Source organism: Thermus sp. NMX2.A1, from assembly GCF_000511705.1.
GTDB lineage: Bacteria > Deinococcota > Deinococci > Deinococcales > Thermaceae > Thermus > Thermus scotoductus.
On record NZ_ATNI01000074.1, the window covers coordinates 1 to 55778 of the forward strand.

Genomic DNA, 55778 nt, shown 5'->3' on the forward strand with positions numbered 1-55778 from the left:
GGTTAAGTTTCTAGAGGTTCCACCCCCCCGCCACCTCGAGGACCTGCCCGGTCACGTAGGGCTCCCGCACGAAGAAGAGCACCGCCCGAGCGATCTCCTCGAGCAGGGCCAGACGGGCCATGGGGATCTCCTGAAGGGGTTTGGACACGGAGTTTTCCGCCACCCCCGGGGCCACCACGTTGGCGGTAATCCCCGCCTGGGCAAACCGCTTGGCGATGGCCTTGGTGTAGAGGATCACCCCGGTCTTGGCGATGGCGTAGGGGGTGATGTGAGTCCGGGCGAGAAGGTTCTGGGCCCCGGCGTAGCCCAGGTTCACGATGCGCCCATACCCCTGGGCCACCATGAGGGGAAGGACCTTCTGGGTGAGGAGGAAGGTGCTGGTGAGGTTGGAGTCCAGGATCCACCGCCACTCCTCCAACGAAACCTCCTCTATGGGCTTATAGAGGTAATCCCCCACGTTGTTCACCAAAACGCCGATCCCCCCCAGGTGGTAGCGCACCTCCTCCACCAGGGCCAAGACCTCCTCCTCCCGGGTGAGATCAGCCCGCACCTTGATGGCCTTAACTCCCAGGGCCTCCGCCTCGAGGCGGGTGGCCTCCGCCAGGCCCTCCGAGGTGCGGTAGTGCACCGCCACGTGAAAACCCTCCTTGGCCAAGGCCAGGAGGATGGCCCGGCCAATGCCCTTGGCGCTCCCTGTGACCAAGGCAACCCTCATCTCCCCCCTTTTACCACCAGGTAGGTTTCCAGCAAAACCCGGGTGAAGCTATTCAGCGGAAAGGAAAGGCCCTCTTCCGGCCTTACCCAGGCCCACTCCAGAATCTCCTCGCCCGGCCGCACCTCCCCTTCCCCTTGGGCAAAGTAGTTGAAGAGGAGCATGTGGGTGGGCTTGTAGAACTCCGGGCTGAAGATGGCCTCCTGCACCAGGGCGAAGCGCACCTCCCTAAGGTCAAGGCCCACTTCCTCCCGGAACTCCCGCCTTAAGGCTTTCTCGAGGCTTTCGCCCCACTCCACCTTTCCCCCGGGCACCCCCCATAGCCCCCGCCACTTCGGGGTGCGCACCAGAAGTACCCGGCCCCCTTGCTCCACCAGGGCCCCTACCGTGGGGATGGGATGGCGCGGAGGATTCTCCATAGATACCAAAGGACAAGATACAGGGCCTGAAGGAGCACGAAGGTGAGGTAGGCCTCAGGGCTTTGGAAAAGCAAAAAGACCCCCAGGAAGAAAATCTGGGTGGTGAGGCCCAGGTTCACCACCCCCGCCAAAGCCCATTCGTCCCAGAAGCGCTCGGGAACAAGGCGAAAACGCCGGAGCACAAAGCCCTCCAGGGCCCTTATGCCCCGGTCCTGGGGGAGGAAGAGGAAGCGGTACACCCCCCGCAGGAGGGCGAGAGGCGGAGTGGGGAGATCCCGTTCCTCAACGGGCAGGGGAAGACCCCAGGCTTCCCGGTAAAGTCTCTCCAGGTTGAAGTCGTAGGATTGGACCAGGGTGAAAACCAAAAAGGCTGCAAAGGCCAGCTCCCAGGCCCCGGTGCGCGCCCCCAGGGCCAGGAAGAGGAAGAGGTTCCCCAAAAGATCCAGCTCCGTGTCCAGGTACCGCCCGAGCTCCGTGACCTCCCCCCTGAGGCGCGCCAGCTGGCCATCGGCGTTGTCCAAAACGGTTTTTAGCTGGAGAAGAAAGGCTGCGGGCACATCCTGGCCCAGATGGATCAACCTGGCGGCGAGCAGGACCAAGAGCGTATGGAAGAGGACCAGGTGGTGAGGCCTAACGCGGGTGCGGTACAGCAAGAGGACCACCAGGTGGGCCAAGGGGCGGAAGAGAAGGACGTTAAGGAACTCCTGTACCGGCCTTTCCTTGGCTCCCGGTACCATGATCAGTCCTGGATGTGGGAGAGCACCCGGGCCACCACCTCCTCGAGGGTCATCCCGCTGGTATCAATCACGATGGCCTCGGGAGCAGGGGCGCTTTGGGCCCGGTCTAGCTCGTCCCGCCGGATCAACTCCTTCAGCACCTCCTGGTAATCCTGTGGCCGCTCCAGGGTGCGCCGCCTGGCCCGCACCTCCGGCGTGGCCGTGAGGTAGAACTTGTGGGGCGCCTGGGGAAAGACCGCCGTACCCATGTCCCGCCCCTCGGCCACGAAGGGAGGCGGCACTTCCCTAAGCCTCTCGTTCACCCAGGCCCGCACCCCGGGATGGCGCGCCACCTGGGAAACCACGCGATCCACCTCCGGGGTGTGGAGGTAAGGGGTCAGGTCCTCCAAAGTGGAAGCCTTCTCGGCCACCACCCGGTTGCCCTGAACCTCGGGGAGCAAACGCACCCGGTAAGTTTCCAAAAGAGCCAGGATACCCGGCTCATCCCCGGGGTCCACCCCCACCCTCCGGGCCAGGTAGGCGGCGGCGCGGTAGAGGAGGCCGCTACTCAGGTAGGGCACCCCCAAGGCCTCCGCCACCTTTTTAGCCACGGAGCTTTTCCCCGAGGCGGAAGGCCCGTCGATGGTCACGATGCCCCGCATAGCCGCTTCAGGTCCTGGAAGAACCCAGGGTAAGAGATCTCCGCCCAATGGGGCTCCCAAATCCTAACCCCCACGGGGAGCGCCGCCACGGCGAAGGCCATGGCGATGCGGTGGTCGTGGAAGGGTTCCACCTCCCCCGGCTTCACCCCACCGCCTTGGATCCTAAGCCAGTCCGGCCCCTCCTCCACCCCCACCCCTAAAGCCCTGAGGTTATGGGCGATGGCGGCGACGCGGTCCGACTCTTTCACCCTTAGCTCGGAAAGACCTGGAATATAGGTCTCCCCCTCCGCCCAAGCGGCGGCGGCGGCCAGGACGGGCACCTCGTCCACCATGAGGGGAATCAACCCCGGGTCCACGGAAACTCCCTTCAGGGGGCTATAGCGAGCCCGTATCCAGCCCACGGGCTCCCCCGCCTCCCCTTCCACCACCTGCCACTCCAGATCCGCCCCCATCTCCCGGAGCACCTTGAGAAGACCAGTACGGGTGGGGTTCAAGCCCACGCCCTCCACGGTGACCTCGGAACCCGGGGTGAGGAGGGCCGCCACCAGGAAAAAGGCGGCAGAGGAGAAATCCCCGGGCACGGTGAGGTCCCTGGCCGGAAAGGGCTCGGCCCTGCGGGTGCGGACGCGCGGGCCCTCGGCTTCCAAGGGAAGCCCGAAGTGACGGAAGAGCCTTTCCGTGTGGTCCCGGGTGGGAACAGGCTCCACCACCTCCGTGACGCCCTCGGCAAAAAGCCCGGCCAGGAGAAGGGCGCTTTTCACCTGGGCGCTGGGCACGGGAAGGGTGTAGGAAACTCCCTTTAAACCTCCGCCCCGCACCGCCAGGGGGGCCTTCTTACCCCCTTCCCTTCCGTCTATAGAGGCCCCCATAGCCCGGAGAGGCTCCACCACCCGGCCCATGGGACGGCGGCGCAGGGAAGCGTCCCCCGTAAGGACCGCAAAAAGCCCCTCCTGCCCCGCCAGGATGCCCAGGATGAGGCGCAACAGGGTCCCGGCGTTGCCGCAGTCCAGCACATCCTCGGGCTCCTTCAAGCGTAGCCCCTGCCCCCGTACCCGGAAGTGGGGGCCCTCCTCCCTAGCCAACCTAGCCCCTTCGGGGCCCTTTTCCTCAAGGATCTCCGCCCCCAAGGCCCTCAGGACCCGAGCGGTGGAAAGGGTGTCCCCAGCCTTTAGGGGATAGAAAAGCCTGCCCTCCCCCTGGCTTAGGGCCAGGAGCATGAGCCCCCGGTGGGTAACGGACTTGTCCCCGGGAACGCGCAGAACCCCCCGCAAGGGGCCACAGGGACCTAGGTCCAGGTAAGGCCGGTCCATGCCCCCCAGTCTCGGGGGAGTAAGGGGCTTTGGTCAAGGGCGACCCCCGCTTACAATGGAACTCAAGCATGGCCCTGGCGTGGCAAAGCCCGGTTTATTTGGAACGGAAAAGGCTCCTGGAACGGCTACCCGAAGAACCTGGCTTTGCCATCCACCTCGAGGCCCCAGCTGGCTTCGGAAAAAGCGTCCTAGCCGGACAGCTTGCCGCCCAACTGGGCCTTCGCACCCTCTGGGCCAGCAGCCTTCTGGGCGAGCCCCGGAGTCTTCTGGCCAAGGCCCTGGACCTGCCCGAGGAGGTGCCCTGGGGAGGGGTGGTGGAGGCCCTTCGGGCTGAAGTCGTCCTGGAGGACCTGACGGGGACGGAGGATCTCTCCCCCCTCCTCCGCACTCTCCCCTGCCTCCTGGTGCTGGCCAGCCGAAAACCCCTCCCCTACCCCGAGCTTCCCAACCCTCACGGGAAGCCCTCCCGAGCCCATGGCTCTCATCCAGGGCCTGAAGGAGAGCCTATCCCCGGAGGAGTTCCAAGAAGGCCTTCTCCTGGCTGCTTTGCCTCATCTGCCTCTTGCCCTTGCCCGGCCGGAAACGGAAAGCCTCTTCCAAAAAGGGCTTCTAAGGCGCCTATCTGAGGGCTACGCCCTTCATCCCCTCCTGAAGGAGATGGCCAAGCGTAGCCTGCGCAGGGAAGTGCAGGAGGTCGTACGCCAAAGCGCCACCCGCCTTCCCCCTCTTCTTCTGGCCGAGGCTTACTGGGAAGCGGGCCTCGAGGGGGAACTTTTGGACCTGCTGGAGCGCCCTATCACCCTCCCCATCCCCGCAGAAAGGCTTCTGGAGTGGGGACACCTCCTGCGCCGCGGGGGCCCCAGGACTCATCTGCGGCTCGGGGAGGCTTTGGCCCAGTGCGAGAGAAAAGAGGGGCTATCCCTTCTGGAAAAGCTGGCGGAATCCGAGGCGGATAAGGACCCTGCCCTGGCCCTCACTGCCTTAGGGCACCTGGCCTACTACTTTTCCGAAACCCTTTTGGGGAAGGATCTTTCCCGGGCCCGCACCTACCTGGAAAGGGCCGCCCAAGCCCCCGGAAGCCCCCTGGCTTCCCTCGAGGCCAAGATGCTCCTCGCCCACCTGGAAGGGGATGCGGAGGCCCTTACCCGCCACGTGGCCCAGGCAGAGCTTTGGGAAACCCCCTACCTGGTGGAAAGGGGACGGGCCCTTCTCGCGGAGCTGAAGAAGGACCCAGGGATCCTCGAGGGGCTCTCCGGCCTTTTCCCAAGCCTCACCCGGGCCCTCCTGCAAAAGGACCCAGGCCTCCTTCCCCCCTATCCCGAAAGCCGGGAGGAAAGGCTTCTATGGCACGCCGCCCGCTACCGCCTCCTACGGGAAGAAGGGGATTTGGAAGCCCTCCTCGCCCTCACCGATGCCAGGGAAGGGATCCTCCCCGGCCTCCTTCCCCTGGAAACCCTGCCCCGTAAGCGGCCCGAGCTTGCCCGGGCCTATCCCCTTTTTGGAGGTCCTGCGCCTGGGCTGGAAGGAAGCCATCGCCCTGAGGCTTCCGGAGATACCTCCCTTGAAGGTCCGGGTGGTGGGACGCTTCCATGTGGAAAACCCCTTGGGGCCTGTGGAGCTAAGGGGCAAGGCCAAGGAGGTCTTCGCCCTCTTGCTTCTCGGCCTTCCCCGGGAGGAGGTGGCCTTTGCCCTTTGGCCGGACCTCTCCGAGGAGGCTGCCCTCAACAACCTCTACGTGTGGCTTGCCCGCATCCGGAAGCTCCTGGAGCCCTGGGGGGGGTTCCCACCTACCTGGGGGAGGAGGGGTTGGCGCGGGTAACCTCCGACCTGGAAGCTCTGGAAGAAGCTCTTGTGCAGGAGGATGCGGAAGAAGTCCTTCGCCTTTACCGAGAACCCCTGTTCCCTGGCCTGGACCACCCCCATCTGGACCGCAAGCGGGAGGAGGTCTTCCACCGGGTGCGGACCCTTTTCCTGAAGAGGAGGGAACCCCGCTTCCTGGAGCGCCTCCTGGAGCTGGACCCCCTGGACGAGGAAGCCCTCATCCCCCTGGTGGAATCCTGCCTATCCCAGGGGCAACGGGCTCGGGCCCGAAAGCTCTTGGAGCATTACCGGAAAAGGCTTTGGGAAGAGCTTGGGGAACGACCCTCCCCCAGGGTGGAAGCCCTTTTCAGGACCCTGTAGGGCTCGCCCCGAGGAAAAACCCCTCCCCTTCCACCCGGATCCCTTCCCCCGGCTCCAGTAGGAAGGTGGCCGGGGGTGCCAAGGAAGTGCCCTCCACCTGGGCTTCGCCCTCTAGGAGGGTGAGGAGAAGGGGAGCCTGGGACTTAAGATGAAGGACCCCCCGCAAGGGATAGCGATAGAGGTGAAAATAGGGCGTCTTGAGGAGGCACTCTCCCCCTTCCACCGGCTCGGGCCGGACTGGGGGTAACGGGATGGGTTCCAGAATAGCCACCTCAAGGGCCTTGTCGAGGTGTAGCTCCCGGGGGCGGCCGTAATCGTAAAGCCGGTAGGTGAGGTCCGAGGGCGTCTGCACCTCGTAGACCCTCACCCCCGGGCCCAAGGCATGCACCACCCCGGCGGGCAGGTAGAGCACCTGGCCCGGGGCCACGGGAATCCGGTTCAGGATAGGGTCCAGGTTCCCGCTGGCCACAGCATCCCTAAGCTCCTCGGGGCCCACCCGCCGGGAAAAGCCGTAAACCACCTCCCCCGGGGTGAGCACGTACCAGGCCTCGTATTTGCCAGGCCTCCCTTCCTTCTCTAGGGCATAGGCATGGGGCGGGTGAACCTGCACGGAAAGCCATTCCGCTGGGTCCAGGATCTTCACCAGGAGGGGCTCCTCCGAAAGCCACACCTCTCCCACCCCTGGGCCGAAGCCCAGGGCACCTCCCCCCCAGGGACGCAGCACCGGCTTAGGACGGAAAAGCCGCACGAGGGTTAGCATAAGGGGTATGCGCGACCTGGACCGCGAGGAAACCTATCTCTCGGACCGCCGGGGCCTGGCCCTGGAGCTTCGCGACCTGGTAGGCACGGGTCCCGTGCCCACCAGGTCCTACCCCGCACCCCACGCCGCCTTGGGCTATGGGGAGGGTCACTTCGCCGCCCGGCTGTCCGGCCTCCCCGACTGGACGGAGGAGGGAACCCTGTTCGTGCTGGAAGGAGGGTACGACCTGGGAGAGGCCGCTGCCCTTTCCCTTCTGGCAGAAACGGAGCGGGTGCAGGTGGTCAAGGTGGGCCTCCGCCCCGGGGTGGAGGTCTATCTGTCCCCTAGCCCCCTGAACCCTTACCGCTACCTGCGCTTCCTCCTTCTGGCCACAGGACAGGAGGAAGCCCTCTCGGAGGTGGACAGGGCTTTGCTGGAGGAACGAAAACGCCTCACCCCGGAAATCCCCCTCGAGGAGAACCCCGCCAAGTTCCTGGCCTATACCCTGGTGGAGCGGATCCCCCTCCTCTACGCTCCCTTTCACCGCCCCTTGGAGGAAGCGGCGCAGAGCCTTTTTGCCCGCATCGGGAAAAGCCTGGCCCTCACCCCACCCCATAGCGCCCTGGAGTTTTTCCTCACGGGCCTCGAGGCCCGCCACGAGCAGGGAGACCCCCTGGCCGCCCTCCTTCTGGGAGAAGGGGAAGCGGTACGGCTGGCCAAGGAAATCCTGGAAACCCGGGTGGACGCCATCGCCGAGGTGCCCGCTCCCACGGGAAGCCGCCTGGCCCAGGCCCTGGCCCTCTGGTACCGGCTGGCCTGGACCGCCTACTACCTGGCCCTCCTCTACGGGGTGGATCCCTCCGACCCCGAGGTGCTGGAGCGCCTGCGGGAGGCCACCTAACCCCCCCCGGAAAGCCCATGGCGCCCTTCCCCAAGCCGGAGGACCTCCAGACGGCCATGGCCCTGCAAAGGAGCCTAGCGGAAAGGGTGATCCTGAAGGGAAGCCTTAAAGGCGTCAAACGGATCGCCGCCCTTGACGCCTCCCATAAAAGGGGGAAGCCCCTGGTGACGGTGGCGGTGCTTTACCACCTGGAGAAGGGCCCCCTGGCCGTGGGGGTGGGGGTGGTGCCCGAGGAAGCCCTTTTCCCCTACATCCCCGGCTTCCTCTCCTTCCGCGAGGCTCCTGCCTATCTCCAGGCTTTAGAGGCGCTTCCCGAGCCACCCGAGGCCCTTTTGGTGGATGGCCAAGGCATCGCCCATCCCCGAGGCCTGGGCATCGCCAGCCACCTGGGGGTGCACCTGGACCTCCCTAGCATCGGGGTGGCCAAGAGTTTGCTCTACGGTCGCCTCGAGGCTCCCTTGCCCCTGGAGGCGGGAAGTGCGGTAAGGATTCTCTCCCCGGAAGGCCGCCCCCTGGGCTACGCCTACCGCAGCCGAAAGGGAGTCAAGCCCCTTTTCATCTCCCCGGGGCACCGGGTGGGCCTGGAGGAAGCCTTGGCCTTCGTGAAGCACCTTCCCACCCGCTTCCGCCTGCCGGAACCCTTGCGCCTGGCCCACCTCGAGGCGGGCAAGGCCCTCCGCCAGCTGGACCCGTAAACTGGAACCCGTGGAGGCACACCGGCCGAATCCCGTCTACCGGGCCGCCTGGTATCTGGCCCGGTTTCTCCTGCACCTTCTCTTCGGCTACCGGGTGGAGGGAGCGGAAAACATTCCCCGGGAAGGTCCTGTGATCCTGGCGGCCAACCACCTTTCCATCCTGGATCCCATCGCCGTGGGGGCCGGGGTGCGACGTCCCGTGAGCTTCCTGGCCCGGGCCGACGTCTTCCGCCTGCCCTTCCTCTCCTGGCTTTTACCCCGGCTTTACGCCATTCCCGTGGAGCGGGGGCAAAGCGACCTTTCCGCCATCAAGGGCGCCATCCGCGCCCTTGAACGGGGCATGGCCTTCGGCATCTTCCCGGAAGGAACTAGAAGCCGCACGGGCAAGCTCCAGCCCTTCAAGACCGGGGTGGCAGCCATCGCCCTGCGCACCGGAAGCCCGGTGGTACCCGTGGCCGTGGTGGGCACCGACCAGGCCTGGCCCGTGGGCCGAAAGCTCTTCCGTCTGCGCAGGCCCATCCGGGTGATCTACGGCAAACCTATACCGGTTCCGAGGCTCTCCCGCTTTACCCACCAGGAGCTGGAAAGCCTGACCCGGGAGATAGAGGCCCGGGTACGGGAACTCCTGCCACCCCAGTACCGCTAGAGCCAATACTTCCGTTATCACACATTGCTATACACAGGTATACAAATAGGTCAGAGTATTGCGTGGCTGCATTCAGGCGTGCTATAGTCCTTGCGGAAGGGGAAAGAGGAAGGAGGTGAAGAATGGCAGCAAAGAAAACAGTCACCAAAGCGGATCTGGTGGATCAGGTGGCTGCCGCCACGGGCCTCAAGAAGAAGGACGTGAAGGCAGCGGTGGATGCGTTCCTCTCCAAGGTGGAAGAGGCCCTCTCGGGGGGGAACAAGGTCCAGCTCACCGGCTTCGGCACCTTTGAGGTGCGCAAGCGCAAGGCCCGCACCGGCGTGAAGCCCGGCACCAAGGAGAAGATCAAGATCCCCGCCACCCAGTATCCCGCCTTCAAGCCGGGCAAGGCCCTCAAGGAAAAGGTCAAGAAGTAAGGTATTCCCTTCCCCCGGGGGGCTAAAGCCCCCCGGGTTTATTTCGCCTCCTACCCTTTCTCTCTCTGCCGTGCCCCTAGGTATCCCAGAACACCGCGGGGGCGAGGATTTTCCGGGGCCCCCACCTGGGCTTTCGCCAAGGCAAGGGGGTATCAAGCTCCGCCCAGGGCTCCCCCTGGTTTGACCTTGGGCACCACCCGGGGGGTTTCCTTTTCCGGGCGCTCCTGGGGGGTGCTTTCCTCCTCCTCCAGGGGCAGGCCCTCCACCACCTTCTGGAACTCCTCGGCGGTGAGGGTTTCCCGCTCCAAGAGGGTCTCCGCCACCCGCTCCAGGATCTCCCGCTTCTCCTGAAGGAGATTCTTCACCCGCTGGTACTGCTCCTCAATGAGGCGGCGCACCGCCTCGTCGATGCGCTTGGCGGTTTCCTCAGAGTACTGGCGCACGTCGTACCCGCCCAGGTAGGTATCCTCCCGCACGGCGTAGGCCACCGGCCCGAACTCAGGGTGCATGCCCCACTCGGTGATCATGCGCCGGGCCAGCTCCGTGGCCTGGCGGAAGTCGTTTTCTGCCCCCGTGGTCACGTCCTCAAAGATGAGCTCCTCCGCTGCCCGCCCAGCCAGGGCCACGGCGATCTGGTCCAGGAGGCGATTCCGGCTCCAGTGGAGCATATCCTCCCGCCTGGGCATCATGAAGCCCAAAGCCCGGCCCCTGGGCACGATGGTCACCTTGTGCACCCCGTCGGCGTGCTCCAGGAAGTGGGCGGCCAGGGCATGCCCCGCCTCATGGTAGGCGGTGATCTTGCGGTCGCGGGGGGTGAGGACCAGGCTCTTCTTAGCCGGCCCCATCATCACCCGGTCGGCGGCCTCCTCGAGGTCCTTCATGGTGATCTTCTTCCGGCCTTCCCGGGCCGCCAGGAGGGCTGCCTCGTTCAAGAGGTTCTCCAGGTCCGCGCCCACGAAGCCCGGGGTGCGCTTGGCCAGAAGGGCCAGGTCCACATCCTCCGCCAGGGGCTTACCCCGGGCGTGGATGCGGAGGATCTGCTCCCTACCCCTCACGTCAGGGACATCTATGGCCACCTGGCGGTCAAAGCGGCCCGGGCGCAGAAGGGCCGGGTCCAGGACATCGGGCCGGTTGGTGGCGGCCATGACGATGATGGTGGAGTCCTTTTCAAACCCGTCCATCTCCACCAGAAGCTGGTTCAGGGTCTGCTCCCGTTCGTCGTTGCCACCCCCAACCCCTGCCCCGCGCCTGCGGCCCACGGCGTCGATCTCGTCGATGAAGACGATGCAGGGGGCGTGGCGCTTGGCGGTTTCAAAGAGGTCCCTGACCCTGGCCGCCCCCACCCCCACGAACATCTCCACGAAGTCGGAACCGCTTGCGGTGATGAAGGGCACCTTGGCCTCCTCGGCCACCGCCCGGGCGATGTGGGTCTTCCCCACCCCAGGGGGGCCCACCAGCAGGACCCCCTTGGGAATCCTGGCCCCCATCTCGTGGAAGCGGGCGGGGTTCTTCAGGAACTCCACGATCTCCTTGAGTTCCTCCTTGGCCTCCTCGGCCCCGGCCACATCCTTGAAAGTCACCTTGGGAGCCTCGGTGAGCACCTTGGCCCGGCTCTTGGTGAAGCTGAAGGCGGAGTCCGAGGGCCCGGCGCGCCCGCTGCGGGAGAAGTAGAAGAGGGCGCCCACCAAAAGACCCACCAGGAGAAGGGGCCACAGGAAGCCCAAAGGGCTTTGGCCCTGGGGGGGCTCCACCCGCACGTTGACCCCCTTGCGCATCCAGGCCTCGAGGGTCTGGTTGTCCGGGGGGCTGGCGGCGTAGGTGGTAAAGGTGGAGCCATCGGTGAGGGTGCCCTGGATGCGGGTATCCCCGGCCCGCACCACCACCTCCTTCACCCGGCCCGCCTGCAGGTCCTCCAGGAAGGTGGTGTAGTTCACCCCACCCCCGGGGTTCCCCGCCGTGCCCGCCAGGCTGAAGGCCCAGGCCAAAAGGAGCAGGCCCAACACGAAGACCAAGAAGTTCAAGGGAAGCCGGGACATGTCTTCTCTTAGGGTACACGCCCCCGGGGAAATCCGGGTAGCCCAGGGCACCATGATATGGGTATGCTCAAGTCTCTTGACTTATCCATGTGGCATGGTCTATGCTTGAAATGAGAGGTGTAGCTATGACCAAGGCAGTGGGCATTGACCTGGGCACCACCAACAGCGTGATCGCCGTCATGGAAGGCGGCAAGCCGGTGGTTCTGGAAAACGCCGAGGGGGAAAGGACTACCCCCAGCGTGGTGGCCTTCCGGGATGGCGAGATCTTGGTGGGCCGCATGGCCAAGCGCCAGGCGGTCCTGAACCCCGAGGGCACCGTCTTTGAGATCAAGCGGTTTATCGGCCGCCGCTGGGAGGAGGTCCAGGAGGAGGCCAAGCGGGTCCCCTACAAGGTGGTCCCCGGGCCCGATGGCGGGGTGCGGGTGGAGATCAAGGGCAAGCTCTACACCCCCGAGGAGATCAGCGCCATGGTCCTCCGCAAGCTGGTGGAGGACGCCTCCAAGAAGCTCGGGGAGAAGATCACCAAGGCGGTGATCACCGTGCCCGCCTACTTCAACAACGCCCAGCGGGAGGCCACGGCCAACGCTGGGCGGATCGCGGGCCTCGAGGTCTTGCGCATCATCAACGAGCCCACCGCTGCCGCTTTGGCCTACGGCCTGGACAAGAAAGGAAACGAAACCGTCTTGGTCTTCGACCTGGGGGGCGGCACCTTTGACGTCACGGTGCTGGAGATCGGCGAGGGGGTCTTTGAGGTGAAGTCCACCTCCGGGGACACCCACCTGGGCGGCAGCGACATGGACCACGCCATCGTGAACTGGCTGGCCGAGGAGTTCAAGCGGGAGTACGGGGTGGACCTCAAGGCGGACCGCCAGGCCCTCCAGCGCCTCATCGAGGCGGCGGAGAAGGCCAAGATCGAGCTTTCCAGCACCGTGGAGACCACCATCAGCCTGCCCTTCATCGCCCTGGATCCCGCCAGCAAGACCCCCCTGCACCTGGAAAAGAAGCTCACCCGGGCCAAGTTTGAGGAGCTCATCGAGCCCCTCCTGAAGCGCCTCAGGGGCCCGGTGGAGCAGGCCCTGAAGGATGCGGGCCTGACCCCGGCCCAGATCGACGAGGTGATCCTGGTGGGCGGGGCCACCCGGGTGCCCGCGGTGCAGAGGGTGGTGAAGGAGCTCTTGGGCAAGGAGCCCAACCGCTCCGTGAACCCCGACGAGGTGGTGGCCATGGGCGCGGCCATCCAGGCGGGGGTCCTCATGGGAGAGGTGCGGGATGTGGTACTCCTGGACGTCACTCCCCTCTCCCTGGGGGTGGAGACCAAGGGCGGGGTGATGACCGTGCTCATCCCCAGGAACACCACCATCCCCACCCGCAAGTGCGAGATCTTCACCACCGCCGAGCACAACCAGACCGCGGTGGAGATCCACGTCCTCCAGGGCGAGCGCCCCATGGCCGCGGACAACAAGAGCCTGGGCCGGTTCCGCCTCGAGGGTATCCCTCCCATGCCCGCCGGGGTTCCCCAGATCGAGGTCTGCTTTGACATCGATGCCAACGGCATCCTCCACGTGACCGCCAAGGAGAAGTCCACGGGCAAGGAGGCCTCCATCACCATCCAGAACACCACCACCCTCTCCGAGGAGGAGATAAAGCGGATGATCGAGGAGGCCCAGCGCCACGCGGAGGAAGACCGGCGCCGCCGGGAGCACGCCGAGCTCAAGAACACCCTGGACTCCACCCGCGTCCAGGCGGAGAGGATCCTCCAGGAGAAGCAAAGCACCCCCGAGGCCAAGGCGCGCCTCGAGGCGGCCATCGCCAGGGCCAAGGAGCTTTCGGAGAAGGATGCCTCCGACCCCGAGCTGAAGGCCGCCACGGAGGAGCTTCTGAAGGCAGTGGAGGCCTACGAGAAGGCCGCCACCGCCGGGACCACCGGGGCATCCAGCCGTGGCCCTGACGACGTGATCGACGCCGACTACAAGCCCGCCGACTAAAGCCCCCCTGCCCCGGCCCCTGCCGGGGCAGGGGCTTCCCCTTGCCCCCTCTTGGAGGAAGCATGGAGAAGGAACGTGAGGAAACCCAACCGGAGCAGGCCGCCCAGGTGGAGCAAGACCTTAAGGCGGTGGGCGAGGAGGCCCTAGCCCTGGAACAACGCCTCCTGGCCGTGGAGGAGGAGCTCCGAGCCCTGAAGGACCGGTACGTGCGCCTCCTCGCCGACTTTGACAACTACCGCAAGCGCATGGAGGAGGAGCTTAGGCTTAGGGAACGGGAAGGGATCCTCAGGGCGGTCAGGGCCCTTCTCCCCGTCCTGGACGACCTGGAGCGGGCCTTGGAGTTCGCCGAGGCCAACCCGGACAGCATCCTCAAAGGGGTTAAGGCGGTGCGGGAAGGCTTCTTCCGCATCCTGGCGGGGCTTGGGATCGAGGAGGTGCCCGGGGAGGGGGAGGCCTTTGACCCCCGCTACCACGAGGCCATCGGCCTCCTTCCCGGGGAGCCCGGCAAGGTGGCCCGGGTCTTCCAAAGGGGCTTCCGCCTGGGCGAGGCCCTGGTGCGCCCGGCCCGGGTGGCGGTGGGCGAGGAAAAAAGCCCCGAAGAAGAGGGCGTGGAGTAGGCCATGAAGGACTACTACGCCATCCTGGGGGTACCGAGAAACGCCACGCAGGAGGAGATCAAGCGGGCCTACAAGCGCCTGGCCCGCCAGTACCACCCCGATGTGAACAAAAGCCCCGAGGCCGAGGAGCGCTTCAAGGAGATCAACGAGGCCTACGCCGTCCTCTCCGACCCGGAAAAGCGCAAGGTCTACGACACCTACGGCACCGCCACCCCTCCTCCACCCCCGCCCCCTGGGGGGTACGACTTCTCCGGGTTTGACGTGGAGGACTTCTCCGATTTCTTCCAGGAGCTCTTCGGCGGCGGGCTCTTCGGGGGCATGGGGCGGAGGAGGCCAAGGAAAGGCCGCGACCTCAGGGCCGAGCTTCCCCTCACCCTCGAGGAAGCCTTCCGGGGAGGCGAAAAGGTGGTGGAGGTGGGGGGAAGGCGGGTTTCCGTGAGGATTCCCCCAGGGGTGCAGGAGGGAAGCCTCATCCGCCTGGCGGGCCTGGGAGGTCCTGGGGAACCCCCAGGGGACCTGCTCCTTTCCGTGCGCCTTCTGCCCCACCCGGTCTTCCGCCTCGAGGGCCAGGACCTCTACGCCACCCTGGACGTCCCTGCCCCCATCGCCGTGGTGGGCGGCAAGGTGCGGGCCCCCACCTTGGAAGGCCCCGTGGAGGTCACCATCCCCCCCAGAACCCAGGCGGGCAAAAAGCTCCGGCTTAAGGGGAAGGGCTTTCCCGGACCCCATGGCCGCGGGGACCTCTACCTGGAGGTGCGGGTGGTGATCCCCGAGGACCTGACGCCCGAGGAGGAGGAGCTTTGGCGGAAGCTCAAGGAGGTGCGCTATGCTCGCGCGTAGCCCCTACCTATCCCTGGAGGCCCTGGCGGACTACGGCCTCTCCCTGGGGGTGGTGCGGGCCTACGTGGAGATCGGCTTCGTGGAGCCCCTGGAGGTGGGGGGTGCCTGGTACTTCCGGGAGGAAGACCTTCTGCGCATGGCCAAGGCGGAACGCATTCGCCGCGACCTGGGGGCCAACCTGGTGGGAGCGGCCTTGGTGGTGGAGATCCTGGAGCGCCGCTAAGCCCTGCCAGGGGCTTTGGCTTTCCCAAGCCACCTCCAAGGCAAACCGAAGACCGGGACATCCCTCCCATTCCTTTCCCCTATAATCAAGACAAAGAGCGTTGCCACCGCCCCCGTTTAGCGAACCTCTCCTGGACGTGAGGTTTTGGTTGGGTATTTGTTCTGCGCAGCTTACTTGACATGATCTTTGTCAAGTGATATGATTTGGGCAGTGGGAGGAAAGGGAGTATGAACCTGGAACGCTGGACCCAAGCCGCCCGCGAGGCCCTGGCCCAGGCCCAGGTCCTGGCCCGGGAGATGAAGCACCAGGCCATCGACCTGCCCCATCTATGGGCGGTCCTCCTGAAAGACCCCACGGGCCTGGCCTGGCGGCTTCTGGAGAGGGCAGGGGGTAACCCCAAGGCCCTCAAGGAAAGCGCCGAGCGGGAACTGGGCCGCCTGCCCAAGGTGGAGGGGGCCGAGGTGGGCCAGTACCTTTCCCAAAGGCTTGCCCGGGCCCTGGACCGGGCCGAGGCCCTCATGGGGGAGCTTCAGGACCGGTTCGTGGCTCTGGATACCCTGGTCCTGGCCTTGGCGGAGGCCTCGAGGGCCGAGCCCTCCTTCCAGGTGGGTATTCCCGAAGAAGGCTCCTTAAGAAAAGCCCTACAGGAACTAAGAGGAGGTAAAACCGTGCAGACGGAACATGCGGAAAGCACCTACAACGCCCTGGAGCAGTACGGCATCGACCTCACCAAGCTGGCTGCCGAGGGCAAGCTGGACCCGGTGATCGGCCGGGACGAGGAGATAAGGCGCACCATCCAGATCCTCCTCCGGCGCACCAAGAACAACCCCGTCCTCATCGGCGAACCGGGGGTGGGTAAGACCGCCATCGTGGAGGGGCTGGCCCAGCGGATCGTGAAGGGGGATGTGCCGGAAGGCCTCAAGGGCAAGCGCATCATCTCCTTGCAGATGGGCTCCCTCCTGGCCGGGGCCAAGTACCGGGGCGAGTTTGAGGAGCGCCTGAAGGCGGTGATCCAGGAGGTGGTGCAAAGCCAGGGGGAAATCATCCTCTTCATCGACGAGCTCCACACCGTGGTGGGGGCGGGCAAGGCCGAGGGGGCCGTGGACGCCGGCAACATGCTGAAGCCCGCCCTGGCCCGGGGGGAACTTCGGCTTATCGGCGCCACCACCCTGGACGAGTACCGGGAGATCGAGAAGGACCCCGCCCTGGAAAGGCGCTTCCAGCCCGTCTTCGTGGACGAGCCCAGCGTGGAGGAGACCATCTCCATCCTCCGGGGCATCAAGGAGAAGTACGAGGTGCACCACGGCGTGCGCATCTCCGACCCGGCCCTGGTGGCGGCGGCGGTCCTCTCCCACCGCTACATCACGGAAAGGCGCCTTCCCGACAAGGCCATCGACCTCATCGACGAGGCGGCAGCCCGCCTGCGCATGGCCTTGGAAAGCGCCCCTGAGGAGATCGACACCTTGGAGCGGAAGAAGCTCCAGCTGGAGATCGAACGGGAGGCCCTAAAGAAGGAGAAGGACCCGGACTCCCAGGAAAGGCTCAAGGCCATCGAGGAGGAGATCGCCCACCTCAACCAGGAGATCCAGAAGCTCAAGGCCGAGTGGGAGGCGGAGCGGGAAGTCCTGAAGAAGCTGCGGGAAGCCCAGCAACGCCTGGACGAGGTACGCCGTCAGATCGAGCTGGCGGAGCGCCAGTACGACCTGAACCGGGCCGCCGAGCTCCGCTACGGGGAGCTTCCCCGCCTCGAGGCCGAGGTGGAGGCCCTCTCCGAGAAGCTCAAAAACGCCCGCTTCGTGCGCCTGGAGGTGACCGAGGAGGACATCGCCGAGATCGTCTCCCGCTGGACGGGCATCCCGGTTTCCAAGCTCCTGGAAGGGGAAAGGGAGAAGCTCTTACGGCTTGAGGACGAGCTCCACAAGCGGGTGGTGGGCCAGGAGGAGGCCATCCGGGCCGTGGCCGACGCCATAAGGCGGGCCCGGGCCGGCCTCAAGGACCCGAACCGCCCCATCGGAAGCTTCCTCTTCCTGGGCCCCACGGGGGTGGGCAAGACGGAGCTGGCCAAGACCCTGGCCGCCACCCTCTTCGACACCGAGGAGGCCATGGTGCGCATCGACATGACGGAGTACATGGAGAAGCACGCGGTGAGCCGGCTCATCGGGGCGCCACCCGGCTACGTGGGCTACGAGGAAGGTGGGCAGCTCACCGAGGCGGTGAGGCGCCGCCCCTACACGGTCATCCTCTTCGACGAGATCGAGAAGGCCCACCCCGATGTCTTCAACATCCTCCTGCAGATCCTGGACGACGGCCGCCTCACCGACTCCCACGGGCGCACCGTGGACTTCCGCAACACGGTGATCATCCTCACCTCCAACCTGGGAAGCCCCCTGATCCTCGAGGGCATCCAGAAGGGCCTGCCCTACGAGCGCATCCGGGAGGAGGTCTTCGCCGTGTTGCAAAAGCACTTCCGCCCCGAGTTCCTGAACCGCCTGGACGAGATCGTGGTCTTCAGGCCCCTCACCCGGGAGCAGCTGCGGGAGATCGTGGAGATCCAGCTCCAAAGCCTCAGGGCCCGCCTGGCGGAAAAGCGCATCACCCTTACCCTCACCGAGGCCGCCAAGGACTACCTGGCCGAGCGGGGCTACGACCCCGTCTTCGGGGCCAGGCCCCTGAAGCGGGTGATCGCCCGGGAGCTGGAAACCCCCCTGGCGGTGAAGATCCTGGCCGGGGAGATCAAGGAGGGGGATGCCGTGGTGGTGGACGCCGGGCCCACGGGGCTGGTCTTCCGCACCCCCGAGCGGGTAGAGGCCTGAGAAAGGAGGCGGCATGAGCGTGGTGGAAGTCCTGCAAAAGGCCTACCAGGATGAGCTCCTGGATGCCCTGCGGGCGGAGCGGGCGGCGGAAAGGGTGCCCTACCCCCACCTCCGGGCCCTCCTGGAGGAGGTGGCCCGTAGGGAGCGGGCCCATGCCGAGGCCATCGCCGAGGCCCTCCGCCGCCAAGGCGCCTCCCTCCCCCCGATGCCCCAGGTGGAGGAGGAGGGCTGGGAGGCGCTCCTCCGCCTTCTTTCCGAGGAAGGCTTTGATCGGGCCTACTACCTGGAAAGCACCTTTCCCGAGCCGGACCTCGAGGCCCTCTTCACCCGGCTGGGCCAGGAGGAAAGGCTCAACCAAGAAGCCGTGCGCAAAGCCGTGGCCCTTTTAGGAGGTGGCCTATGATCGGAAAGGAAGAAATCCGGCGCATCAAGGAAACCCTGGCTATCGCAGAGGGGCCCATCCTCTCCCTCTACCTGGACATCAACCCCGCCAAGCCGGAAAACGCCAACCGGGCCTATGCCCTAAGGGCCAAGGACGCCATGAAGGCCCTGGGGGTGCCCCAGGACCTGCAGGATAGGGTCCTGGAAGTGTTGAAAAACCAGGTTCTGGAGGCCAAGACCGCCGTCTTCTTCGCCAAGGACAAGCTCTTTGAAACCCTCCTGCTCCAGGTGGAGCTGCCCCTGGTCTCCAGCCTCAAGACCACCTTCCTGGGGGAAAAGGAAAGGCGTTTCCTCACGGACGGGGCCTTAGCCCACTACGGCGAACCCTTCCTCCTCCCCCTCATCTACGCCCTGGACGAGTACGAGCGCTACGGGGTGGTCTACCTGGACCAGGAGCGCTGGCGGGTGTTTGAAGTTTTCCTGGGCGAGATCCAGGAAGTGGGGGATGCCTTCCTCGCCCTGGATACCGAGGCCTGGCGGCGGCTTTCCCTGGACGCCCCGGGGCGCCGCTTCAACCTGGCGGGGATCTCCCGGGGCGGGGCGGGGCAGGACCTCTTCGCCAAGCGCCTGGCCGCTTGGGAGGAGCGCTTTTACAAGACCCTGAGCCACGAGCTGGAGAAGCTGGTGGAGGAACGGGGGTTCACCCGCCTGATCCTCATGGGCCCCGAGGAGCACACCAAGCTCTTCCTGGGTTACCTGCCCAAGCGCCTTAAGGAGAAGCTGGTGGCCCTGCTTCCCTCCCTGCCCCACCCCGGGGCCAGTCCCGGCCAGGTGCTCAAGCGGCTGGAGCCCGTCCTGGAGGAGATAGAGCGCAAGGGGGAGGTGGAGCTTCTCAAGAAGCTGGAGGAAGCCTACCCCAAAGCGGTCTTCGGCCCCGAGGTGCTGGAAAGGGTGCAGGAGGGACGGGTGGAGCTCTGGGTGCTTCCCTGGCACCTGGACCAGACCGCCTACGCCTGTGACGGGATCTTCTTCCCCGATGAGGCCCGGGCCTTGGCCCAGTGCCAAAACCCCGAGGCCAAGCCCCTGGCCGTGGTCCTGCCCGAGCTGGCCGCGGGGTATGCCGCCAAGCTGGAGTTCGTGCGGGGCGAAGCGGAAAAAGAACTTCTGGAGCGCGGGGGCATGGCCGCGCTCCTGAGGTGGTGAAAGGAGGTGAGGAGGATGGTTCGGTTTGATCCTTTCAGGGAGCTGGAGGAGTTGCAGGAGCGTCTGGCAAGGGCCTTCGGCGCCACCCCCCAGCAGGGGCCCAGGGTGTACGCCCCTCCGGTGGACGTGATGGAGGATGAGGCTGGGCTTCACGTGCTGGTCTACCTTCCCGGGGTGGACCCGGAGAAGGTGGAGGTGGTGGCCGAGGAAGGCGTGCTTTCCGTGAAGGCGGAGCGGCCCTTCGAGAAGCGGGAGAACGTGGCCTACCACCGCCTCGAGGGCCCCTACGGCACCTTCGCCCGGAGCTTCAACGTGCCCAGCACCTTTGACCTCTCCCGGGTCCAGGCCCGCTTCCGCCACGGGGTGCTCCACCTTCTGGTGCCCAAGGCCGAGGAAAGCAGGCCCAAGAGGATCCAGGTGCAGGTGGAATAGGAGGTGAGGTATGCGGCGGACCACGCGGTACATCCTGGCCACTTCCAACCCCATGGGCGACCTCGAGGCCCTGGAGAAGCTGGTGAAGCTGGCCCCGGAAACGGGGGCGGACGCCCTCGCCCTGGTGGGCAACCTCATGCCCAAGACGGCAAAAAGCCGCGACTACGCCGCCTTCTTCCGCATCCTTTCCGAGGCTCATCTCCCCACCGCCTACATCCCCGGGCCCCAGGACGCCCCCATCTGGGAATACCTCCGGGAGGCCGCCAACATCGAGCTGGTGCGGCCCGAGATGCGAAACGTCCACGAGACCTTCACCTTCTGGAAGGGCCCCTACCTGGTGGCGGGCATCGGCGGGGAGATCACCGATGACGGCGAGCCCGAGGAGGGCGAGGCCCTGCGCTACCCTGCCTGGGTGGCGGAGTACCACCTGAAGACCCTCTGGGACCTCAAGGACTACCCCAAGATCTTCCTCTTCTACACCAACCCCTACCACAAGGGCCTTGGGGAAGGGGGGTCCCATGAGGTGGCCCACCTGGTCAAGACCCATAACCCCCTCCTGGTGATCACCGCCGGCAGGGGCCAGAAGCACGAGATGCTGGGGGCAAGCTGGGTGGTGGTGCCGGGCGACCTCTCCGAGGGTGAGTACAGCCTCCTGGACCTGAGGGCGAGGAAGCTGGAAACCGGAAACGTGCGCTAAAGCCCCGGGGGCCCCGCCTGAGGGCGGGGCCCTATGCCCTTAAGAGGAGGTCAAGATGCTGGAGAAGCTTTGGCCCTTCGGCCGGAACCGGGTGCGCAAGGCCTTTGAGGAAGCGCTAGAGAAGGTTTTTAAGGAGGAGGGCGAAACCCTGGAGCCCCTTTCGGAGCTTTCCGAGCACGAGGACCACTACCTGTTGCGGGTGGAGGTTCCGGGCCTGGGCCCCGAGAACCTGGAGGTGCGCCTCGATGGGGACCAGCTGGTGGTGGAAGGGGAGAAAAAGGAGGAAAAGCGCACCAAGCACCTCTCGGAGATCGTCTACGGGCGCATCTACCGCGCCTACCTCCTCCCCAAGGACGCCAAGAAGGAAGGCATTGAGGCCAAGCTCCACAAGGGCGTGCTGGAGGTGAGGATCCCCCGGGAGAAGCGCCCGCCCGAGCCCCCCGTGAGGATCCCCGTGCAGGAGGGGTAAAGACCCCACCAACCCTTGGCCTTCCGCCTTAGGTTGGTGTGTTTTTATCAGGTCTCTTGACAATGTTATTGTCAAGTCTTACCCTGGTGTGAGGAGGTGAGCGGGTATGCTGATGAAAGTAGCCGAGTTTGAGAAGCTCTTCCGCCTGGCTGCGGGCCTGGATGTGGACAAGAACGACCTTAAACGCCTTTCCGATTTCCTCAGGAACAAGATCTATGACCTTTTGGTGGTGGCGGAGCGCCAGGCCAAGTACAACGGCCGGGACATCATCCTCGAGCCCGACCTGCCCCTCACCAAGGGGCTTCAAGAAACCCTAAAGGAGTTCCGGGCCATGGAAACCACCCTGGAGCTCAAGCCCGTGCTGGACGCCCTGGCCTCCTTGCCCCCTTTGGACCTTGAGATCTCCGAGGACGTGCGCAACCTGCTTCCCGAGATCGCCGGGGCTCTGGTGGTGGCCTACGCCCGGGTACTGAAGGAGCTGGACCCCAGGCTTAAGAACCCGCAAACCGAACACCACGAACGTGCTGAGCGGGTCTTTAACCTTCTTCTCTAGGCATGAGCCAGGACCTGCTTCTTTCCCTGTACCGCCGGGCCACCCGCCTGGTCTTCAACCTGGTGGTGGTGGCCCTTCTCATCGGGCTTTTCGTGGGGGTGGGGCGCACCTTCATGGAGCTGGGCCTCACCTTTACCGAACCCACGGTGCGCCTGGGCCTTAAGGAACTGGTCACCAACGTCCTGAGCCTGGTCATCGTCCTGGAGCTGGTGCGGGTCTTCGTGGAGTACTTTGAGTTTGAAAGGGTGCGCCTCGAGGTCCTCCTGGAGATCGGCGTGGCCCTGGCCCTGCGGGAACTTCTTCTCCTCCTCTTCGCCGAAAAGCTCTCCGGGCTGGACCTCTTCTTCTGGACCCTGGGCATCTTGGCCCTGGTGGCCGGGCGCACCCTGGCCGTGCAGTTTTCCCCCAGGAGGCGACCATGAGGGTGGAGGAAGCGGTTCTTCCCGGCGTGGGGCGGAAGTACACCATCACGGTGCAAAGCGGCGACCGGATCGTCATCGTGGTCCACCACTCGGGGAAGCGGGAGGTCCAGTACTTCGAGGCGGGGGAGGAGGACGAGCCCACCATGGCCCTGGACCTCACCGACGAGGAAGCCCGAGAGCTTGGGGCCATCCTGGCTGGGGTGCTCTTCCACCCCGAGGCGGTAGGGGACACCCAAAGCAAGCTTGGGCAGAAGGTCATCGAGTGGATCAAGGTCCTGCCCGGCTCCAAGCTGGTGGGCAAGCGGGTGGGGGAGCTTGCCCTGCCCCCTGGGGCCCACCTCCTGGCCGTGGACCGCCCTGGGGCTCCCCTCATCCCTAACCCCAGCCCCGACACCCTTCTGGAAACGGGGGATACCCTGGTGGTGGCGGGAAGCCGCGAGGCCGTGGAAACCCTGAAGAGGACCCTCTGATGCACCCTTCCGTGGAGGCCTTTACCCTGGCGGCGGGGCTTCTGGCCCTGGGAGCCCTTCTCGTCCACAAGGCGGGGCTTCCTCCCCTGCCCGTGTACCTTCTCACGGGGCTATTGATGGGCGAGAGGCTCCCCGTGGAGGAGCTGGAACCCCTGCCCTCTTTGGGGCTTCTTCTCCTCCTTTTCTCCGTGGGGCTGGAGTTCGGTCCCGACCGGCTTAAGGGGCTATCGGGGAAGGCGATTAGGGCAGGCCTCTACGACACCCTGGCCCTGCCCCTGGGCTTTATCCTGGGACTCCTGGCTGGGCTGGACCTCCGGGGAGCTGCCCTGCTGGCCGGAGCCATCTACATTAGCTCCAGTGCGGTGATCGTCAAGCTCATCATCGACCTGCGCCGGGCGGCCAACCCCGAAAGCGAGGTGGTCCTGGGGGTCTTGGTCCTCGAGGACCTGGTGGTGGCCATCCTCCTGGCCCTCCTGGGCGGGCACGGCCCCGTGGGCTTCATCGGAGGGATAGCCTTGGCCCTCGCCTACCTGCTCTTCGCCCGCTTCATCGGTCCCAAGCTGGTTTCCTGGATGGAAGGGCTATCCCACGAGCTCATCCTCCTTCTCGGAGCCACCTTCACCACCGGGACCGCCCTGCTCTTCCACGCCATCGGGGCCTCGGAAGGCGTGGGTGCGTTTCTCGCAGGGGTCATCGCTGCTGCTTTAGGCCTTCGGGAAAGGCTGGAGCACCTCTTCGGCCCCGTGCGGGATCTGGGCGTGGCCCTCTTCTTCCTGGTGGTGGGGGCAAAGGCCCTCAGCCTCTTCCAGGGCTTGACGCCTGCGGTTGTAGTCCTGGCCCTTATCGGGCTTCTTCTGAAGCTACCCTTAAACCATGCGGGGGGCGCCCGGGTGGGGCTTTCCCGTAAACGCCGGCTCTATAGCGCCTTGTACCTGGTACCCCGGGGGGAGTTTAACCTGGTCCTGGGAAGCCTGGCCCTGGAACAGGGATATCCCCTGGTGGCCCAGGTGGCGGTGCTCTTGGTGCTTCTTTCCATCCCCCTGGGGGCCCTCCTCATCCGGTTTGCCCCCGAGATCGGCAGGCTACTTCTGCGCGAAGCCCCAAGGCCCCGCCGCCCCGCCCGCTCCTCCTAGGCCTATATACTCTTCTCATGGAAATCTTCTTTCAGCTCTTCTGGCTCTTCTTTATCCTGTCCGCCCTCACCCCCTACCTGCAACAGCAGATGCTCCTGGGGGCCAGGGCCCGGAAGATCGCCGAGCTGGAGCGCAAGCGGAAAAGCCGGGTCATCACCCTCATCCACCGCCAGGAAGCCGTAAGCTTCCTGGGCATCCCCATCAGCCGCTTCATCAACATCGACGACTCGGAGCAGGTCCTAAGGGCCATCCGCCTCACGGACAAGAATGTGCCCATAGACCTCATCCTCCACACCCCAGGGGGCCTGGTCCTGGCGGCGGAGCAGATCGCCGAGGCCCTGTTGCGCCACCCCGCCAAGGTCACGGTCTTCGTGCCCCACTACGCCATGTCCGGGGGTACCCTCATCGCCCTGGCCGCCGACGAGATCGTCATGGATGAAAACGCCGTCTTGGGCCCCGTGGACCCCCAGCTCGGCCAGTATCCGGCGGCCAGCATCCTCAAGGTGCTGGAGAAGAAGCCCATCCAGGAGATCGACGACCAGACCCTGATCCTGGCGGATGTGGCGGAAAAGGCCCTGAAGCAGGTGAAGGCCACGGTGAAAAACCTGCTTTTGAAGCGCATGCCTGAGGAGAAGGCGGAGGAGGTGGCCACCCTCCTCTCCCAAGGCACCTGGACCCACGACTACCCCATTGACGTGGCCCAGGCCCGGGAGATGGGTCTTCCCGTGAGCACGGAGATGCCCCTCGAGGTCTACGAGCTCATGGACCTCTACCCCCAGGCCCAGGGGGGTAAGCCCAGCGTGCAGTACGTGCCCGTACCCTATCGTCACCAGCAGCCCGGGAGGCCTTAGGGTGTTTCCCCTCTACGACATCAACCATGCCCGCCGGCCCGCTTTCGTGGTCAAGGGCCTGGTGTTCTTTAACGCCTTAGCCTTTTTGTGGCAACTTTCCGTGGGCCTGGAGTGGTCTGCCCAGGCCTACGGCTTTATCCCCGCCTTGTTCTTTCAGGACCCTGTGGGCCAAGGCTACCGCCTCCTCACCAGCATGTTCCTCCACGGGAGCTTTTTTCATATTCTTTCCAATATGTGGTTCCTCTGGGTCTTCGGGGACAACGTGGAGGACCGCATGGGCCACGGGCGCTTCCTCCTCTTCTACCTCCTGGGGGGGCTGGCCGCCGCCTTGGCCCAGGGGCTTTTCTCCCTCACCTCCACCATCCCCATGATCGGGGCCAGCGGGGCGGTCTCGGCGGTGCTGGGGGCGTATTACATCCTCTTCCCCAGGGCCTACGTGGTCTCGGTGATCCTCTTCGTCTTCCCCCTCTTCGTCACCTTCCCCGCGGGGTTCTACATCGGGTACTGGGCCTTTCTTCAACTCTTCCAGGGGCTTTTGGGCCTACCCGGGGTGGCCTGGTGGGCCCACCTGGGGGGGTTCCTTTTCGGCGCCCTCATGGCCCGGCGCTTTGCCCCCAGGTGGCGGCGCTGGTAAACTTTAGCCCATGAAGGTAGCCGAACTCATGACCCCAAACCCCGACACCATCGGGCCGGAGGCCACCCTCGAGGAAGCGGCCCGGCGCATCCTGGAGAAGCGCTACGGTAGCCTTCCTGTGGTGGACCGAGAGGGATGCTTGCTGGGGCTACTCCAGGTGGAGGAACTCCTCCCCCACCCCGAAAACATCCCCTTCTCCGATGTGGAGGCCCTGCAGCTTTTCGGGGAGTGGGTAGATGGGGAGTTTTTGGAGGATATCTACCGGCGCTACCAGAAAACGCCGGTAAAGGCGGTGATGCGCACGGATATCCCCCGCCTGCATCCCGAGGACCCGGTGGGAACGGCTTTGCAAACCCTCCTCACCAGCGAGGTGCGCCACCTGCCGGTGGTGGACCAGGGCAATAGGGTGGTGGGCATCCTCACCCGGAGCGACTTCCTCAAGCTCATCCTAAGGAGGCGGTGATGCACGGAGCTGGGCACATCCTGGAGGTCTTCTACCTCATCCTGGCCGCCCAGGTCATGGCCTTCCTCTTCAAGCGCCTGAACCAACCCGTGGTTATCGGGGAGGTGCTGGCCGGTATCCTGGTGGGCCCCGCCCTCCTGGGCCTGGTCCACGAAGGAGAGATTTTGGAGTTCATCGCCGAGCTTGGGGCCATCTTCCTCCTTTTCATGGTAGGCCTTGAAACCCGGCTAAAGGACATCCTGGCCGTGGGCAAGGAAGCCCTTTTGGTGGCGGTCTTGGGGGTGGCCTTCCCCTTCGTGGGAGGGTACCTATTTGGTCTCCAAATCGGCTTTGCCACCCTGCCCTCCCTTTTTCTCGGCACCGCCTTGGTGGCCACCAGCGTGGGGATCACCGCTAGGGTGTTGCAGGAACTTGGGGTGCTTTCCCGCCCCTACGCCCGCATCATCCTGGGGGCTGCGGTCATTGACGACGTCCTGGGCCTCATCGTCCTGGCGGTGGTGAACGGGGTGGCCAAAACAGGGCAGGTGGAAACAGGGGCCATCCTGCAGCTCATCCTCCTTTCCGTGGTCTTCGTGGGCCTGGCCGTGGCCCTCTCGCCCCTTTTCGCCCGCTTGCCCTTAGAAAAACTCCCCGTGGGCAGCCCCATGGGCTTCGCCCTGGCTTTGGGAATCGGCATGGCTGCCCTGGCGGCCTCCATCGGCCTGGCCCCCATCGTGGGGGCCTTCCTGGGCGGGATGCTCCTCTCCGAGGTGCGGGAAAAGTACCGCCTCGAGGAACCGGTCTTCGCCATAGAAAGCTTCCTGGCCCCCATCTTCTTCGCCATGGTGGGGGTACGGTTGGAGCTTTCCGCCCTCATCTCCCCCGCCACCTTGGTGGCAGGCAGTGTAGTGACAGTTATCGCCATCCTGGGCAAGGTACTGGGTGGGTTCCTGGGAGCCCTTACCCAAGGAGTCCGCTCGGCCCTCACCGTGGGGGTAGGCATGGCCCCCCGGGGGGAGGTGGGTTTGATCGTAGCGGCCCTAGGGCTGGCAGCAGGGGCGGTGAACGAGGAGGAGTACGCCATCGTGCTCTTCATGGTGGTCCTCACCACCCTCTTCGCCCCCTTCGCCCTCAAGCCCCTCATCGCCTGGACGGAGAAGGAGCTGCGCCAGGCTAAGGAATAGCCCGGTAGGCGGCGTAGGCGGAAAGCACCTTAGCCAGGTACTCCCGGGGCTCATCCCGCTCCTGGAAGCGAAGGAAGGCGTAAAGACCACCTTCCCGGGCAATGCCCCTCAGGGTGTAGCCAACGCCTCCGTTATAGGCGGTTACGGCGCAGGCCACCTGTTCCAGGCCCCTATAGGCGGCGCACCTATCCATAAGCCAGCGCAGATAGCGGGCGGCGTAGCGGATGCTGGCCTCGGGGTCAAAGGGATCGGCAGGAGGCTCTCCCAGCATCCGGGCCACATCCTCCCAGGTGCTCCTTAGGAACTGGCCCAGGCCCAAGGCCCCCGTGGGGCTTACCGCCAGGGGGTCAAAGCGGCTTTCCACGTGGAGGAGGGCATAAAGCAGGTTGGGGTCTAAGCCCTCCTTCCCGGCATAGCCCTCCACCCATTCCCGGTAGGGGCGGGGGTAGGCCAAGGCCGTGGGCCAGGCGGCCCGGATGCCCTCCCGGTAGGCCCCCAGGCGGTAAAGGAGAGGGACCAGGGCAGGCCAGTCCCCAGGCCTTTGCCAAAGGGCGTAGCGCACCACCCCCCGGGCCCAGGCCTCCTTGCCGAAAGCCACCAGGGCCTCCACCAGGGAAGCCTCGGGAGGCGGCGAGGAAGAAGGGGCCGGGGGTGGAGGAAGAGGCTCCTTCCCCAGAAGAAGGCCCAGCCCACCCTGCACCAGGTTCAGGGCTTCCCTCCGGGATTCGGCTAAGCCCAGCTCCCCCGCCAGGAAGTAGGCCCGAAGGGCAGCGTCGTCGGCATAAGGGCTACCCCCCCGGCCTAGGTCCAGGTAGAGGGCCAGGGCTTGGCGCACGAGGCCTTGGCGCTCCAGGATTCCCGCGGCCCGCCAGAGGCCTTCTGGGGTGCTTCGCCGGTAGGCCTCCACCGCCTCGAGGATCCTTCCCATTTCCTCCAGGATCCGCCCCTGGGCGTAGCGGCTTTCCGGGTGGTCATAGCGAGCCAAGGCCTCCAGGGCCTCCTCGAGGTGTTCCCCTGACGGGGAAGCAGCCCTTCGCCCAAGCCGCCACAGGGCGTAACCCAGGCCCAGGTACCCCCTGGGGTCCCGCCTGGCCCACTCCCGGTAAAAGGGCAAAGCCTCCCCATAGCGCCCTAGCCGGAAAAGGGCCTGGGCGCGGAGGTCGGGACGCACCCCCAGGGGAAGAACCTGCAAAAGAGCCTCGTAGGCCCGCCCCTGGAAGAGGGCTTCCCAAAGCCTCTCCCCCTCCCCCAGGGAAAGGAGGGCGGCCACCGCCTCCCTTTCCGGAAGAAGCCTCTCCCAGGCGGAAAAGGCCCGGGGGTCTTGGGCTTCTAGGAGAAGGCGGGCCGCCTTTCGCCAAGCATCCTTGGCCTCCCAGCCCGGCTCAAAGGCCTTAACCCCCTCCAGGAAGAGGGCGTAGCGCCAGGCATACTCCGCCCGTTCTGCCAGGGGCACCTCCTCCCGGTCCACAAGCAACCAGCCCGAAAGCATCCGGGCATACCCTTCACCGCCCAGGGCCACCTGGCGCACCTCCTCCGCCACGCCCCTTTCCAGGCTGGCAAAGGGCTCAGGCAAAGCCTGGCTCCGGCAAGAGGTAAAGGCAATCCAGGAAAGGACCAGAAGCCACCGCACACCCCCACCCTAAGGGAAAAAGGTGAGAAAACCAAAGGCCTTGGCAAGCCAAGGCTTCCCTTAGGTATAGGCCCCTGGCAAAACCCGGGGGGGTGGGCGTAGCCTGGTAAGGCCTATGGGTATGGAAGGCCGTATTCCCCCCCACAACCTCGAGGCGGAACAGAGCGTCCTGGGGGCCATTCTCCTGGATTCCGATGTGCTGGACGAGCTGGAAGGCCTCCTCCCCTCCCCCGAGGCCTTTTACGCGGAGGCCCACCGCAAGATCTACGCCGCCATGCAGACCCTCAGGTCCCAGGGGAAGCCCGTGGACCTGGTGACCCTGGCGGAGGAGCTATCCCGCCGGGGGGAGCTGGAAGCCCTGGGAGGGGTCAGCTACCTGGTCCAGCTTTCCGAGGCCACCCCCACTGCCGCCTACGCGGAGCACTACGCCCGCATCGTGGCGGAGAAATGGACCCTACGAAAGCTCATCCAAGCGGCAGGCGAGGCCATGCGCCTGGCCTACGAGGAGGCGGGAAGCCTGGACGAGATCCTGGACACCGCGGGCAAGAAGATCCTCGAGGTGGCCCTCACCCAGACGGAAACCGAGGCCCGCTCCATCCGGGAGCTGGTCCACGAAACCTTTGAGCACATCGAGGCCCTCTTCCAGAACAAGGGGGAGGTCTCCGGGGTCCGCACCGGCTTCAAGGAACTGGACCAGCTCATCGGTACCTTGGCCCCGGGCTCCTTAAACATCATCGCCGCCCGCCCCGCTATGGGAAAGACCGCCTTTGCCCTCACCATCGCCCAGCACGCCGCCTTGAAGGAGGGCATTGGGGTGGGCATCTACTCCCTGGAGATGCCCGCCTCCCAGCTCACCCTGCGCCTCATGTGCTCGGAAGCCCGCATCGACATGAACCGGGTGCGCCTGGGCCAGCTCACGGACCGCGACTTCTCCCGCCTGGTGGACGTGGCGGGAAGGCTTTCCGAAGCCCCCATCTACATCGACGACACCCCAGACCTCACCCTGATGGAGCTCAGGGCCCGGGCCAGGCGGCTTAGAAGCCAGTACGAGGTGGGCCTTCTCATCATCGATTACCTCCAGCTCATGTCCGGCCCCGGGGCGGGCAAGCAGGGGGAGAACCGGCAGCAGGAGATCGCCGCCATCTCCCGCGGGCTTAAGGCCCTCGCCCGGGAGCTCAACGTGCCCGTGATCGCCCTAAGCCAGCTTTCCCGGGCGGTGGAGGCCAGGCCCAACAAGCGCCCCATGCTTTCGGACTTGCGAGAGTCGGGTTGCTTGGCTGGAGACACCTTAGTCCAGCTGGCCGATGGCTCAAGAAAACCCATACGCGAACTGGTAGGCAGGTCCGGGTTTCACGTTTTGGCCCTTAACGAAGCCACCATGAAGCTGGAAGCAGCCATGGTAAGCCGGGCCTTTGCCACAGGGGTAAAACCGGTCTTCGCCCTCACCACGCAACTGGGACGCCAAATCCGCGCCACCGCCAACCACAAGTTCCTAACCTCAAAGGGATGGAAGCGCCTGGATGAGCTTCGGCCTGGGGATTGGGTAGCCTTACCTCGGAGGCTAGATGTGGCCACCCAACAAACCCTTGGGGACGAGGAACTCGCCCTTCTCGGGCACCTCATCGGGGATGGTTGTGCCCTACCCCGTCACACTCTGCAGCAGGCATCAGGGCTTTCCCAGCGGGAACTCTACCGCGCCGTGGGCATGGCCTACGCAGGCAGCACGCTCTTTAGGCAAAACCTAAGCCGGGACCGGGCCGTGCGAATGGCCCACGCTGTGAAATCGGTGGCCTTAAGCCAGATGGCTACCAGCGATGTTTACTGGGACAAGGTAGCCTCCATCCAGCCAGACGGAATAGAGGAAGTATTTGACCTCACTGTCCCTGGCTTACACAACTTCATTGCCAACAACATCATCGTCCACAACTCCATCGAGCAGGATGCGGACCTCGTGATGTTCATCTACCGGGACGAGTACTATAACCCCCACTCGGAAAAGGCGGGGATCGCCGAGATCATCGTGGGCAAACAGCGAAACGGCCCCACGGGCACGGTGGAACTCCAGTTCCACGCCGCCCACGTGCGCTTCAACGACCTGGCCCGGGAGCCCTAGGAGTGGCCCGCCTGCAAAAGGGCAGCCGCCCCTTGGGCCAAGGCCTCCTTCAGGTCCCGGTGGCCAAGGGCCAGGCCCAGGGAGAGGGCCTCGAGGTAGCTTTCCTCAATAAGGGCAATCTCTATGGCGATGATCTTCTCAAAAGCCTCCACCGCGCTGTAGACCTCCGGGCCACGGAGGGCGGTGCGCAGGTGCTCGAGGGAGAGTTCCTGCACGATGCCTATGGCCGGAACCATAGCCCTGGGGCCGATGCCAAACCGGGCGTGCACCAGGCCAATCCGCCTGCGGCCTTCCGCATAGACCCGGTCGTAGGTGCCCCCGAAGAGCTCGGCATACCAGCGGGCAAAGGTGCCATAAAGCCGCTCCACCCTTCCAGGGACGGCATGGAGGATGGCCCCCAGCTCCTTATCCCGGCCCAGGTAGTCGTAAAAGGCCAAGGCCACCTCGGGGGCCAGGGGAATCATAAGGGCCCCCAGTTCGCGGAGCATGGCCGCATGTTCCTCGGTAAAGCCAGTGCGCCGCTTGAGAAGGTCCAGAAGGGCCCCGGGGTCCACGGGACAAATGTACCTTTCCCCACCCCCCTTCGTCTAGGGCAAAGACCCCAGGGGATAAGGCTCCCCTGGGGGGCAACCCAGCCGGATCATCAGAGTAGAGATTACTCCGTGCTCACCCCCTGCTCCACCTGCTGGTTCACGGGCTCCACCATGCGGAAGTGCTGGGCAGGATCCTCCAGAAGCTTCTCCAGGCGGGCCGCCTTCTCCTCCCGCTTGGCCTCCTTGAGGACCCGGATGTAGGCGGAAAGAAGCTCCCGCACATCCTCTATCCCCCTCAGGTCCAGGGGCTTCACCGCCACCTTGGCCCCCTTGGCCAGGCGGCGCTTCATGGCCTCCTCCGTGAGGCCCATCTCTGGCCAGTGGCGGAGGTAGACCCGCCCCCCAGTCATGCCCGAGCAGATCCAGGGCCCGGGGTCCCCCAGGACCAAGGCCCGCCCCCGGGTCATGTACTCAAAGGCAAACCCCTTGGCCTGGGCCCGGGCCGCCAGGTTGCCGAGCTCGTCCCTCAGGGGCCTTTCCGGCTCCCCGCCCAGGATGACATCCGCCCCGGAAAGCCGGATGCAGAAGCGGCTATCCGCCACCCCCTCCACGATGAGGAGGCCCCCTATGGCCCCGTAGGCGAAGCTCTTGCCCACGGAGCCATCCACATAGGCCCCGTAGGGGTTCCGGCCCTTGAGGATGGCCACGGTGCCCCCAAAGGCGCTCTTGGCCACCCCGTCCTGGGCCCCTCCTTCCACCACCACCTTCATGCCCTCGAGGTTAAAGGCCGCCAGGCCATTCCCGGCCACGCTTCCCGCATCAAAGCGGAGCTCCACCTCGGCGTCAAAGCCCTTGCCGTAAAGCCGCCTTCTTGCGATCTCCCCTGCCAGGTGGGCCCCCAGGGCGCGGTCGGTGGAGTTCACCGGGCCCTCCTGGAAGACCAGCTTGCGGCTTCCCTCCCCATAAGCCCCCATCACCACCTCGGTGATGGTGCGGGTGAGCTGGTTCAAGGGCTTCCTCAGCACATGGGCCGAGGTGTCCTTAAGCCACTCGGGCTCCTCCACGGGCAGGAAGAAGTAGGAAAGGTCCAGCTCCTCCAGGTGGTCCCGCTGGTAGAGGAGGTCCACCCGGCCCCTCAGCTCCCGAAGGGAGCGGGCCCCCAAGGCGGCCACCAGCTCACGCAGGGCCTCCCCCTTGGCCTCAAAGAAACGGGTGAGGTGCTCCACCGCCCGGTCCAGGTCCTGGGGCACGAAGCGCTTTAGCCCGTGGGCCAAAGCCTCCTCCAGCGTCTCGATCTGGGTGGTGATGCCCACGTGGCAGGTATCCAGCTGGCATCCCCGGCAGATGGTGCAGCCGATGGCCACCATGGCCATGGTGGCCATGCCCACCCGGTCCGCCCCCAGAAGGACCATGCGGAGCACATCGTAGGCGGTCTTAAGGCCACCATCCGCCCAGATCTCCACCCGGTCGCGAAGCCCGGCCCGCACCAAGGCCCGGTGGGCCCGCCGCACCCCGATCTCCACGGGAAGCCCCGCATACTTGAGGGCATGGAGCCTGGCCGCCCCCGTCCCCCCCTCAAACCCCGAGAGGGTGATGACATCCGCCCCCGCCTTGGCGATTCCCACGGCGATGGTGCCGATCCCGGGGATGACGGGCACCTTCACGGAAACCAGGGCCTTGGGGTTCACCGTCTTCAGCTCTTCGATGAGCTGGGCTAAGTCCTCGATGGAGTAGAGGTCGTGGTTGTTGGAGGGGCTGATGAGGTCCACCCCGGGCACGGCGTTGCGGGCGGCGGCCACCTTGGGGGAAACCTTCTTCCCCGGCAGGTGCCCTCCCTCCCCCGGCTTGGCCCCCTGGCCGATCTTGATCTCGATGACCGCGGCGGAGTTCAGCATGTAGGCGTGGACGCCAAACCGGCCCGAGGCCACCTGCTGGCCGCGCCAGTGGGTGTACTTGCCCAGCATGTCGGGGATCTCCCCACCTTCCCCGTTGATGCAGAGCATGTTGAGGCGCTTGGCCGCCTCCACATAGGCGCGGAAGGAGGCCTCCCCTTGGGAACCGAAGCTCATGGCGCTGATCAGGAAGGGCAGGGAGTGGCCCCCCACGGAAAGGTCCACCTCCTCGGGGGAAACCTCGCTCCTTTCGGGGAAGCGCACCTCCAGAAGCTGCCTGGCCGCCACCGGGCTTTCCCGTTCCAAGGAGCGGACCTTTTCCTGGAAGTGGCTATAAGGGGCCTGGCCGCTTGCCACCTCCTGGGCCGCCTTGTAGATCCTGGGGTTGAAGCGGAAGTCCTTGGCGGGCATGACCTTCTCCGCCCGGAAGAAGCCCTCCCGCTCCAAAAGGGTGCGCTCCAGCTCCAAAAAGCCGTATCCTCCGGTCTCCGAACCCAGGAAGTTCCGGGTGCCGAAGTACTCGGCCAGCTCCGGCTTGAGCCCGATGGCGCTGAAGATCTTCCCGTAGCCCCGAAGCTCGTGGATGCCCATGGTGGAGATGACCTTCTCCAGGCCCTTGCGCAGGGCCTCGAGGACATTGGCCACCCCCTTCCTCCCCTCCAGGGCCCGGGCCTTCTCCTCAAGAAGCCAGGGGGCCACCGCCTCCGCCCCCAGGCCCAGGAGGAAGGCCACGTCGTGAAGGTTCCTCACCCCTCCCGAGTGCACCAGGATGGAGGTACGCCGCCTCAGGGCGATCCCCTCGGCATCCCGCTTCATGAGGGCCCGGTTCACCGCCGCCACCGCCAGGCCGATATCGATCCAGATCCCACCCTGGAAGGCCCCCCGGTCGGAGAGGATGAGGACCTCGGCCCCTTCCTCCACCGCCTTAACCGCCTCCTCCTCCAGGCGCTTAAGCCCAAGAAGAAGCCCCTCCTCCACACCGAACTGGGGCACGAGGGTGGCGGTCTTGAAGCGGGATTTCACCTCACCCAGGGTCAGGGTGCCGAAGCCTTCCGCCAGGCCCTGGTCCTCCTCCAAAACGATGGGCAAAAGAAGCTCCTCCACCCTTCCCCCACCCCGTCCGTCGGGAAGAGGGCGCCGGCCCAGGAGGGTGCGGGTGGAGAAGTGCTCGATTTCCCGCTCCCGGTCGATGGCCGGGTTGGTCACCACCGCCACGGTCTCCTTGAAGAACTCGGAGAGGTTGGGCTTCTCCGGGTTCAAGGCGGCCAGGGGACCGTCGTAGCCCAGGGAGCCGATGGGCTCGTTGCCGGTCTTGGTCAGGGCCTCGAGGTAAGCTCCATCCCACCGGTCCCAGCCGAAGGCCCGCTCCAAGCCCAACGGGGGCGGGGCCGGCTTCTCCTCCACCTGGGGCTCGCTCCCCCCGGCCACGGGGGGCGGAGCCTGGCGGATGGGCCCCGAAAGGTGGACCCGGTACCCTGCCACCGGGGTGCGGGCGGCGATCCGCTCCAGCACCAGGCGCTGGTGGCGGTCAAAGGGAAGGACCCGGGGGCCCTCCGGGGTCAGGCGCAGGTAAACCTTTTCCCCGGGAGCCAGGGGCTTGGGTTCGCCCACAAACTCCTCGGCGTTGAAAACCCCCCTTTCGGAGGAGAAGACGATCTCGTAAGGCGTTTCGAACTGCCAGAGGGGCCTCAAGCCCATGGCGTCGGTGGCGAAGACCGCCTCGTCCCGGTGGCGGCTCACGATGGCGGCAGGCCCCTGGGCCAGGGGGCCAAAGCGCTGGCGCAGGGCCAGGTACAGGTCCTGAAGCTCAGGGGCGAGCCCCTTCACCTCCCCCAGCACAGGGGGGAAGACCAGGTCCATGGCCTCGGGCAGGGAAAGCCCGTAGCGGTAGATGAGCCCCTCCAGCATGCGGTTCAGGTCCTGGGAGTCCGAGCCCCCGGTGCGGGGGATGCCCAGGTAATCCAGCTCCCGCCTGAGGCGCTCGATGGTATTGATCTCCCCGTTGTGGCCCAGAAGGCCAAAGGGCTGGACCTGCTCGAAGGTGGAGAGGGTGTTGGTGGAGTAGCGGTTGTGCCCAAGGGCAATGGCGCTCTTAAACTCGGGGCGGGAAAGCTCGGGGTAGTAGCGCTTCAAAAGCTCCGCCGCCCCCCGCACCTTGTAGACCACGCTGTAGGTGGAAAGGGAAACCACGTGGACGGGGAAGCTGGCCTCGAGCCTCAGGCCCAGCTCCCACAGGGGACCGTCCCCATCGGGGCTAAGCCCCGCCACCTGGAGGAAGATGGGCTCCGTGCGACGGCCCACGGGGCCCAGAACCTCGCTCACCACCTCCCCCCGGCGGAAGAGGACCGGGCGCACCCCAAGGGGCTGGCCCTCCCGCCTCAGGAGCTCGTAGAACTCCTCGAGGCGCCCCGCCTCGGTTTTGGGCAGGAAAAAGTGCCCCACGAAGAAGCGGGGGTTAAAGGCCAGCTCCGGCTCGAGCCCCGCCTCCTCCAGGAAGCGGGTCCATAGCTCCCGGGGGATATCGGTCTGGATGCCTGTCCCATCCCCTTCTCCCCGGATGGCCCCTGCCCGGTGGGCCATGCGGTACAGGCTTTCCAGGGTCCTCCGCACGATGCGGTGGGAGGGCTTGCCGCTTTTTTCCGCCATGGCGATGATGCCGCAGGCATCCTGGCCTAAGGGGATATCCGGGTAGGCTTCCTTCCAGGTCATCTTGGGGCTCCTTCTTTACGCTCGGGGTCTGGTGTAGGCAAAGGTATGCACGTCGTTCCTGGGATTATACACCCCCCTGGGGGTAGGGTCAAGGCGTTTGTTCCAACCCCCGCGAGCAGTCAAGCCCCCTTGGTCTGGCCAAGCCGTTAGTATAGGGGCAAATGCGGGTAGCCCTCTTCATCACCTGCCTGGCCGATCAGTTCTACGCGGAAGCGGGGGTGGCCACGGTACGCCTCCTGAGGGCCTTAGGGGTGGAGGTGGACTTCCCCAAGGAGCAGACCTGCTGCGGCCAGCCTGCCTTCAACGCCGGCCACTGGAACGAGGCCCGGTCCCTGGCCCAGCGGACCGTAGGCATCTTCCAGGATGCCGAGTACGTGGTCCTGCCCTCGGGAAGCTGTGCCAGCATGGTGAAAAACCACTACCTCGAGCTTCTTCCCGGGGACGGGGAAGCCCTTAGGCTTTCGGAGAAGACCTACGAGCTATCCCGGTTCCTGGTGCGGGTGCTGGGCGTGACCGAGCTGGGGAAGGGGCTTCAGGGGAAAACCATAGCCTACCACCACGGCTGCCACGCCTTGAGGGAGCTTGGGGTCCAGGAGGAACCCCTTTTGCTCCTGAAAAACAGCGGGGCGGAGATCCTCCCCTGGGAGGCGGCGGAGGAGTGCTGCGGCTTTGGGGGGCTCTTCTCGGTGAAGCTTCCCGAGGTCTCCCTGGCCATGGCCGACCGCAAGATCTCCACCCTGCCCAAGGCGGATGCCCTCACCTCCACGGACGCCGGCTGCCTCCTCCACTTAACCGGACGCATGGGCAAGCAGGGAAGGAACATGCGGGTGGTTCCCCTGGCCACCCTTCTATGGGAGGCGTATGCAGGTTAAGGCCAAGCTCTACCCCAAGGAAGCCGCCAGGCTCCTAAGGGAACACCCCGGGGTGCGGGAGGCGGTCACCGGAGCCACCCTGCACTTCGAGGCCAACCGCAAGAGAGCTTACCAGGAGATCGACGCCGAGGCCTGGCGGGAAAGGGCCAGGAGGGTCAAGGACCACCTCCTCACCCACCTGGACCATTACCTGGAGCTAGCGGAAAAGCGGCTACAGGAAAAGGGTGTCCGGGTGCACTGGGCGGAAGGCCCAGAGGAAGCCCACCGCATCCTGAGGGAGATCGTGGCCCGCCACGGGGTGAAGCGGGCGGTGAAGGCCAAGAGCATGCTCACGGAGGAGCTTGGGGTGAACCCTCTTCTCGAGTCCCTGGGGGTGGAGGTGTACGAAACCGATCTCGGGGAATACCTGATCCAGCTCCTGGGGGAACCTCCAAGCCACATCGTAGGCCCGGCCATCCACCTGGCCCTTACCGACATCCAAAGGCTTTTCCACCAGCGCTTCGGTACCCCCCTGGACGCCTCCCCCGAGGCCCTGGCCGCCGTGGCCAGGAAGGTCCTGCGGGAAGCCTTCCTCACTGCCGACCTGGGCATCAGCGGGGCCAACTTCCTGGTGGCGGAAACCGGTACCCTGGCCCTCATGGAGAACGAGGGGAACATCCGCCTTTCCACCAGCCTCCCCAGGGTGCACGTGGCCTTCGTGGGGATCGAAAAGCTCCTCCCCCGCTTTGCCGACCTGGCCCTCTTCCTCCCCCTCACCGCCCGGGCGGCCACGGGGCAGCGGCTTTCCACCTACGTCTCCCTCATCCAGGGCCCGGCGAAGGAGGGAGAGGAGGGGCCTAGGGAGGTCCACGTGGTCCTGGTGGACCACGGCCGCACCACCCTTCTCCACGACCCCGAGGCCTGGGAGGTCTTGCGGTGCCTCCGTTGCGGGGCCTGCCTGAACGCCTGCCCCGTCTACCGCCAGACCGGGGGGCACCCCTACGGCTACGTCTACTCGGGGCCCATCGGGGCGGTTCTGGACCCCGGGCTCCTGGGCCTCGAGGACACCTACCCCCTTCCCTACGCCTCCACCCTCTGCGGAGCCTGCTACGAAGCCTGCCCGGTGAAGATCCCCATCCCCAAGCTTCTCCTCACCTGGCGGCAGAGAGCGGTGGAGCGGGGCCTCGCCCCCACCTGGGAAAAAGGTGCCATGCAGGCCTTTTCCAAGGTGATGCAAAGCCCAAGCCTCTACCGGCTTTTCTCCAAGGCCTTAAGGGGCCTCCCCCTGCCCCAGGACCTCCTTCCCCTTCTTAAGGCCTGGACCGAAGGACGGGGTCCCTTACGGCCCAGCCCCAAGCCCTTCCACGAGCTTTGGCAGGAACTCAAGGAGTAAGGCCATGGACGCCAAATCCCGCATCCTAAGCCGCATACGGCATGCCCTTAAGGAAAGGCCCAAGGCCCTTCTCCCCGAGCATCCCCACCCGGCTTTTTCCCAAGATCCCCTGGAGTTTTTCCTAAAACGCCTGGTGGAGAACGGGGCTGAAGGCCACCTCGTGGATAAGGAAGGGGCCAGGAAGCTTCTTGCTGACCTAGCCCAGGGACTTCCCGGGGCCGCTTACGGCAAAGGGGTACCCGACGCCCTCCGCCTCCTGCCGGAGCTTCCTCCCGAAGAGGCCCCCTTAGGGGTTTCCCGGGCCCTCTTCGCCGTGGCGGAAACGGGTACCGTGGCCCTTTCCTCGGAGGATGGCAGGAGGGCCCAGCTCTTGCCCCCCGTTCACCTGGTCCTGGTGGAGGAAGAGCGGGTTTATCCCAGCCTCCTCGAGTCCTTTTTGGACCTGAAATCCCTTCCCAGCGCCATAGGCCTTCACTCTGGCCCCTCCAAAAGCGCCGACATCGGCCAGGTGATGGTCAAAGGGGTGCACGGCCCCGGCCGGTTGGTGGTGGCCGTGCTTCAGGGCACCTGGTAGGCGGGGGGTGGGGAAAGCCTCCTCAGGTTCAGGCGAATCTTCCCCTCCTCCCACACGAAGATGGGCCACCACACGAAGCTGGCCCTCCCACCTATGGCCCTCATGTGCACCGGACCAAAGGTACGGGAGTCCTCAGAACCCCCCAGGGTACGGTTATCCCCCATGACGAAGTAGTACCCCTTCTTGAGGCGGATTTTCCCCACCTCGCAGGCCTCGGTGAGGCGGCTTCGGGCCAGGACCTCCTGGGAAGGGGGCAGAAGCATCTCCCTAAGGGGTTTCAAATAGGCGGGAAGAAGCTCCACCGGGAAATCCCCTTGCTGGGTGAGGATTCGGGTCATGCGCCCGTCCTTGTAGCACACCCCGGGGAAAGAGTCGGGCCAGGGAGCGATGCGGTCGGTGATGTGCCTCTCGTCCAGGGGCTTGCCGTTGACGTACACCACTCCCCGCTCCACATAGACCTCGTCCCCGGGTACCGCCACGATGCGCTTGATGAAGAAGGCCCTGAAGCTAAAGCCCAGGATGGGAAAGCGGGCGGTGGCGTTTGGGGTGCCCTCCGGAGGTTTCAGGATGGCGATCTCCCCCCTTCGCCAATCCATCAGGCCGAAGCGCACCAACCAGGTTTCCCACTTGGGCACCAAAACCCGCTCCCCGTTTTGCAGGGTGGGAAACATGCTCTGCCCCACCACCCCCACGGTGGTGAAGACAAAGGTGGTGACCAAAAACGCCACCAGGAGGGCTTCCCCCACCTGGCGGAACCACTCCTTGAAAAGATACTCCCAAAACGCCTTCATACCCCTCCCACTCTACCCTTTATGACTTGCCTTGCCGCCTTACGCCCTGCTTCCACAATCTCCTCCAGCCGGCGGAAGTCCTCTATACCCACCCCAGCCAGATGGGGCCGCACATACACCTCGGGGGCATACAGGGTGAGGCGGACCGAGGTGAGGTGGAGCTGCATGAGGTCCACCGCCCGCCGGGCCAGGGCCAGAAGGCCCCTGGGAGCCCCTGCCACCTCCCGCTCCGGCGTGACATCCACGGCCCAGACCTCTGTGGCCCCCAAAAGGCGGGCGGCGTCCACCGGCAGGTTGTCCAGGACCCCCCCATCAAAGAGGATTTGCCCCTCCCGCTCCACCGGGGCAAGAAGCCCCGGATAAGCGGCGGAGGCCAGGATGGCGCTTGGCAGATCCCCCTGGGTGAGAAAAAGAAGCCTCCCCGAAACCAAGTCCACGGCGGTGACCGCCAGGGGCTTCTTCAGCGCGTCAAAGCTCTTGGGCAGGTGTTCCGCTAGGAAGTCCAATAGCTTTCGCCGGGAAAAGATCCCCTCCCGGGGCGAGAAGCCCAAAAGGCCAAGCCAGGGGGTCCGGCGGGCTAAGGCCAGCATCTCCTCCGGGGTTTTGCCCGCGGCGAAAAGCGCCCCCACGATGGCCCCCATGCTGGTCCCCGCCACCACCTGGAAGTCCAAACCCGCTTCCAGGAAGACCTCGAGGGCCCCGATGTGGGCAAGCCCCCTGGCCCCCCCACCGGAAAGCGCCAAACCGCGCACGCCAAAAATCCTAACGGCTTCTGGGTGAAAGAGGTGAGGGCTGGATATAGTGGAGGCGGTGAGCCTGGCGGGGAAGGTCCTTCTGAACCGATACCGGGTGGTGCGCCCCTTGGGCCAGGGCGCCTTGGCCACCGTCTACCTGGCCTTCGACCGCTTCGGCACCCCTTACGCCCTCAAGGTCTTCCCCAGGGGAGCCGAGGCCAGGCGGAATCGGGAGTTCTGGGTAGGGAAGCAGCTTTCCCACCCCAACCTGAACCCGGTTCTGGAGAGCCTGGACCTCGAGGAAGGCCCCGCCCTTCTTCTGGCCTACGCCCCTGGGGAGGAGATGGGGCGCTGGATGGGGCGCCGCCCCGAGCGCCCTCGGGCCTTATACGTCTTCCGCCAGCTCCTCCTGGCCCTCGCCCACATGCACGGAAAGGGCTTGGTGCATCGGGATGTGAAGCCGGAGAACATCATCGTGGCGGGAACGGACGAGGCCAAGCTGGTGGACTTTGACCTCTCGGGGCCAGCCCTCGAGGCCTTCAAGAAACCCTTAAGGGTGGGTACCCTTCCCTACCTGGCCCCCGAACAGGTCCTGGGGCAAAGCCCGGGCCCCGAGGCGGATGTGTACGCCGCGGGCATCATCCTGTACTGGATCCTCTCCGGGGAACATCCCTTTGTGGGGAGGCCGGAGGAGGTCCTCCTCGGCCACCTCCAGGAACCCGTTCCCCCTGTCCCCGGCCTGGCCCCTCCGCAGCAGGCCTATCTGGAGCGCCTCCTGGCCAAATCCCCCAAGGAACGCTTCCCCTCGGCAAAGGAGGCCCTCGAGGGGTTTCCCTTCCCTTGAAATGGCTTCCTGCTGGATCCTCTCCACCCTTCTGGGCTCCGCCCTTTTCGCAGGGCTGGGGGAGGTGGCGGTGGGGCGGCTTCTGGTGGAGGGGGGCCACCAAGCCCTGGTGGTGACCCAGGAGGGAGCCCACATTCTGGCAAAGAAGGACTCCGCCTTCTATGGGCTCGCCCGTACACCCGAGGGGTTCCTGGCCGTGGGCCACCTGGGAAAGAGCCTCCTCCGAGTGGGGCTGGACCCCAACGGGAAGCCCCTTTGGGCCGAAGCCGGCGGCCAGGGGATCCTCTGGGGAACGGATGGCCGCTTCGCCTGGGGAGGGTATATGGGCCCTGGGGGCTGGGAGGCTTTGGTGCTAGACCTGCTTGGGGAAAGGGCCTTCCACCTTCCCCTGCCCGGCCAGGGGTACGCCTATGGGGGCTTGTACCGACAGGGCGTTCTTTTCCTGGTGGGCCGGGTGGAGGGAGCGGGAGGATTTGACGGCTTCCTTCTGGGCTTTCCGGTGGCCCGCCCCAAGCAGCCCTGGGCCTACGGGTACCGTAGCGGCTGGCCGGAGAACGACTATCTCCGCTTCCTGGGAGAAAGAGGGGCAGTGGGCCGGCTGGAGGTAAGCGGGGATTCCGAGGGGCTCCTTTTGGACTGGCTGGGCCTTAGCCAGGGAAAGGCCCGGCTCCTTCGCCGCCCTGGCTTTGACTATCTCAGGGTCTGGCGCGGGGCCTTCCTGGTGGGGGAGGCGGAGGTGGACGGGGTTTTGGAGGGCCTCTGGATCGGCCCACAGGGAGCCCAGCACGCAGGGGGTCCCATGGCCTCCTTGCGCGCCCTGGATCCTCCTTTGGCCTACGGGTACTCCTACCGCTCCCTTTTCCAGGGAGAGGGTTTGGTCCTGAACCTGGAGGAACAGGTGGGTAGACCCCTGGCTTACCGCTTCGAGGCCCTACGGCTTCCCTGGTTGCCCTTCAGGGCTAGGCCCAGTGCCCTCTCCCTAACCTGGAAACCCGTGGCCTGGAACCCCGAACCCACTCTAGGGCTCAACGCCTGCCCTCCTGGCCCCGATCCCAGACCGGACTGAGCCTTCCCTTCCCCCTCCCTAGCCCTCAGCGGGCATAGGCCCCGTTGGCCAGGAAGGTAAGGATCCCGGAAAGAAGCCCCTGGGCCACCTTCTCCCGGTAGGCCGGGTCGGCAAGCCTTCGCCCCTCTGCCGGATGGTCCCCAAAGCCCATCTCCACCAAGACCGCCGGTACCTTGGCGTAGCGAAGCACGAAGAAGTCGCCCGGGAAGGTCCCCCGGAAGGGGCTCCCTGTGGTCTGGGAAAGCTTCCTCCCTAAGGTTTCCGCAAGGCGCTGGCTGTAGCGCTGGTTGGCCTGGGCCACGATGTCGGAAAGGATTCTCTCCGCCACGGTACGGGCCTCCTGGGTAAGGCGCTTTCCCAACTCCCCGCCGCCGTTTTCCCGGATCACTTGGGTCAAAACCCGGGCATCCTGGGCCCGGCCAAAGTAAAACACCTCCACCCCTTGGGCGGTGCGGGTGGGCGTGGCGTTCACGTGGAGGGAGATAAAAAGGTTCACCTGGGAGCTATCCGCCAGGGCCGCCCGCCGGGAAAGGTCCTCCCGCTTGTCCGGGGACAGGTGCATATCCCGGTCCCGGGTGAGGCGCACCTCTATTCCCTCCCTTTCCAGCAGGCGCTTGAGGCGAAGGGCCACATCCAGTACCACCTCTTTTTCCACCACATACCCCACCATCCCCGGGTCCACCCCCCCGTGGCCAGGGTCCAGGAGGACCACGGGTTTGGGCGGCTTGGGGGGTCGGTTGCGGGGGGGGTCCGAAGCAGGCTTGGCCGGGGAAGCGGCCTCCTTCTTGAGCGTTAAGTCCACCACCAACCGGTCAGGGTCGGTATAGCGCACCACCTTGGCCTCCACCGGCCCCTTCAGGCGCACCACCACCCGCACCCCTTCCCCCTCCGGGATGGTCTCTATGGAAACCACCTCCGGGGAGTTCACCACCTGGTCCAAGGGAGATGCCTTAACCCCCTTCAAGACCAAAACCAGTTGGCCGTTTTCCTGAGAAAGGGTATGTTGTACCTCCTTAGAGGGCAGGTCAAAGACCAGGCGGGTAAAGCCCTCGTGTACCCCCACGCGGGGAAAGGCCCAGGCCAGGCTCCATACCAAGGCAAAAACCAGAAGCAATACCCGCATCTACGCCCATTCTAGCGGGAAAGGTTAAAGCCTGATAAAATCCGGCTCATGACGAAGAAGGTCGTGATCCACCATCTGGTAGGCCACCGCTTCCTGGGAATGAACGAGCAAGGGGACAAGGTGATGATCGACGGGGACCAGCCCGCCACCGGCCCCCGTCCCATGGAGCTCCTCCTCATGGCCCTAGGGGCCTGCACCGCCTACGACGTGGTGGACATCATGAAGAAGAAAAAGCAGCCCCTGGCCCGCTACCGGGTGGAGGTGGAGGGCATCCGGGCGGAAACCCACCCCAGGCGCTACACCCACATCACCGTCACCCACATCGCCTCAGGGCCCAACGTGACCCTGGAGGCCCTCGAGCGCGCCGCCCACCTTTCCCACACCAAGTACTGCTCCGTTTCCGCCAGCCTCAACGCCGAGATCACCGTCAAGGTGGTGCTGGAGCCCTGGGAAGAAGGCCAAGAGACCCAAGGCTAAGCGCCATGCTCCTAGCCATAGACATCGGCAACACCTCCACCGCCCTTGGGGTCTTCTCCGGGGAGGATCTCGTCGCCCACTTCCGCATCCACACCGATCGGATGCGCATGGAAAGCGAGTACCGGGTAATGCTAAGAAATCTCTTCGCCCTGGAAAACCTCCCCCCTCCCAATGCCGCCCTCCTCTCCAGCGTGGTGCCCCCCGTGGAGAGGGAGATGAAGGAAGCCATAGAGAAGCTCTTCAGCATCAAAGCCCAGGTGGTGGATGCCGGGGCCACAGGGCTCGAGGTGTGCATAGACAACCCCAAGGAAGCTGGCACCGACCGCCTGGTGAACGCCGTGGGCGCTTTGGGCTACGAAAGCCCCACGGGCCGCTACATCGTGGTGGACTTCGGCACCGCCACCACCTTTGACCTGGTAGAGGCCCCCAACCGCTACCTGGGCGGGGCCATCACCATCGGCCCCCAGACCGCCGCCGACGCCCTGGCGGCCAGGACCGCCAAGCTCCCCCGCATAGACCTGGTCCCTCCCACCCAGGTGGTGGGCAAGAACACCCTGGACGCCCTGCGCTCGGGCCTGGTCCTGGGCTATGCCGCCTTGGTGGAGGGCATGGTGCGCCGCTTCAAGGAGGAAGCCGGAGAAGCCCTGGTGATCGCCACCGGGGGCTTTGCGGAAACCCTAAGGGATCTCTGCCCTTCCTTTGACGTGGTGGACGAGGACCTAACCCTTAAAGGCCTTCTTCGCATCCACAAGGGGCAAGGGTAAACCAGTACACCCACCGCCCCTCTTCCGGGAGAAGGGCATACCGGTGCCCCTCCACCCGGTAGCACCCCAGGTCCCGCCAGAGACCGGGCCGCTCCCGGAGGAAGACCCTAAGCGGGGTGCCTCTTTTCTGGGCCAAAAGCAGGCAAAGATTTCCCCCAACGGGCTCCTGGTTTCCCCGCTTGCCCTCCCCCTGGTAGAGGATGCGGCCATCGGGCAAGAAAACATTCCGGTACCCCGACTCCCCCCGGTCCACCAAGAGGCTACGCTTCCCTATGCCCTTCCGGGTCCTGTGGTAGGCGAAGACCTCGCTCCAGCTTAAGCTTGACACCGCCCTTTCCCCCGGCTATCATCCTAAGTGCCCGGTCGGACGCCCCCGACCCGGCAACAACCTAAGGCCCCGTGGTGTAGTTGGTTAACACACCCGCCTGTCACGTGGGAGATCGCGGGTTCGAGTCCCGTCGGGGCCGCCAGGCCGAGGTAGCTCAGTTGGTAGAGCATGCGACTGAAAATCGCAGTGTCGGCGGTTCGATTCCGCCCCTCGGCACCAGGGAGAAAGCCAAACCGCCCTCCTGAAGAGGGCGGCTTTCCTTTGTTCCTACCCGGGATTGACCCTTTTGCTACACTACCCCTCAAGGGGGTGGGAACCTGGAAGGAAACCCTACGGATTCCGGGTGGGCATTCAGATAAAAGATTTCTCGGCGCAGAAGGCATTGATTTTTAGGAGGATATTGCCGGTGAATTTACGGGGTGTATTCCAAAAGATGTATTGGGCAGGCCGTGGGAGCAGGGGCTCCACGGCCTGCCTGTTTTTTTAAGGGCATTCCCCCCAACCCGGAAGGTCCCCCCTCGCTCCCCAGGGTACTACCCAGCTGGCCAGGGATGTGCTAGGCTGGGTAGTGTAAATTTGATTTTATCCAGAAAATTGTTGGTGGAGCGCCTATTTTTGCCGTGTACATACCTATTCTTTACCTCTTGACAGCGTTGAGCACTCCCCCTAAAGTGGAAGACAAGCAAACGGGGCCAACCCCCCGGGAGCTCTAAGAAAAGGAGGGATGAAGATGAAGAAGCTGATCGCTCGCGTGTTGGTGCTTCTCGGCAGCTTGATCGCGCTTGGGCTTGCGGCTGGGGCTTCTATGCACTGGGAGTGATCTTAAATTATGAAAAAGAGGCCAGCTAGGCTGGCCTCTTTTTCCCTTGTCCTGGGGAAGGGATCTGCTATACTCAGGCCACTATGGCCTTTAAACGCCCGGGGTTTCCCCCTTTGCGAGTACTCCTCTTCATTTTCTTGGTACTTCTAGGCTTCCTGGCCCTGGAGGGTTTTCTGCTTTGGGCCTACAGGGACACGCCCCTCCGCCTGAGTCCCCTGGACCTGATTTTTTGGGGCGTGCTCATGCTTTGGAGCGTACATGTTCGTGTACGCCTTCCGCTAAACGCAAGCATGAGCCAGCTTTTTGTCTTTGCTCTTGCCTTGGTCGTGATAGCGCCTCCCTGGATACCTCCCCTCTTTAGCTTTTTGTGGCAATGGAGCCGGAAAGTCTGGTATAAAGAGCTTTTCAACCGCTCCCAGGACGGTCTGGCCGCCGCCTTGGCGGCCCTGGCCTGGCAGTTTTTCCAGCAAAACCCCGTTTACATGGGGTCCTGGAACCTTTCCGCAGGGTTGGGCATTGCCGCGGCTTCTTTGGCTTTTTTTCTCGCCAACACCATCCTGGTGACCACCGTCATCCACCTAGCCGGGCATGTTCCTTGGCGGGAGGTTTGGCGCAAGAACTCCGCTTGGATTGCCGCGAGCTACCTCCTCCTCTCCCCCCTCGCCCTCCTCTTGGCCCGGGCCTACGAGACGCCCCTTCTTGGGAACTGGGGCGGGTGGACGGTGCTCCTCTTCCTCATCCCCCTCTACTACAGCCGTTACTACTGGGACGAAAAGGTACGCCTGGAGCAGGCCTTTGACACCACCCTGGAGCTTCTCATGAACGCCCTCGAGGCCAAGGACTCCATGACCCGCTTGCACTCGGAGCGGGTGGCGGAGATCGCCCGCGACCTGGCCCGGAAGGCGAAGGGAGGGGATGAGGCCTATGCCCAAGCCGTCTACCGGGCCGCCCGGCTTCACGACATCGGCAAGATCGCCATCCCCGAGCCCCTCCTCCTCAAGCCGGGAAACCTAACCCCGGCGGAGTACGGCCTCATCCAAAGCCACACCACCAAAGGGGCCGAGCTCCTCTCCCCGGCCCGGAAGGTGGCCTTTGACCCGCTCGTCTACAACGTCCTCCTCTACCACCACGAGCGCTGGGACGGCCGGGGCTACCCCAGGGGGCTCGCCGGGCACGAGATCCCCGAGGAGGCCCGCATCGTGGGCCTGGCCGATGCCTACGAGGCCATGACCGCACCCCGCCCCTACCGGGAAGCCAAGACCCCCGAGGAGGCCCTAAGGGAGATCCAGGAGCTCTCCGGCCACCAGTTTGACCCTAGGCTGGTGGAGGCTTTCACCGAACTTTGGAAAGAGAACCCTATCTGGCGCGACCGCCAGGCCTACCTGGCAGCAAAGGAGGGATCGGTATCAGCCTCTATCTCTTCGCCGCACTCTTCGGATTCGGCCTCGCCCTCGCCCTGGGAGCCCGGCTCAAGGACCTCGGAGGGATAGAGCTCAAGGCGGCCTGGGCCTTTCTCCTGGCCGCCCTGGTGGAAGGGGGCCTGGCCTATGGCACCTACCGGGGCCTGTTCCGACCCGAGTGGGCAGGCCCTCTAGCCAAGGTGTTGGTCCTCCTCCTGGTGGGGTACGGGCTTTACCGGAACCGGCACCTGAAAAGCCTTTACCTGGTCCTTCTGGGCCTTTTCCTCAACACTTTAGTCATCTTCGCCAACGGGGGCCACATGCCCGTGAGCCTGGAAACCCTGAGGAGGGCAGGCATAGAGGGCTGGGAGGAACTTTTAAGGAACAAGGGCGATGCCGTGCATACCCTCCTAGACGAATCCACCCGCCTTCCCTTCCTGGGGGATGTCATCCCCCTTCCCCCCTTGCGCAAGGCGGCGAGCCTGGGGGACCTCTTCATCCTGGCGGGGATAGCCGGGGTGGTGGTGGAAGGAGCCTTGAGGGCAGGGGGAAGGCGGCTTCCCAGGCGCCAGGCAGCCCTTAGGGTGCTGGCCTTTCTCCTGCTGGTCTTTCTTCTACTTGCCCTTCGCATTTGAGGCCGGCACCATCTAGGCCCGGTGTAGTGTATATTCCCAAGGAGGGGGCTTACCCCTAAGTCCGGAGGCAACATGGCGTATCGCATCTGCTTGATTGAGGGCGACGGCATCGGCCACGAGGTGGTCCCGGCGGCCAGGAAGGTCTTGGAGGCCACCGGGCTTCCCCTGGAGTTCGTGGAGGCCGAGGCGGGCTGGGAAACCTTTGAGCGAAGAGGGGTTTCCGTGCCCGAGGAAACCGTGGAGAAAATCCTTTCCTGCCAGGCCACCCTCTTCGGGGCTGCCACCAGCCCCACAAGAAAGGTGCCGGGCTTCTTCGGGGCCATCCGCTACCTCAGGCGCAGGCTGGACCTCTACGCCAACGTGCGCCCTGCCAAAAGCCGCCCCGTGCCGGGAAGCCGGAGCGGAGTGGACCTCATCATCGTGCGGGAGAACACCGAGGGGCTTTACGTGGAGCAGGAACGCCGCTACCTGGACGTGGCCATCGCCGATGCGGTGATCTCCAAAAAGGCCAGCGAGCGCGTTGGACGGGTAGCCCTCAAGATAGCGGAAAGCCGGTCCAGGAAAACCCTCCACATCGCCCACAAGGCCAATGTGCTCCCCGTAACCCAGGGGCTTTTCCTGGATACGGTGCGGGAGGTAGCCAGGGACTACCCCTTGGTTAATGTGCAGGACATCATCGTGGACAACTGCGCCATGCAGCTGGTCATGCGCCCCGAGCGCTTTGACGTGATCGTCACCACCAACCTCCTGGGGGACATCCTCTCCGACCTCACTGCTGGCTTGGTGGGGGGCCTGGGCCTTGCGCCTTCCGCCAACATCGGGGATACTGCGGCGGTCTTTGAGCCCGTGCACGGTTCCGCCCCCGACATCGCCGGCAAGGGCATCGCCAATCCCACCGCCGCCATCCTCTCCGCGGCCATGATGCTGGAGTACCTGGGCGAGAAGGAAGCCGCCAAAAGGGTGGAAAAGGCCGTGGACCTGGTGCTGGAAAAGGGCCCCCGCACCCCGGACCTGGGGGGAACCGCCACCACGGAAACCTTTACCAAGGCAGTGGTGGAAACGCTAAAGGCCCTTTAAGGCCTTCACCTGAGCGCCCCTCGAGGGGAGGTCCTCGAGGGGTGTAAGTTTTCCTTAAGGTACACGTGGCTAAAATCAATGAGGGAATGCTGGCGAGTTCCTCTTCCCTATTCCAGGCAGGAGCGTGTATACTGCAAGCAGGTTCGCTTATGGCTTACAGTGGCTACACCGCCCCGTGTTAAGGAGGCAACGTGTTTTCGGGTTTTAGCAAGCTATTCAAACCCCGCGTGGAGGCGCTGGGCCTGGAGATCGGCGCCGCCAACCTCAAGCTGGTGGAACTCTCCGGAAATCCTCCCGCCCTCAGGGCCCTGGCCACCCGGCCCACTCCCCCGGGAATGCTGGTGGAAGGAGTGATCGCCGAACCCCAGGCCCTGGCCCAGGAACTCAAGGAACTTCTCGCCGAAGCCCGGACCAAAAAGCGCTACGTGGTCACCGCCGTGCCCAATCCCAGCGTGATCCTGCGCACCCTTCAGGTGCCCAAGATGCCCCTCAAGGAGATGGAGGAGGCGGTTCGCTGGGAAGCGGAGCGGTACATCCCCTTCCCCATTGACGAGGTGGTCCTGGACTTCGCCCCCCTGGATCCCCTGGCCGAGGTAGCCGATGGGGAGCAGGTGGAGGTCATGGTGGGGGCCGCACGGCAGGAAGCAGTGGCCTCTTTGCTGGAAGCCCTGCGGGGAGCAGGCCTGACCCCCATCATCTTGGATGTGAAACCCTTTGCCGGGCTTTATCCCCTGGAAGCCCAGCTCAGCAGCGACCCGGAAGGGGTTTCTGTGGCCGTGGAAATCGGGGCAGAAAGCACCAGCCTGGTTCTCCTTAAGGGAGACCGTCCCTTGGCGGTGCGGATCCTCACCCTCTCCGGCAAGGACTTCACCGAAGCCATTGGGAAAAGCTTCGGCCTGGACTTCCTCACCGCCGAGGAGGTGAAGCGCACCTACGGCCTCGCCACCATCCCCACCGAGGACGAGGAGCTTCTTCTGGACTTTGACGCCGAGAGGGAACGGTACAGCCCCGCCAAAATCTACGATGCCATCCGGCCCATTCTGGTGGAACTCACCCAGGAGATCCGCCGGAGCCTGGAGTTTTTCCGGGTGCAACTGGGGGACATACAGCCGGAGGTAGGGTACCTCTACGGCGGGGGAAGCCGGCTTAGGGGCCTGTCCACCCTGCTTACCGATACCCTGGGGGTCAACTTCACCGTCCCCGACCCCTGGCAGGGCATACAGGTGGATCCCAGACGCTTTGACCTGGAAAAGATCAAGGAGATGGGACCGGAGTTCCTGGTGCCCGTGGGCCTGGCCTTACGGGGGGTGATGCCCCTTGATTAGGCTTAACCTTCTCCCCAAAAACCTGCGCCGCCGCATTGAACCGGGTTGGTGGCGCCTGGCGGCAGGGGCTTTTGCCCTGCTGACCCTTTCCCTTCTGGGCTTTCTCCACTACACCGCCTACACCGAACTTACCCTGGCCAAGCAGGAAAGGGATGCCCTGAAAGCGGAGGTGGAGGCCTTAAAACCCTTCATCGCCGAACAAAACCGCCTGGTGCAGGAGAGGAAGACCCTCGAGGCCCTCCTCGCCATCCGAGAAGGCCTCAAGAAGAACTTCGTCCCCTGGTCCGAGTATCTGGCGGCCTTTATCCGGCAAATCCCCCAGCAAGGCGGACGCCTCCCCGTGGCCCTGCGCTCCGTGGGTACCCGGGCCATTCCCGAGGACGAGGCCAACCGGATGGCTCAAGCCGGAACCTATGACGGCAAGAAGGTGCAGGTGGAGTTCACCGTGCAAGGGGAAGCCCTGAACCAGAATGCCCTGGTGAGCTTCGTGCGGGCTTTTGAAACCTCGCCCCGATTCGGCATAGAGTTCCAGGGAGCTTCCCTGGACCAGAACCGGGGGCTTTACACCTTTAGCGCCCGGGTGGGCCTGGTGGGAGGTGGGGAAAGTGCTCGCTAGACTTGGACAGCGGGAATGGGCCCTGATCGCCATCGCCCTCACCTTGGTGGTGGCCCTCCTCTGGTACTTCCTCCTCATCGTCCCCATGCGCCAGGAAACGGAAAGCGTGCGCCAGGAGATCAACACCCTTATCCCCGAACGGGATAAAGGAAGGCAAGCCCAGCGCGCCCTGCCGGAACTCCGGGCCACCATCGCCGAGCTGCAAGCCGAGCGCCAAGCCTTTCTGAGGGCGCTTCCCAAGGAGGAACGGCTTTCCCAGGTTCTGAACGAGATCCTGACCGAGGCCCTAAGGAGCGGCGTCACGGTGCGCTCCTTCACCCGCTCCCCCACCTCGGCTCCAGTACCGGAGGTGCGGGCGGTGAACTTGGCTCTTTCCCTCGAGGCGCCCTTCCCCGAAACCTATGCCTACTTGAAGCGTCTGGAAGGACTTTCCCGTTTCAGCTCCCTTTCCGGGCTCAACCTCAGCGTCCAAGGCCAGGACTTAAATCCCCTTCTTTCCACCAGCTTGACCCTTACCCTCTACATGCTGGCTAAGGACCTAGGCCAGCCTGAAGGCACTACCCAGACGCAAGGTGCTCCATCCCCGCAAACAGGCCAAGGAGGTGGTCGGTGAAAGCCCTTCTAGCGCGCCTGGCCACGGCTTGGCGCAACCTACCCCAGTCCACCAAGCTCCTCCTGGCGGGCCTTCTCCTGGTGAGCGCCGTGGCGCTTTGGTATGTGGGTTTCTACCTGCCAGCCCAGGCACCCATGGAGGTGCAACCCACCCCCGGCCAACCTCAGGTGCCCAGCCAGGGGGCAGAGGCTCCCAAGGCCATAGAAGCTCCACCCATCCCGCCCCTTGCCGAAACTGCCCCCCAAGGCCAAGCGGCGAAGCCTAGCCCCGAGGCTTCTCCTTCCCAGAAAGCCCCTAAAGCAGGCGAGCCCGTCTTGACCACAGCCTTGCCCATCCCCAAAACGCAACAAGAGGCCCCGCTTCCAAACCCCTTTGTGCCCCTGGTGGTGGAAGCTCCTCCTTCTCCCCCCGTGGCCTCCCCTGCCCCGGCACCTAGGCCCACCCCTGTACCCACAGGGGCCCCTGTCCGGGTAACCCAGGGAACACCCCTGCCCACCCCAAGCGTTCAAGCTCCACCCCGGCCTCTCCCGGGAAGCCAGGGAGCCCTGCCCGCTCCCAAGGTGCTTACCCCTGCTTTCCAGGTGGAAACCCCCAAAGCCCAGGTGGACATTCCACCTCTCCTTACCCCACCCGCTGGCCTTGTGGAGGCTCCTTTACCCAGGGAACGTCAAACCCCAGAGGGAGGAAAGACTGAACCTTCCCCTGCCACTTCCCCCAAAACCCCCTTGCAAGCCCTGGTGGAGGAGAAAGGCATCAAGCTGGCGGGTACGCTTTTGGGCCCGGTGAGCGTGGCTATCTTGGAAACCAAGGAAGGGTACCTGGTATTGCCCGTGGGCAGCCTTCTTCCAGGTAGCGAAGCAGTGCTCCGCCGCATAGAAAGCGACCGGGTGGTGCTGGCCTTGAAGGATGAAAGCTTGGAGATTACTTTAGAAAAGATGCAAGCAGGAGGTGGTCAGTGAGAACGGCACTTATGAAACTTGTGATCCCCGGCCTTTTGGCCCTGGGCATGGGGGTCCTGGCGGGAAGCCTTCCCCAGGAACCCCGCTTTGACGCCAAGGTGGACCTGAAGGTTTCTGAAAGCCAGGTGCGGGCCGGGCTCACCATGCCTCTGGATGTGGTCCTGGAAGCCCTGGCCCGGAGCGTGGGCCTTCAGCCCCTTATCTACCGGGCCTACGACGCCTCCGGCGACCCGGCCAAGGCCCAGCCTCCCTTACCCAACATCAAGCTGGACTTCCAGGGCAAACCCTTCCGGGAAGTCTGGGACCTCCTCTTCGCCACCTACGGCACTCAGTTCAACCTGGACTACCTCCTCCTGCCTCCTGACGTGGTGGTGGTGGCCCCCACCCAGGTGATCACCGCCTTGGTGGACGCCCCAAGCCGCACCGGGGCCATGGAGCGGAAGCCCTACCTGGTGGCCATCCCCGAGATCGCCTACCGGCGCACGGAAACCGACGCCCAGGGCCAGGCCCGCACCGTGGTGAACATAGATGGGGCCAAGGGCTGGGTGCAAAACGATCTCCTGCCCTTCCTTTCCCGGGAAGCCAGCGGGCTTAGCGTGAACTGGATTGTGGTAGAGGAAGGGGGCAAACTCAGGGCCCTGCTCTCTGTCCTGGCCACCCCAGAACAGCACATTCGCTTCTCGGACATTCTTCAGCGGGCTGGGATTGACTTCCGCCCCCTACCCGCCCTCACCTTACCCAAACCAAAGGTGGAGCGGAGCTATATCCTCACCCACACCACCTTCCCCGAGGTGCTTTCCTTCCTGCAAACACAGGTCCCGAACGCCCAAGTGGCCGTGGTTCCCACCGACCCCAAACGGGCCCTCATCACCGCCACCGAGGAGGACCACGCCCGCATCGCCGAACTCCTAAAGGTGGCCGATGTACCCAAGCCCACCCCCGTGGTGCGCCGGGTCTACACCTTGCAGAACCTCACCTTCCAGGAAGCCCAGCAAAGGCTTAAGCCCGTCCTGGAAAGGGAGTTGAAAGGAGCTCGCCTGGAAGGTGTCCCGGGTAACCCCAAAGCCCTTCTCCTGGAGGCTACCGAAGCCGATCAGGCCTTCTTCGCCGAGATCCTCAAGGCCGCCGATGTGCCTCCCCAGGTGGCCCCGCCCACCCAGGAGGCCACGGTGCGGAGGCTCTACCCCTTGCGCTTCGCCGATGCTGAAAAGGTGGCTCCCTTCCTGGCTCGGGAGGTGCCAGGGATTGTGGTGCAGACGGTACCCGGGCAACCGGTCCTCTCCGTGCGGGGAACGGAGAAGCAGCTTTCTGAAGTGGAGAACCTCCTGGCTCAGATCGACCGGGCTCCCGAGCAGGGGCCACCTGTCTTCCAGCGTTCCTACCAGCTCTCCAACGCCAAGGCCGCCGACCTGGCCAAGGTGCTCCAGGAAGCTTTGCAAGCCCGGCAGGCCCAGGCTCCCCAGGGCCAGGCCCAGCCCCAAGCCCCCACACGCCAGGCCACGGTGGTGGCGGACGAACGCACCAATACCCTGATCGTCACGGGCACGCAGGAGGATCTAGCCCTGGTGGAAGGCCTTATTCCCAAGCTGGACCAGGCGGTGCCCCAGGTGAACCTGAGGGTGCGCATCCAGGAGGTGCAGTCCAACTTCAGCCGAAACCTGGGCCTCAAGTGGAACACCATTGCCGGGGGAAATGTGGCGGCCAGCATCCTGGACACAGGGCTTTCCCTTATCTTTGACAGCACCCGGAGCCTGGCTGCCCTGAACATCATCGCCACCCTCGAGGCCCTCCAGCGCCAGGGCCTTTCCCGAGCCCTTAGGGATGTGAACCAAACCGTGCTCAACAACCAGACCGCCCGCCTGCAGTCCGGGGAAACCTTCCTCATCCGCCGGGTGGTGAATAACCAGGTGGAGCGGGTACCCTTCGACATCGGCATCATCGTGGAAGTAACCCCCCAGATCACCGCCGACGGGCAGATCCTCCTCAACATCAAGGCGGAGGTTTCCGGGAACGTCCAGCGCAACCCCGTGGACGGGGACGTGGACCGCTTCACCAAGCAGGTGGTAACCACCACCCTGCGGGTGCGGGATGGGCAAACCGTGGTCCTCGGGGGTCTCACCTCCCAGGAAAACAACCAGGTGCAGCAGGGAGTTCCCCTCCTCATGGACATCCCCCTGATCGGGGAACTCTTCAAGCAACGCACCCAGGAAACCACCGACCGGGAGCTTCTGGTGGTTATCACCGCCGACATCCTGAAGGAAACTGCAATCCGCTAGCGCCCTCAGCCAGCCAGGGAAGTTGGAGCCCAAAAGATTCGTGGCTTCCCTGGCTGTTTTGGTGCGAGCGAGCCAGGTCTCCTGGGATGAGGGAATAGCAAAATCGGGATTTTTGTGTTAAACAAGGAGAAGAGGTGGTAAGATGCAGGCCAAAGTCTGGCTTCTTTTCCTTCTATTCCTCATTTCTGGAAATAGCCCTGCCCTAGCTAACCGACAGCTCGGAAACCGGGCGGATGCGGATGAATGGGTGGAGCTAGCCCCTGGGATCCGTTACCAGCTGGCGGAGGGAAGAATTTCTCTAGACTACAGCCCCCCTCTTTTCACCGCTGAAGGGGCAGAGCGGTTCCTACGCTTCGCCCAGGACCAGATGGCCAAGACCACCACGGAAGAGGAAAAAAGATACTGGGAGGAGGAAATGGCTTGGGTGAAAGGGCAGCACGCTCTTTGGGACGAGGCGGAGCTCGTGGTCACCGCCTTGGAGTTCGCCATCCTAAGCCGTTTTCCCCTGCCCCTAAGCGACGCCGACCGCCAGGCCCTGCGGGCCAAGCTGAGCGAGATCGTTCAGCAAATGAAGAGGGGCGTGGACCCGCAAAGCCTCCCAGAATCAGAGCTACCCCCCCAGCTCAGGACTCCCGACGGGGGAATGGTGGTAGGCCCGGACACCTTCCCCATCCTCGTCCAAAGCCTTACGCTCCGGTCTCTCTTCCCCTCCTGCAGCTTGGCGGCCTCCGCCATGCCCACCTCGTCCTCACCGGGGGCCAAGACCTATGCCACGGCCTTCTGTAACGCAGAATTCTTCATCTGGGGGAAGGTGGAGACGCGCACCACGGCAAGAGCCGGTAACGACCAGCCCCCACCCTGCTACGACTCGGGGTGGCCTGCCTCCCAGTGCATGAGGGTGGCCTATGGCAACACTGGCTGCCACAGCACCGCTTGGGTAGGCTATTTCTACCAGCTGGGTTACCTCAAGACCTATTCTGCCAGACGATCCGCTTTCCATGGCCGTTGCCGGTAGGCCTATTCTGGACCATCTGGTAGCTTAAAGTCCAGGCTCTCCTGAACCTAAATAACCAGGGAGGAACAGCTCTAGAAGCTGGAGGACATCGTAGAAATCGCAGAAAGGGGTTATGGCTACCCATCCATGTCTCTCCTGGAAAACCGCATGGGCCTCCTGCAACAGGACTTAAAGAGAGCCCTCAACACAGCCCTCCATCGCATGGTGCTCTTCTTTACGGCCATACTGGCCCTCCTCACCTTGCTACGGCAATCGCGGAAACACTCCCCTACAATAGGCCTATGAGGTTCCTGACCGCAGGCGAATCCCATGGCCCCGAGCTTCTCGCCATCATTGAGGGCCTGCCCGCCGGCATCCCCCTCACCGAGGAGGACATCAACCCCTGGTTAGAACGGCGTCAGAAGGGCTATGGCCGGGGAAGGCGTATGGTTATAGAGA

At 64.8% G+C, this 55778-nt stretch carries 54 protein-coding genes, 2 tRNA genes and 1 pseudogene (1 of these 57 running past the window's edge); 43 read left to right on the forward strand and 14 right to left on the reverse strand.

The annotated features are described in order from the left end of the window. Positions 1-10: 10 nt before the first annotated feature. Genes tmpR through aroA form a run of 5 tightly spaced genes read right to left on the reverse strand, consistent with a single transcriptional unit; the run spans position 11 to position 3819 of the window. Positions 11-715: a bifunctional dihydropteridine reductase/dihydrofolate reductase TmpR gene (gene tmpR / locus TNMX_RS07805; RefSeq protein WP_015717885.1), complete on the reverse strand. Its 705-nt coding sequence runs from the start codon at positions 713-715 to the stop codon at positions 11-13. Further along, complete coding sequence (locus TNMX_RS07810) at positions 712-1131, reverse strand: NUDIX domain-containing protein (RefSeq protein WP_038031060.1); 420 nt, start codon at positions 1129-1131, stop codon at positions 712-714. Before TNMX_RS07810 ends, tmpR begins: the two co-directional genes overlap by 4 nt. Next, on the reverse strand, positions 1095-1868 hold the full coding sequence (locus TNMX_RS07815) for a CDP-alcohol phosphatidyltransferase family protein (RefSeq protein ID WP_038031064.1): 774 nt from the start codon (positions 1866-1868) through the stop codon (positions 1095-1097). The genes TNMX_RS07810 and TNMX_RS07815 overlap by 37 nt, the downstream gene beginning before the upstream one ends. A gap of 2 nt (positions 1869-1870) precedes the next feature. Continuing rightward, entirely contained in the window at positions 1871-2509 is a 639-nt protein-coding gene (cmk, locus tag TNMX_RS07820; RefSeq protein WP_038031066.1) for a (d)CMP kinase, read from the reverse strand. Beyond that, positions 2494-3819 (reverse strand): 3-phosphoshikimate 1-carboxyvinyltransferase, encoded by a 1326-nt coding sequence (gene aroA, locus TNMX_RS07825; protein WP_038031069.1) that lies wholly within the window; start codon positions 3817-3819, stop codon positions 2494-2496. Before aroA ends, cmk begins: the two co-directional genes overlap by 16 nt. A 68-nt stretch (positions 3820-3887) precedes the next feature. Here aroA and TNMX_RS07830 point away from each other — a divergent pair. Beyond that, positions 3888-6000 (forward strand): annotated as a pseudogene (locus tag TNMX_RS07830) (BTAD domain-containing putative transcriptional regulator). On the opposite strand, the gene TNMX_RS07835 reads toward TNMX_RS07830, so the two are convergent. Beyond that, positions 5987-6760 (reverse strand): class I mannose-6-phosphate isomerase, encoded by a 774-nt coding sequence (locus TNMX_RS07835; RefSeq protein WP_156919441.1) that lies wholly within the window; start codon positions 6758-6760, stop codon positions 5987-5989. The pseudogene TNMX_RS07830 and the gene TNMX_RS07835 sit on opposite strands and share 14 nt — an antisense overlap. A 7-nt stretch (positions 6761-6767) precedes the next feature. Here TNMX_RS07835 and TNMX_RS07840 point away from each other — a divergent pair, with 7 nt between their 5' ends. From TNMX_RS07840 to TNMX_RS07855, 4 genes are all read left to right on the forward strand, one after another. After that, on the forward strand, positions 6768-7640 hold the full coding sequence (locus tag TNMX_RS07840; protein WP_038031072.1) for an SIS domain-containing protein: 873 nt from the start codon (positions 6768-6770) through the stop codon (positions 7638-7640). A gap of 17 nt (positions 7641-7657) precedes the next feature. Then, the gene (locus tag TNMX_RS07845; protein WP_038031074.1) at positions 7658-8335 is read left to right on the forward strand and encodes an endonuclease V; all 678 of its coding nucleotides are present in this window, start codon (positions 7658-7660) and stop codon (positions 8333-8335) included. Positions 8336-8345: 10 nt separating this feature from the next. Next, entirely contained in the window at positions 8346-8981 is a 636-nt protein-coding gene (locus tag TNMX_RS07850; protein WP_038031076.1) for a 1-acyl-sn-glycerol-3-phosphate acyltransferase, read from the forward strand. 122 nt (positions 8982-9103) lie between these two features. Beyond that, positions 9104-9397, forward strand: coding sequence for an HU family DNA-binding protein (locus TNMX_RS07855; RefSeq protein WP_038031078.1), 294 nt, complete (start codon positions 9104-9106; stop codon positions 9395-9397). A 152-nt stretch (positions 9398-9549) separates the two neighbouring features. Here TNMX_RS07855 and ftsH read toward each other — a convergent pair whose 3' ends face one another. Further along, entirely contained in the window at positions 9550-11433 is a 1884-nt protein-coding gene (gene ftsH, locus TNMX_RS07860) for an ATP-dependent zinc metalloprotease FtsH (RefSeq protein ID WP_038031080.1), read from the reverse strand. Between the two features lie 125 nt (positions 11434-11558). On the opposite strand from ftsH, the gene dnaK reads away from it, so the two are divergent. The 18 genes from dnaK to TNMX_RS07950 all read left to right on the forward strand — a co-directional run bounded on the left by dnaK (position 11559) and on the right by TNMX_RS07950 (position 26782). Continuing rightward, entirely contained in the window at positions 11559-13418 is a 1860-nt protein-coding gene (gene dnaK / locus TNMX_RS07865) for a molecular chaperone DnaK (RefSeq protein ID WP_038031082.1), read from the forward strand. A 62-nt stretch (positions 13419-13480) separates the two neighbouring features. Then, the gene (gene gprE, locus TNMX_RS07870) at positions 13481-14035 is read left to right on the forward strand and encodes a nucleotide exchange factor GrpE (protein ID WP_038031085.1); all 555 of its coding nucleotides are present in this window, start codon (positions 13481-13483) and stop codon (positions 14033-14035) included. Positions 14036-14038: 3 nt separating this feature from the next. Continuing rightward, complete coding sequence (locus tag TNMX_RS07875; RefSeq protein ID WP_038031088.1) at positions 14039-14875, forward strand: DnaJ C-terminal domain-containing protein; 837 nt, start codon at positions 14039-14041, stop codon at positions 14873-14875. Then, the gene (locus tag TNMX_RS07880; RefSeq protein WP_038031092.1) at positions 14862-15098 is read left to right on the forward strand and encodes a chaperone modulator CbpM; all 237 of its coding nucleotides are present in this window, start codon (positions 14862-14864) and stop codon (positions 15096-15098) included. Before TNMX_RS07875 ends, TNMX_RS07880 begins: the two co-directional genes overlap by 14 nt. A 227-nt stretch (positions 15099-15325) precedes the next feature. Further along, a complete protein-coding gene (gene clpB / locus TNMX_RS07885; protein ID WP_038031094.1) occupies positions 15326-17911 on the forward strand; it encodes an ATP-dependent chaperone ClpB in 2586 nt (861 codons plus the stop codon). Between the two features lie 13 nt (positions 17912-17924). After that, positions 17925-18314, forward strand: coding sequence for a ferritin-like domain-containing protein (locus TNMX_RS07890; protein ID WP_038031097.1), 390 nt, complete (start codon positions 17925-17927; stop codon positions 18312-18314). Then, a complete protein-coding gene (locus TNMX_RS07895; protein ID WP_015717903.1) occupies positions 18311-19495 on the forward strand; it encodes a VLRF1 family aeRF1-type release factor in 1185 nt (394 codons plus the stop codon). Before TNMX_RS07890 ends, TNMX_RS07895 begins: the two co-directional genes overlap by 4 nt. Before the next feature lie 15 nt (positions 19496-19510). Further along, a complete protein-coding gene (locus TNMX_RS07900) occupies positions 19511-19927 on the forward strand; it encodes an Hsp20/alpha crystallin family protein (protein ID WP_038031100.1) in 417 nt (138 codons plus the stop codon). Positions 19928-19937: 10 nt separating this feature from the next. Next, the gene (locus tag TNMX_RS07905) at positions 19938-20624 is read left to right on the forward strand and encodes a hypothetical protein (RefSeq protein ID WP_015717905.1); all 687 of its coding nucleotides are present in this window, start codon (positions 19938-19940) and stop codon (positions 20622-20624) included. A 55-nt stretch (positions 20625-20679) separates the two neighbouring features. Continuing rightward, entirely contained in the window at positions 20680-21093 is a 414-nt protein-coding gene (locus tag TNMX_RS07910; RefSeq protein WP_015717906.1) for an Hsp20/alpha crystallin family protein, read from the forward strand. 106 nt (positions 21094-21199) lie between these two features. After that, the gene (locus TNMX_RS07915; protein WP_015717907.1) at positions 21200-21646 is read left to right on the forward strand and encodes a DUF1931 family protein; all 447 of its coding nucleotides are present in this window, start codon (positions 21200-21202) and stop codon (positions 21644-21646) included. Between the two features lie 2 nt (positions 21647-21648). Further along, positions 21649-22068, forward strand: coding sequence for a phosphate-starvation-inducible PsiE family protein (locus TNMX_RS07920; protein WP_015717908.1), 420 nt, complete (start codon positions 21649-21651; stop codon positions 22066-22068). Then, on the forward strand, positions 22065-22538 hold the full coding sequence (locus TNMX_RS07925; RefSeq protein ID WP_015717909.1) for a cation:proton antiporter regulatory subunit: 474 nt from the start codon (positions 22065-22067) through the stop codon (positions 22536-22538). Before TNMX_RS07920 ends, TNMX_RS07925 begins: the two co-directional genes overlap by 4 nt. Beyond that, positions 22538-23671, forward strand: coding sequence for a cation:proton antiporter (locus TNMX_RS07930; RefSeq protein WP_015717910.1), 1134 nt, complete (start codon positions 22538-22540; stop codon positions 23669-23671). The genes TNMX_RS07925 and TNMX_RS07930 overlap by 1 nt, the downstream gene beginning before the upstream one ends. A gap of 17 nt (positions 23672-23688) precedes the next feature. Further along, the gene (locus TNMX_RS07935; protein WP_038031103.1) at positions 23689-24522 is read left to right on the forward strand and encodes an ATP-dependent Clp protease proteolytic subunit; all 834 of its coding nucleotides are present in this window, start codon (positions 23689-23691) and stop codon (positions 24520-24522) included. Between the two features lies 1 nt (position 24523). Then, positions 24524-25156 (forward strand): rhomboid family intramembrane serine protease, encoded by a 633-nt coding sequence (locus TNMX_RS07940; protein ID WP_038031106.1) that lies wholly within the window; start codon positions 24524-24526, stop codon positions 25154-25156. A gap of 10 nt (positions 25157-25166) precedes the next feature. Next, the gene (locus TNMX_RS07945) at positions 25167-25619 is read left to right on the forward strand and encodes an HPP family protein (protein ID WP_038031108.1); all 453 of its coding nucleotides are present in this window, start codon (positions 25167-25169) and stop codon (positions 25617-25619) included. Further along, positions 25619-26782, forward strand: a complete 1164-nt coding sequence (locus TNMX_RS07950) for a cation:proton antiporter (RefSeq protein ID WP_038031109.1) — start codon at positions 25619-25621, stop codon at positions 26780-26782. Before TNMX_RS07945 ends, TNMX_RS07950 begins: the two co-directional genes overlap by 1 nt. On the opposite strand, the gene TNMX_RS07955 is transcribed toward TNMX_RS07950, so the two are convergent. After that, positions 26772-28412, reverse strand: a complete 1641-nt coding sequence (locus TNMX_RS07955; RefSeq protein ID WP_038031111.1) for a transglycosylase SLT domain-containing protein — start codon at positions 28410-28412, stop codon at positions 26772-26774. The two genes, TNMX_RS07950 and TNMX_RS07955, sit on opposite strands and share 11 nt — an antisense overlap. A 121-nt stretch (positions 28413-28533) precedes the next feature. Here TNMX_RS07955 and dnaB point away from each other — a divergent pair, with 121 nt between their 5' ends. After that, positions 28534-30525, forward strand: a complete 1992-nt coding sequence (gene dnaB, locus TNMX_RS07960) for a replicative DNA helicase (RefSeq protein WP_038031112.1) — start codon at positions 28534-28536, stop codon at positions 30523-30525. Here the strand turns inward: dnaB and TNMX_RS07965 are convergent. Beyond that, on the reverse strand, positions 30522-31079 hold the full coding sequence (locus tag TNMX_RS07965) for a protoglobin domain-containing protein (protein WP_038031114.1): 558 nt from the start codon (positions 31077-31079) through the stop codon (positions 30522-30524). The two genes, dnaB and TNMX_RS07965, sit on opposite strands and share 4 nt — an antisense overlap. Positions 31080-31180: 101 nt before the next feature. Continuing rightward, positions 31181-35659, reverse strand: a complete 4479-nt coding sequence (locus TNMX_RS07970) for a glutamate synthase-related protein (RefSeq protein WP_038031116.1) — start codon at positions 35657-35659, stop codon at positions 31181-31183. A gap of 161 nt (positions 35660-35820) precedes the next feature. Between TNMX_RS07970 and TNMX_RS07975 the strand changes: the two genes are divergently transcribed. From TNMX_RS07975 to TNMX_RS07985, 3 genes are read left to right on the forward strand one after another with little or no spacing between them, the layout of a single operon-like run. Further along, the gene (locus TNMX_RS07975) at positions 35821-36531 is read left to right on the forward strand and encodes a (Fe-S)-binding protein (protein ID WP_015717920.1); all 711 of its coding nucleotides are present in this window, start codon (positions 35821-35823) and stop codon (positions 36529-36531) included. Beyond that, positions 36521-37903: a LutB/LldF family L-lactate oxidation iron-sulfur protein gene (locus TNMX_RS07980; protein ID WP_015717921.1), complete on the forward strand. Its 1383-nt coding sequence runs from the start codon at positions 36521-36523 to the stop codon at positions 37901-37903. Before TNMX_RS07975 ends, TNMX_RS07980 begins: the two co-directional genes overlap by 11 nt. A gap of 4 nt (positions 37904-37907) precedes the next feature. Further along, positions 37908-38477, forward strand: a complete 570-nt coding sequence (locus tag TNMX_RS07985; RefSeq protein ID WP_015717922.1) for a lactate utilization protein — start codon at positions 37908-37910, stop codon at positions 38475-38477. Here the strand turns inward: TNMX_RS07985 and lepB are convergent. Together lepB and TNMX_RS07995 are read right to left on the reverse strand one after the other, a co-directional pair. Continuing rightward, on the reverse strand, positions 38462-39268 hold the full coding sequence (gene lepB, locus TNMX_RS07990; RefSeq protein ID WP_038031118.1) for a signal peptidase I: 807 nt from the start codon (positions 39266-39268) through the stop codon (positions 38462-38464). The two genes, TNMX_RS07985 and lepB, sit on opposite strands and share 16 nt — an antisense overlap. After that, a complete protein-coding gene (locus TNMX_RS07995; RefSeq protein WP_015717924.1) occupies positions 39265-40020 on the reverse strand; it encodes a patatin-like phospholipase family protein in 756 nt (251 codons plus the stop codon). The genes lepB and TNMX_RS07995 overlap by 4 nt, the downstream gene beginning before the upstream one ends. A 49-nt stretch (positions 40021-40069) precedes the next feature. On the opposite strand from TNMX_RS07995, the gene TNMX_RS08000 reads away from it, so the two are divergent. Then, entirely contained in the window at positions 40070-40846 is a 777-nt protein-coding gene (locus TNMX_RS08000; protein WP_038031120.1) for a serine/threonine-protein kinase, read from the forward strand. A 1-nt stretch (position 40847) separates the two neighbouring features. Next, positions 40848-41912 (forward strand): hypothetical protein, encoded by a 1065-nt coding sequence (locus tag TNMX_RS08005; RefSeq protein ID WP_038031122.1) that lies wholly within the window; start codon positions 40848-40850, stop codon positions 41910-41912. Between the two features lie 25 nt (positions 41913-41937). Here TNMX_RS08005 and TNMX_RS08010 read toward each other — a convergent pair whose 3' ends face one another. Beyond that, positions 41938-43035 (reverse strand): N-acetylmuramoyl-L-alanine amidase, encoded by a 1098-nt coding sequence (locus TNMX_RS08010; protein WP_038031124.1) that lies wholly within the window; start codon positions 43033-43035, stop codon positions 41938-41940. Between the two features lie 48 nt (positions 43036-43083). Between TNMX_RS08010 and TNMX_RS08015 the strand changes: the two genes are divergently transcribed. Next, the gene (locus TNMX_RS08015; RefSeq protein ID WP_026328999.1) at positions 43084-43512 is read left to right on the forward strand and encodes an OsmC family protein; all 429 of its coding nucleotides are present in this window, start codon (positions 43084-43086) and stop codon (positions 43510-43512) included. Positions 43513-43517: 5 nt separating this feature from the next. Then, positions 43518-44276, forward strand: a complete 759-nt coding sequence (locus TNMX_RS08020) for a type III pantothenate kinase (RefSeq protein ID WP_038031127.1) — start codon at positions 43518-43520, stop codon at positions 44274-44276. Here TNMX_RS08020 and TNMX_RS08025 read toward each other — a convergent pair. After that, a complete protein-coding gene (locus tag TNMX_RS08025) occupies positions 44239-44604 on the reverse strand; it encodes a hypothetical protein (protein ID WP_038031129.1) in 366 nt (121 codons plus the stop codon). The genes TNMX_RS08020 and TNMX_RS08025 overlap by 38 nt on opposite strands. A gap of 65 nt (positions 44605-44669) precedes the next feature. Between TNMX_RS08025 and TNMX_RS08030 the strand changes: the two genes are divergently transcribed. From TNMX_RS08030 to aroC, 12 genes are all read left to right on the forward strand, one after another. Next, a tRNA-Asp gene (locus TNMX_RS08030) sits at positions 44670-44746 on the forward strand. Position 44747: 1 nt separating this feature from the next. Then, a tRNA-Phe gene (locus TNMX_RS08035) sits at positions 44748-44823 on the forward strand. 684 nt (positions 44824-45507) lie between these two features. Beyond that, a complete protein-coding gene (locus TNMX_RS08040) occupies positions 45508-46914 on the forward strand; it encodes an HD-GYP domain-containing protein (RefSeq protein ID WP_038031132.1) in 1407 nt (468 codons plus the stop codon). Positions 46915-46949: 35 nt separating this feature from the next. Continuing rightward, positions 46950-47459 carry a DUF5317 domain-containing protein gene (locus TNMX_RS08045; RefSeq protein ID WP_038031272.1) on the forward strand — a complete coding sequence of 170 codons (510 nt, stop codon included), beginning with the start codon at positions 46950-46952 and terminating at the stop codon, positions 47457-47459. A 72-nt stretch (positions 47460-47531) separates the two neighbouring features. Next, positions 47532-48536, forward strand: a complete 1005-nt coding sequence (locus TNMX_RS08050; RefSeq protein WP_038031134.1) for a homoisocitrate dehydrogenase — start codon at positions 47532-47534, stop codon at positions 48534-48536. A gap of 191 nt (positions 48537-48727) precedes the next feature. Next, on the forward strand, positions 48728-49861 hold the full coding sequence (pilM, locus tag TNMX_RS08055; protein ID WP_038031136.1) for a type IV pilus assembly protein PilM: 1134 nt from the start codon (positions 48728-48730) through the stop codon (positions 49859-49861). Then, positions 49854-50477 (forward strand): competence protein, encoded by a 624-nt coding sequence (locus TNMX_RS08060; protein ID WP_038031139.1) that lies wholly within the window; start codon positions 49854-49856, stop codon positions 50475-50477. Before pilM ends, TNMX_RS08060 begins: the two co-directional genes overlap by 8 nt. Beyond that, positions 50467-51090 carry a type 4a pilus biogenesis protein PilO gene (locus tag TNMX_RS08065; RefSeq protein ID WP_038031142.1) on the forward strand — a complete coding sequence of 208 codons (624 nt, stop codon included), beginning with the start codon at positions 50467-50469 and terminating at the stop codon, positions 51088-51090. Before TNMX_RS08060 ends, TNMX_RS08065 begins: the two co-directional genes overlap by 11 nt. Then, positions 51087-52049, forward strand: coding sequence for a hypothetical protein (locus TNMX_RS08070; protein WP_038031145.1), 963 nt, complete (start codon positions 51087-51089; stop codon positions 52047-52049). The genes TNMX_RS08065 and TNMX_RS08070 overlap by 4 nt, the downstream gene beginning before the upstream one ends. Positions 52050-52060: 11 nt before the next feature. Beyond that, the gene (locus tag TNMX_RS08075) at positions 52061-54325 is read left to right on the forward strand and encodes a secretin N-terminal domain-containing protein (RefSeq protein ID WP_371180292.1); all 2265 of its coding nucleotides are present in this window, start codon (positions 52061-52063) and stop codon (positions 54323-54325) included. 142 nt (positions 54326-54467) lie between these two features. Next, complete coding sequence (locus tag TNMX_RS08080) at positions 54468-55340, forward strand: hypothetical protein (RefSeq protein ID WP_052037967.1); 873 nt, start codon at positions 54468-54470, stop codon at positions 55338-55340. Positions 55341-55621: 281 nt separating this feature from the next. Beyond that, positions 55622-55778 carry the 5' end (the start) of a chorismate synthase gene (gene aroC, locus TNMX_RS08085; RefSeq protein WP_038031149.1) on the forward strand. Its footprint extends 995 nt past the window's final position, so the window shows 157 of its 1152 coding nt (coding positions 1-157); its start codon is at positions 55622-55624; the stop codon falls past the right edge of the window.

Coding starts and splice junctions, on each gene's coding strand:
- TNMX_RS07920 (WP_015717908.1), top strand. CDS start 21,649: ATGAGCCAGGACCTGCTTCTTTCCCTGTACCGCCGGGCCACCCGCCTG.
- TNMX_RS07880 (WP_038031092.1), top strand. CDS start 14,862: ATGCTCGCGCGTAGCCCCTACCTATCCCTGGAGGCCCTGGCGGACTAC.
- TNMX_RS07985 (WP_015717922.1), top strand. CDS start 37,908: ATGGACGCCAAATCCCGCATCCTAAGCCGCATACGGCATGCCCTTAAG.
- TNMX_RS08050 (WP_038031134.1), top strand. CDS start 47,532: ATGGCGTATCGCATCTGCTTGATTGAGGGCGACGGCATCGGCCACGAG.
- dnaK (WP_038031082.1), top strand. CDS start 11,559: ATGACCAAGGCAGTGGGCATTGACCTGGGCACCACCAACAGCGTGATC.
- TNMX_RS07855 (WP_038031078.1), top strand. CDS start 9,104: ATGGCAGCAAAGAAAACAGTCACCAAAGCGGATCTGGTGGATCAGGTG.
- TNMX_RS07905 (WP_015717905.1), top strand. CDS start 19,938: ATGCGGCGGACCACGCGGTACATCCTGGCCACTTCCAACCCCATGGGC.
- TNMX_RS07980 (WP_015717921.1), top strand. CDS start 36,521: ATGCAGGTTAAGGCCAAGCTCTACCCCAAGGAAGCCGCCAGGCTCCTA.
- aroA (WP_038031069.1), bottom strand. CDS start 3,819: ATGGACCGGCCTTACCTGGACCTAGGTCCCTGTGGCCCCTTGCGGGGG.
- cmk (WP_038031066.1), bottom strand. CDS start 2,509: ATGCGGGGCATCGTGACCATCGACGGGCCTTCCGCCTCGGGGAAAAGC.
- TNMX_RS07930 (WP_015717910.1), top strand. CDS start 22,538: ATGCACCCTTCCGTGGAGGCCTTTACCCTGGCGGCGGGGCTTCTGGCC.
- TNMX_RS08080 (WP_052037967.1), top strand. CDS start 54,468: ATGCAGGCCAAAGTCTGGCTTCTTTTCCTTCTATTCCTCATTTCTGGA.
- TNMX_RS07895 (WP_015717903.1), top strand. CDS start 18,311: ATGATCGGAAAGGAAGAAATCCGGCGCATCAAGGAAACCCTGGCTATC.
- TNMX_RS07945 (WP_038031108.1), top strand. CDS start 25,167: ATGAAGGTAGCCGAACTCATGACCCCAAACCCCGACACCATCGGGCCG.
- TNMX_RS08005 (WP_038031122.1), top strand. CDS start 40,848: ATGGCTTCCTGCTGGATCCTCTCCACCCTTCTGGGCTCCGCCCTTTTC.
- TNMX_RS08040 (WP_038031132.1), top strand. CDS start 45,508: ATGGCCTTTAAACGCCCGGGGTTTCCCCCTTTGCGAGTACTCCTCTTC.
- TNMX_RS08010 (WP_038031124.1), bottom strand. CDS start 43,035: ATGCGGGTATTGCTTCTGGTTTTTGCCTTGGTATGGAGCCTGGCCTGG.
- dnaB (WP_038031112.1), top strand. CDS start 28,534: ATGGAAGGCCGTATTCCCCCCCACAACCTCGAGGCGGAACAGAGCGTC.
- TNMX_RS07810 (WP_038031060.1), bottom strand. CDS start 1,131: ATGGAGAATCCTCCGCGCCATCCCATCCCCACGGTAGGGGCCCTGGTG.
- TNMX_RS08015 (WP_026328999.1), top strand. CDS start 43,084: ATGACGAAGAAGGTCGTGATCCACCATCTGGTAGGCCACCGCTTCCTG.
- gprE (WP_038031085.1), top strand. CDS start 13,481: ATGGAGAAGGAACGTGAGGAAACCCAACCGGAGCAGGCCGCCCAGGTG.
- TNMX_RS08020 (WP_038031127.1), top strand. CDS start 43,518: ATGCTCCTAGCCATAGACATCGGCAACACCTCCACCGCCCTTGGGGTC.
- TNMX_RS07915 (WP_015717907.1), top strand. CDS start 21,200: ATGCTGATGAAAGTAGCCGAGTTTGAGAAGCTCTTCCGCCTGGCTGCG.
- TNMX_RS07970 (WP_038031116.1), bottom strand. CDS start 35,659: ATGACCTGGAAGGAAGCCTACCCGGATATCCCCTTAGGCCAGGATGCC.
- TNMX_RS07950 (WP_038031109.1), top strand. CDS start 25,619: ATGCACGGAGCTGGGCACATCCTGGAGGTCTTCTACCTCATCCTGGCC.
- TNMX_RS07935 (WP_038031103.1), top strand. CDS start 23,689: ATGGAAATCTTCTTTCAGCTCTTCTGGCTCTTCTTTATCCTGTCCGCC.
- TNMX_RS07975 (WP_015717920.1), top strand. CDS start 35,821: ATGCGGGTAGCCCTCTTCATCACCTGCCTGGCCGATCAGTTCTACGCG.
- tmpR (WP_015717885.1), bottom strand. CDS start 715: ATGAGGGTTGCCTTGGTCACAGGGAGCGCCAAGGGCATTGGCCGGGCC.
- TNMX_RS08075 (WP_371180292.1), top strand. CDS start 52,061: ATGAAACTTGTGATCCCCGGCCTTTTGGCCCTGGGCATGGGGGTCCTG.
- TNMX_RS07815 (WP_038031064.1), bottom strand. CDS start 1,868: ATGGTACCGGGAGCCAAGGAAAGGCCGGTACAGGAGTTCCTTAACGTC.
- TNMX_RS07835 (WP_156919441.1), bottom strand. CDS start 6,760: ATGCTAACCCTCGTGCGGCTTTTCCGTCCTAAGCCGGTGCTGCGTCCC.
- TNMX_RS07925 (WP_015717909.1), top strand. CDS start 22,065: ATGAGGGTGGAGGAAGCGGTTCTTCCCGGCGTGGGGCGGAAGTACACC.
- TNMX_RS07890 (WP_038031097.1), top strand. CDS start 17,925: ATGAGCGTGGTGGAAGTCCTGCAAAAGGCCTACCAGGATGAGCTCCTG.
- ftsH (WP_038031080.1), bottom strand. CDS start 11,433: ATGTCCCGGCTTCCCTTGAACTTCTTGGTCTTCGTGTTGGGCCTGCTC.
- clpB (WP_038031094.1), top strand. CDS start 15,326: ATGAACCTGGAACGCTGGACCCAAGCCGCCCGCGAGGCCCTGGCCCAG.
- TNMX_RS07875 (WP_038031088.1), top strand. CDS start 14,039: ATGAAGGACTACTACGCCATCCTGGGGGTACCGAGAAACGCCACGCAG.
- lepB (WP_038031118.1), bottom strand. CDS start 39,268: ATGAAGGCGTTTTGGGAGTATCTTTTCAAGGAGTGGTTCCGCCAGGTG.
- TNMX_RS07845 (WP_038031074.1), top strand. CDS start 7,658: ATGGCGCCCTTCCCCAAGCCGGAGGACCTCCAGACGGCCATGGCCCTG.
- TNMX_RS07840 (WP_038031072.1), top strand. CDS start 6,768: ATGCGCGACCTGGACCGCGAGGAAACCTATCTCTCGGACCGCCGGGGC.
- TNMX_RS07910 (WP_015717906.1), top strand. CDS start 20,680: ATGCTGGAGAAGCTTTGGCCCTTCGGCCGGAACCGGGTGCGCAAGGCC.
- TNMX_RS07900 (WP_038031100.1), top strand. CDS start 19,511: ATGGTTCGGTTTGATCCTTTCAGGGAGCTGGAGGAGTTGCAGGAGCGT.